The sequence below is a fragment of the Jannaschia seosinensis genome (assembly GCF_001408515.1).
Classification (GTDB): Bacteria; Pseudomonadota; Alphaproteobacteria; order Rhodobacterales; family Rhodobacteraceae; genus Jannaschia; species Jannaschia seosinensis.
Genome location: NZ_CYPR01000160.1, coordinates 1 through 55,537, shown reverse-complemented (window position 1 = coordinate 55,537; position 55,537 = coordinate 1). Strand labels below are relative to the sequence as shown.

The window sequence follows — 55,537 nt, the reverse complement described above, 5'->3', positions numbered from 1 at the left end:
CGCGCTTGAGGTCCATCGGGTTCATGCCGGCGGCAACCGACTTCATGCCTTCGCGAACGATGGCTTGGGCGAGAACGGTCGCGGTCGTGGTGCCGTCGCCGGCTTCGTCGTTGGTGCGCTGGGCAACTTCCTTGACCATCTGGGCGCCCATGTTCTCGAACTTGTCCTCAAGTTCGATTTCCTTGGCGACCGAAACACCGTCCTTGGTGATGCGGGGGGCACCGAACGACTTGTCGAGGACGACGTTACGACCCTTGGGGCCCAGCGTCACCTTGACGGCGTCGGCGAGAATGTTGACGCCCTTCAGCATGCGATTGCGTGCGTCGGTGTTGAATTTCACGTCCTTGGAGGCCATGATTTTCTCCTGTAAATAATGGGTTGCAGAGCGATCTTCAGGCGATCCGTCGCTTACGCGATGACGCCGAGGATGTCGCTCTCCTTCATGATCAGCAGCTCTTCACCGTCGATCTCGACCTCGGTGCCCGACCACTTGCCGAAGAGGACCCGGTCGCCCGCGGTTACGCTCGGTGCGATCAGTTCGCCCGAATCCTTGCGCGCACCTTCGCCGACCGAAACGATCTCGCCCTCTGCGGGCTTTTCCTTGGCGGTGTCGGGGATGATGAGACCGCCCTTGGTCTTCTCGTCGGATTCGACGCGGCGGACCAGCACGCGGTCGTGGAGCGGTTTGAAAGCCATTTGAGCCTCTTCCCTTGAATATGTTCCGTCGTTGTCACTCACAAACAGAGAGTGCCAACGACGGGCAGATAGGAGAGCCGCGGCGGCCTGTCAATACGTCCCCGTGAAGTGTCGACAAGGACGTTCCGGAGCCGCGTCCGGCAGAGCAAATCCGCCGCCATGTCCGAGGACGAGACCGACCAAGGCGGGCGCGGAATTTCGCCCGCTTTCGCCCGTGTCTCGACACACCCGGAGCCGCCCCCGCTTCGCCTGCCGTCTGCCTTGCCGCAGGCCGGATCGCAACCAAACGCCGTGGCCGGGGACCCCGCCCCTTTCGTGGATCGGCCGAAGCCCTCCATTGATGAAGGCGAGCGCCGTCCCTAGCTGACGCGGCATGCCTCTTCCCGATGAGATACGCGGCTGCCGGATCTGCGCCGACCGCTTTGCCGCCACCGCCACAAGCCACGCACCCGCCCCGGTCGTATGGTTCTCGCGAAACGCGCCGATCATGGTGGCGAGCCAGGCGCCCGGGATGCGCGCGCATCTGTCGGGCAGGCCGTTCGACGATCCGTCGGGCGCGCGCCTGCGGCAATGGATGGCTATCGACGACAATACGTTCTGGGACACGTCCCGCGTCGCCATCGTGCCCATGGGCTTCTGCTTTCCGGGTTACGATGCTGCGGGCGGCGACATTCCTCCGCCGAAAATCTGCGCAGCGACCTGGCGCGCTGCGGCGCTCGCGCATGTCGGGCGGCCGCGCGTCACCCTCCTCGTCGGCGCGTATGCGCAGCAATGGCACCTGGGCAAGGGCCGCGTCACGGATCGGGTGCGCGAATGGCGCGACCTCGCCCCGTCGGTCTTCTGCTTGCCTCACCCGTCCTGGCGCAATACCGCATGGCTCAAGAAACATCCGTGGTTCGAGGCAGAGACGCTGCCCGCCCTGCGGACCGCCATCCGGGAGGCTCTTGCCGCATGACCCAGACCCCGCTCGATCGTGCCCATATCGCCGCCGAGGATGCGGGCACCGACGCGGCGCGCCTCGCCTTCATGGGCGCCCTGGCGGAGGCGGAGCTTCACCTGCTGCTGAACGGAGAACCCGACGACGGCGAACGTATCGAGCCCCGTCTCGTGGAAGTGGACGAGGCGCGATACGCCCTCGCCTTTGACCTGCCCGAGCGGCTGACTGCCTTCGCCGGCGGCGCGGCCACGGCGACACTGTCGGGTCGTCGCCTCGCCGCGCTGCTCGCGGCCGAGTCCCTCGGCCTCGCTCTCAATCTCGACGAAGCGCCCTCGGCGCAGCTCCTGCCTCCAGAGGCGATCGAATGGCTGGCCCGGACGCTCGCCCATGCGCCCGCCGAGGAGGCCGCGCAGGTCGAGGAGATCGGCCCGCCGGGACACCTGCCCGAAAACCTTCTTGCCGCGCTCGATGCCAAGCTCTCGCTCACCGCCGGCCTCGCCCGGATGGCCTATCTTGCGCAGGCAACCTATTCCGGCGGAGCGCGTTCGCACATGCTGGCCTTTGTCGATGCCGTACCGGGGGCAGAGCCGGATCTTGCACGCGCCGTCTCCGAAGCTCTGGTCTTCTCGGGCCTAGATGCGGGCCAGATCGACGTGACGTTCTTGCGCGCAAGCCAGCCGCTCGCCGCAAGGCTGGCGCGTCACGGCCTGCGGATCGATCTGCCGGAACCGGAGCCGACCATGCTGATCCGCGACCCCGACGCACCGCCACGCTTGCGCTGACGCATTCCGGCCAGCGCCACGGCTCAGCCGCGCCGCCCCTCCATCGGAGCGAGCACGACATCTTCGGCCTCCAACGCAGCACGTACCGCGCGCGCGATCGCCAGTGCCTCCGGCCTGTCCCCGTGCAGGCAGATGGAGTCGCAGGCCGCCGGAATCATCTTGCCGCTGTTGGAGTGGATCGCACCGTCGCGCACGAACCGCACCATCCGGGCGGCCGCCTCTTCGGGATCGCGCACCATCGCGCCGGGCCGCCCTCGCAAGACGAGTGTCGCGTCGTCCTCGTAGCCCCGGTCGGCAAAGATCTCGCCCGCCCAGACGGCGCCGAGTTCGCGCGCCACCTTTTCCTGCGCCGTTCCCGCCAGCACCAGAAGGATCACATCGGGATCCACGCGCAGAGCAGCCGCATAGGCCGCGCGCGCGAGATCGGCATCCTCCGACGCCATGTTGGCCAGCGCACCGTGCAGCTTGAAATGCCGCACCCGCGTCCCCTGCGCCGCCGCCATTCCGCGCGCGGCGCCGAATTGCCAGATCACGAGGTTTGCCACGCTTTCGGGCGCCATCGTCATCCGCCGGCGGCCGAAGCCCTGCAAATCCGGGAATCCCGGATGCGCCCCGATCCCCACCTTATTCGCATGCGCCTCCGCCATGGTGCGCGCCATCACGTCCCAATCGCCCGCATGCGCGCCGCAGGCGATGTTCGCCGAAGTCACCACCTTCAGAAGCGCGGCATCGTCGCCCATCGGCCAGTCGCCGAAGCCCTCGCCCATATCCGCGTTCAAATCGACCTTCATTCCGTTTCCCCCTTAGCGGAGATCACTCCGCCGATCAGATTGGCCCTCAGCAATTCCGCCGTGCCCGCATGGCGCACCAGAGGCGCCACTTCCGGCAATCGCGGTCGTGCCGCCCGTGCCTCGTCCAGCGTGACGAAGCGAAACCGCAGCGCGGCGCCCGGCGGCGCCTGCATCGCACGCGGCAGGTCGGCTTCGATCACCGTGCCGATCCGCGGGTAGCCGCCTGTCGTCTGGCATTCCGGGCCGAGGATGTAGGGTACGCCGTCGCCCGTCATCTGCACGTCCCCGGGCAGGATGAAATCGGACAGCAGGTCGAGTTGCCCTTCGGTCGCGAACCCGTCCCCGTCGAGCGTCAGGCGAACGCCTTGGCGGTTGCCCCGGGTGTCGCGCCGGAAGGTCGTCGCCTCGAAGCGCGCAATCTCCGCCTCGGGAAAAAGCGCCGTCTGCGGTGTCGGTAACACGCGCAGAACGCCGCCATCGAACCGGTCCGCGACCGCGATCACGCGGGCATCACCATCCGACGGCGCATGCGCCAGCCGGTCGCCACTTGCCAATGGTTGGCCGATCCCGGCGATGAGATGCGCCGCCCGGCTGCCCATCACGACCTCCGTGTCGAACCCGCCGCGCATGTGGAGGTATGAGTAGACCCCCTGCCCGGTCGGGCGCAGTGTGACGTCGGCTTCCGCCGGGATCGGATGCGCCGCATGCCAGTCGAGCGCCCGCCCCCCGGCCTCGGCCCGCATCGGCGCCCCCGTCAGCGCGACCATCGCAGGCGCACTCAGCCGCAGCGTCAAGGGTGCACCGGGAATCTCGATCCCCGCGCCGCAATCGCCCAGAAGCGCCGCCGCCTCGTCAAGCGCCCGGCGATCCGCCGCTCCCCCGCGCGCGAGACCTCGCGCCAGATGACCCGGCCGTCCCGCATCCTGAATGGTGACAAGAGGCCCGCAGGCGACAACTGTCGTCATTCCAGCCGCTCCCATGTTGCGCCGCCATGGCCTTGATCATCCGCCTCCGCCCCCTCGCGCAAAGCCGCGGGAGATACGGCGGGAAACGTCACCTCGTCACCCGGCGAAAGCGCGATCGGCCGGTCACGACCCGGGCGGAAGCAGCCGAACGCCGTGAGCCCCACCTGCCGCCACCCCGTCGGCGCCGAGGTTCCGAACAGCACAAGCTGACGAACGGCGACGACCAGCGCACCTTCCGGCACCTTCGGCGTCAGCCCCGTTTGACGCGGAAGGTTCCAGACGTCGGGAAGGATCCCCAGATACGGCATCCCCGGCGCGAAGCCGAGCGCCAGAATCCGAACCCGCACCGACGAAAGCGCCGCAACCGCATCGGCCACGTCCATGCCCGCCATGCGCGCGGCCTCCTCAAGCTGCGGACCGTCCTCGCCGCCATAGCTGCACGGGATGCGCCACCACCTGCGGGGCGGCGGCGGCACGGCCGACCAGTCCCGCGCGCCGAGCCTGTCGCGGAGCGCCTCGCCCACCTCCGCCCCGGGCGCGAACCGCACGAGAACGGAACCCAGAGACGAAGCCGTCTCCTCGACCCCCGCAACAGGCTCCGCCTCCAGCGCCGCGCGAAAGGCGACGCAGGCGCGGTTGGCAGCGTCGTCCAAACGCGGTGCGAACCGCACCAGCAGCGCCGCCTCGCCCAGCGGCTCGATTTGGGGAAATGTATCGTCCATGGCGCCAGAGGTCGCCCGCGCAGCCCCGCCCGTCAAGCAGGGCGCTTGCGTCGGCGCGCGGCGCGTGGAACCTGCGCCCATGCGCCTCGCCTGCACGATGACCGAAGGACGCGGAGAACTCGATCCGCTGCTGCATGCCGTCGCACGCGCCGCGATGGCCGACGGCCTGCGTCTTGCCGGCATCGTGCAGATCAACTCCGAGCGTCCCGGCGACACCCGCTGCGACATGGATGCGCTCGTGCTGCCGGACGGGCCGGTCATTCGCATCAGCCAATCGCTCGGCCCCGGCGCACGCGGCTGTCAACTCGATGCGGCCGGCCTCGAAACCGCCGTGGCCGCGGCCGAGACGGCGCTTGCCGGCGGGGCCGACCTTCTGATCGTGAACAAGTTCGGCAAGCAGGAGGCCGCCGGGCGCGGCTTTCGCAATGTCATTGCGCGGGCGCTTGAACTGGATGCGGATGTTCTGGTGGGTGTGAACCGGACGAATCTGCCCGCGCTGGAGGCCTATGCCGGGACTGACGTGACGCGCCTGCCGCCCGCAGTCGCGCCGCTTCTTGCCTGGGTGCGGGAACGCCCCTGATGCGGGAATGCATCGGCCCAGCACCAGCAGCAGACACGCCCCCGCGGCTCATAATCGTGGCCCTGCCTCTTGCACAGTGGCACACCGCAACCCTAGGTGGCGTCGATGCAGGTGCCACGCAACCACTTCGAGCCGGAGAGCTCCTCGGATGAGGCCATCGTGGCGCATGCGGCCACAGTCAAATCCATTCCGGCATGGCAGATCTGGATTTGGCCCGCCCTGCTGATCGTTCTGGCCTTCGGGATGTGGCTGCTGCCGTGGAACGATTGGGTGCCGATCCTGCGCGACTTCGTGGCTGATAGCGGGATCTGGGGCGTATCGCTCTACCTCGTGATCTACGTGTTCGTGGTGATTCTGCCCCTGCCTGCCGCCGCCATGTCGGTCGTGGGCGGCCTCGCCTATGGCTGGTGGGGCTTTCCCTTGGCCATGGCAGGCAGTCTTCTCGGTGCGGTGCCGCCGTACCTGATCGGGCGAACCTGGCTGCGCAACTGGATGCTGCGCCGAATTGCCGGCCCGCGGATCCATGCGGCCGATCGCGCGATCGCGGGCAATGGCTTCGTCTTCGTCTCTCTCCTGCGTCTGACGCCGATCCTGCCATTCACGGCGCAGAACTGGCTTCTGGGCCTGACGGATGTGGGGTTTCGTACCTACTGCGCCGCCACCCTGATCGGCCTCGCGCCCGGCACGCTTGCGATGGTCTGGGTCGGTGCGCTTGGCGGTCTGGCCACTTTGGGCGCGTCGAACGTGCAGGTGGCGCTGGCTGTCGGCGGGCTCTTGTTGTTCGGTGGCTTCGTCTTCTGGCTCAGCCGGGTCGCCGCGGCCGAGTTGCGCCGCGAAGGGTTCCACGGGCCGGCCGGCTGACCTGCGGCAGCAGAAAAGCGCGGATCCTCTGCATTGTCGGGCGCCGGAAAGCAGCACCCGGTATCAGCGTGGGACGATCACCCCACGCGCCCTTCGACTGCGACGTTTTGACCGCACCGACAGTTGTGAGACTTGCCGCGACGGCCGTCCGTTCTCCTATCCTCAGGGCAAATTCTCGCGACTGAAGTCAAAGGACGAACACATGGACCTCAAGATCAAGGGCCGCACCGCGGTCATCTCCGGCGCGGCCGGTGACATGGCGCTGGAGACGGCGAAGATACTCGAAGGCGAGGGATGCAATCTGGTCCTGACCGACATCGACGAGGACGAACTGCGCGACGTGGCGGAGAAGCTGCCAGACGGCGTCGTCACGGTCGTCGCCGATCTCACCGCGCAGGACGGGGCCGAGAAGGTCGCGCAGGCCGTGAGCGACAATGGCTGGCAGGCCGATATCCTCGTCCACGCCGCCGGTGTGACCGGGGCCAAGGGCGACCCTCTGGCGGACATCTCGGAGGACGATTGGCACCACGCGTGGAACACGGATTTCATGACGGCCGTGCGCATGTCGAAAGCGTTCATCCCCGGCATGAACGAACGGGGATGGGGCCGCGTGGTCTTCGTCACGTCTGAGAACGTGGCGCAGCCTTATCCCGACGAGGTCGTCTACAACGCCTCGAAGGCCGCGGTCCTGAGCTTCGCGAAGGGGATGAGCCAAGTCTACGCGCAGAAGGGAACGCTCATCAATTGCGTGGCCCCTGCCTTCATCGAGACCGACATGACCGATGGCATGATGGAGAAGCGCGCAGAACAGCGTGGCACATCCATCGAGGAAGCGGTCGAGAGCTTTCTGGACGAGGAACGCCCGCACCTCGCGCTCAAGCGGCGCGGACAGCCGGAGGAGGCCGCCTTCGTCATCGCCTGCCTGTGTTCCGACAGGGCAAGCTTTGTGAACGGTGCGAATTGGCGCGTGGATGGCGGGGCGGTGCAGGCGATCAACATCTGATGCCGTTTTCCGGTGAGATCGAACGGGCAACCATCGTCGACCGCATCGCTGCGCATCCCCTCGGCAAGACGCCGGACGAGATGCGCGGCGGGTTTCGGCGGCTTGTGAACGCCGATGCCGCGCCCGAGCCGCCGGACGGGATCAAGGTCGAGACGGATGCGCGGGGCCTGACCGTGCGGCCCCGCCGGCCGGGCCCGACGCTCATATGGTTTCACGGCGGCGGCTATGTCTTCGGTGCGCCGGAGACGCATCTGCGCCCGGCCTTTCATCTTGCCGCGCATCATGGGCTGACCGTGCACCTGCCACGCTACCGGCTTGCGCCCGAACATCCGTGGCCCGCGCAGCTTGAGGATGCGCGGACCGCAACGGCCACCATCGATCGCCCGATCTTCGCGGGCGACAGCGCGGGCGGGCATCTGGCGCTGGTTGCGACGCTCGACCACGTGCGGAATGGCGGCGAGGTCGCGGGACTCATGCTGTTTTCGCCCAATACAGATCGCAGTGGGCTGAACCTGGCGCGGGCGCGGATGAGCGAAACCGATCCGGTGGTCGACGACGAAGGCGACCAAGCGCTGGCGCGGATGTGTTTTGGCGACATGACCCGCGACGATCCGCAGGTCTCGCCCGCCCTCGACGACCTCTCCGGCTTGCCCCGCACCCATATCGAAGCGGGCGAGCCGGAAGTCCTTCTCGGCGACGCGCTCGCGCTGCGCGACAAGGGCGCGGCGGTGGATGCGCCGATTACGCTTCGGGTCACGCCGGGCATGCTGCACATGGGGCAGCTCTGGTCGCCTTGGTGGGCGGAGGCGCGTGCCTCTCTGGACCGGGCAGTGACGGCGACCCTCGGCTAGGAGGACATCCACCGCGCCCGCGCGATGGAATTGGCCCGACCGTTCGGCTACTCCTCCTCCGGAGGGGACGGGACGAACAATTCGTTCTGCGCCCCGCTCTCGCGCGGCGCGGTTGCCTCCGGAGGTGGCGTGCTGTCCAGAAGCCCCGCGGCGCGCAATTCTCTCAGGCCCGGCAGATCCCGCGGCGAAGACAGGCCGAAATGATCCAGAAACCCCCGCGTGACCACGAACGTGACGGGGCGGCCCGGCGTGTCGCGGCGACGGCCTAGCTTGATCCAGTCCAGCTCCATGAGCTGTTCCACCGTTCCCTTCGACACGGACACGCCGCGGATCTCCTCGATCTCGGCCCGCGTCACCGGCTGGTGGTAGGCGACGATGGCCAGGGTTTCGGTCGCGGCGCGCGAAAGCTTGCGCGTCTCCACCGTTTCGCGCGTCATCAGGAACGACAGGTCCGGCGCCGTGCGGATCGCCCAGGCATCTCCCACCCGCACCACCCGCACGCCGCGCCCCTCGTAGCGCTTCGCCAGCAATTCCAGGGCCGCCGGCGCATCGCAGCCATGCGGAAGGCGGGCATGAAGATCGGCCACCGTGAGAGGCTTGGCCGATGCGAAAAGAACGGCCTCGACCATCCGCTCCTGCTCCGAAAGCGGCGGGGCCTCGAAGAGGCTGTCGCGCGCATCGTCCATCACGCGGATCCTGCCGACCGACCGCGGATGCGAATGGGCCCGAAGGTCTTGTCCTGCTGCAGGTCGAGACGCCCGTTCTTCGCAAGTTCCAACGTGGCGGCGAAGGTAGACGCCGTGGCGGACCGGCGGCGCGCCGGATCAACATCCCAGCCCTCCGGCAGGAAGGCCATCAAATCCGTCCAATCGCCCACATGACCCATCAGCGGACGCAGACGCTCCAGCGCTTCCTCCATCGTCCAGACCCCTTCACGGTCCATCACGAAGGGGCGGAAATCGTCGCGCGTGCGCAGCCGCGAATAGCTCTTCATAAGATCCAGGATCGTCGCCTTCCACTCGACCTTGCGCGCCCGCGACACGTTCTGCGGCTCTCCGCGCGCGAACACGTCGCGGCCAAGATGGTCGAGGGCCATCAGCTGTGCGGCGGCGTTACGCATCGCCTCCAGCCGCTCAAGCTGGAACGCCAGATGCACGGCCAGATCCTCGGCCGACGGCCCTTCCTCCTCCGGATCGGGCGGCAACAGGAGGCGCGATTTCAGAAATGCGAGCCACGCGGCCATGACGAGGTAATCCGCCGCCAGTTCCAGCCGCAATTCCCGCGCCCGCTCAACGAAGGCGAGGTATTGCCGCGCCAGTTTCAGCACCGAGATCGCCCGCAGGTCGACCTTCTGCGTCCGCGACAGCGTCAGCAGCACATCGAGCGGCCCCTCGAACCCTTCGACGTCGACGATGAGCGCCTCGGCGGCCAGCCGCTCCGCGACCGCCTGCGGGTCGGAATCGCGTGCCGGCCCCTCCATGAAATCCTCGGCCATCTGGCCCCCTCACGCGGTGAGGGCGGCAAGTTCCGCGTGGGCGGCTTCGATGTCAAGTTCGACCGGATCGGTCCGCGCGGCCAAGGCACGCGCGGCCCGCGCCGCAGCCACACCGTTCAACGCCGGACAAGTCGCGGCCACGACCTCCATATCCTCGCGCTCTCCGTTGCAATGCAAAACCACGTCGCAGCCCGCCGCGAGCGAACCGGCGCACCGCGTGGCCAGATCGCCCGGCAGCGCACCCATTGAGATATCGTCGGTCATCAAGAGTCCGTCGAACCCGATCCTGCCCCGGATCTCTTCAATGACAGTGGACGAGATCGTTCCCGGCGCATCGTCCAAAGCGGAATAGACGACGTGAGCGCTCATCCCCAAAGGCAAATCGTTCAGGCGGCGGAACACCTCGAAATCGGTGGCACGCAGATCGTCGCGGTCGGCATCGACAACCGGCAGGCCCAGATGGCTGTCCACCGTGCCGCGCCCGTGGCCGGGGATGTGCTTGAGAACCGGGAGAACGCCACCCGCGGCACCCCCTTCGGCATTGGCCCGCGCCCGCGCGACAACCGTCTCCACGTCACCCCCGTAGAGGCGGTTGAGCAGGAACGGATGTGTCTTTTCGCCCGCGATATCTGCCGTCGGTGTACAATTGACGTCGATGCCGACATCCCGAAGCTCCCGCCCGATCAGGGCCGCACGCAGGAACATCGCGCGCTCGGGATCGCTGGCCCGGCTCATCTGCGTGAGGGGGGCGGGCCAGCCGGTCCAGTGCGGCGGGCCGAGCCGCTGCACGCGTCCGCCCTCCTGGTCGATCAGGATCGGCGCATCGCGCCCGACGCTCTCGCGCAAGGCGGAGGTCAGCGCGCGAAGCCGGTCGGGCGTTTCGACGTTACGCGCGAAGAGGATAAATCCCCAAGGGTCGGCGTCGCGGAAGAACGCCGCCTCCTGCGGCGTCAGATCGGGGCCTTCGCACCCGAGGATGAAGGCCCCGGCCATCGCGCCCGGTCAGCGGATGGTGACGGGGATGCAGGCGGCGTTACGCGCCAGCAGGGCCGAGCAGAAGCGCCGGGCGTCAGAGCCGTCGCCGAAGCCCACGACGCGCAGCCGCCAGAAATCGCGGCCACCGGACCGGGCCTTCTCGATCATCAGGCTCTTGCCCGCCATGTACTCGCGGAACTTGGCCTCCAGCCGGGTCCACTCGCCACGCGCGATCGCCTCGCTGTCGAAGGCGCCAAGCTGGACCACACGGGTCCCGGGCGCGACGGAGGCGGGATCGACTTCCCGACGGGGCGCGGCAATGGCGGACGGGTCGGCGGAGGCGACCTGAATGCCGGCCACTTCCGGCTGCGCCTCGGTCGGCAGGCGCGCAGGGGCGGCATTCGCAATCGTGCGGCGCAGGTCGGCGGGCCGCTGCCGCGGACGGCTGGAACGAGCGAGGCCGGGCAGGCTCTCGGACACGGCCTGCGTGATGGCCGCGGCAACCAGATCCTGCTCCTCCGCCTCCTCGACCGGCGCCGTGGCGATGACCGGGGCAGCGTCGGGCGCGGCCTGTTGCGGCGCGGCGATCTCGATGGCCGGGACCTCGTCCATCTGCGCGAGAGGCGACGCGTCTGGCAGAGGAGCCGCAATCGCATCCGGTTCGGCCGATGCCATGACCGGCGTGGCGGGCGCGGCGACGTCATCCTGTTCGGCTGCCTTCGCCGCCTCCGCGAGCTTGGCCACAGCCGCCGTGCGCGCCGCTTGGGCGGGTGCGTCGAGCGTCAGTGGCGGCGGGGCCAGAACGATCTGGTCGGGTGCGGGCGCGGCGGCGCCGCCCGAGGTGATGTCGGAGAGGGCCATTCCCTGAAACCTTGCGACGGTGCCGCCCGGATTTTCCGGCGCCACACGCATCGGCCCCGCCAGCGCCTGAATCACCGGCACCGATGAGACGTCGCGAAACGTCAGGTCAACTGCCCAGAATGCCAAGCCCGCCGTCAGGCCCAACGATGTCAGCGCGCCGGCCCAGTTCACCACCCCGAAATTGCGCACGGCTTCGGCCAGCCGCGAGGGTTCCTCGATGCCGTAATTGGTGCCGTAATAATCGAGATCCGCCATATGCCTGCCCTCCGCCCCCGAGACGGCGAAGCCCCGGAGGTTGTCGTGTCACTGCCAATGGATGCGGAGTTGATCCCCGCGATCCGCCTCTGCTCGAACCGTGCGGCACCGCGCCCGTTGAGGGTCTTCAGCGCATCTCGTTCGCAGGTTCGACGCCGAGTATGCCCAAACCCGCCGCGATTACAATGGAGACCGCCCGCGCCAGCGCGATCTTGGCGCGGCTCGTGTCGGGGTCGTCTTGCAGGAATCGCAGGGTCGTATCCTCATGACCCCGGTTCCACAGCGCATGAAGGCCCGAGGCGAGTTCATAGAGGTAGAAAGCGACGCGATGCGGCTCGTGGGTGCGGGCGGCGATCTCGACCAACCGTGGCCATTCGGCAACCTTTGCGGCCAGTGCCTGCTCCGCCTCGTGGTCGAGCTTGCCAAGATCGGCGGTCCGCAGCGATTCGTCCGAGGCGTCGATTCCCGCCTCGGCTGCCTTGCGCAGCACCGACATGACACGCGCATGTGCGTACTGGACGTAAAAGACCGGGTTGTCCTTCGACTGCTCCAGCACCTTGGACACGTCGAAATCCAGCGGCGCGTCGTTCTTGCGCGTCAGCATGACGAACCGGGTCACGTCCGGACCGACCATGTCGATCACGTCCGACAGCGTGACGAAGGTTCCCGCGCGCTTCGACATCTTCAGTTCCTGCCCGTCGCGCAGCAGCCGGACGATCTGGATGAGCTTGATGTCGAGCGGCACCGTCCCGTCGGTCAGCGCCGCGACCGCCGCCTTCATCCGCTTGACGTAGCCGCCGTGATCGGCCCCGAACACATTGATGAGGGCGTCGAAGCCGCGCCCGACCTTGTCGTGGTGATAGGCGATGTCGGGGGCAAAATACGTCCACGACCCGTCGGATTTCTGGATCGGCCGGTCAACATCGTCACCATAGGCGGTGGAGCGGAACAGCGTCTGCTCCCGCGCCTCCCAATCCTCCGGAAGCTTGCCCTTCGGAGGCTCCAGCGTGCCGCGATAGATGAGGTCTTTGCCGCGCAATTCCTCAATCGCCGCTTCGATCCGGCCCGTGCCGTAAAGCGCCTTCTCGCTGCTGAACACGTCCATCTTCACACCCAGCCGGGCGAGGTCCGTGCGAACGAGATCCATCATCGCCTCGGTGGCGAAGGCGCGGATCGCGGGCAGCCATTCTTCTTCCGGCCGATCAACCCAGGCATCGCCGTATTCGGCCTTCAGAGCCTCGCCCACCGGGACGAGGTAGTCGCCCGGATAGACACCTTCGGGAAAGGCCACCTCCTGCCCGTGCGCCTCGAGGTAGCGCAGGTAGACCGACCGCGCGAGCGTATCAATCTGTCCGCCGCCGTCGTTGATGTAGTATTCGCGCGTCACGTCGTGGCCGCTATATTCCAGAAGCGCGGCCAGCGCGTCGCCGAACACCGCGCCCCGCGTGTGACCCACATGGAGCGGACCCGTCGGATTGGCGGAGACGTATTCGACGTTGACCCGCTGCCCCTGCCCCATCCCGGAGCGGCCGAAACCAGTCCCCGCCACCAGAACCTTGCCGACGACGTCCTGCCAGACCCGCGGCGCAAGGCGGATATTGATGAAACCCGGCCCCGCGACTTCGGCCTCCGCAATGCGCGGATCGGCGGAGAGGTGTGCGGCCAGCGCCTCGGCAATGTCGCGGGGCTTGAGGCCCGCGGGCTTTGCCAGCACCATCGCCGCGTTGGTCGCCATGTCCCCATGCGCCGGGTCGCGCGGCGGCTCGACGGTGACATTACCGGTCTCCAGCCCCTCCGGGATCGTGCCATCGCGGGCGAGGTCGGCAAGTGCGTCGAGGGTGAGCGCGCGGATATCGGCAAAGAGGTTCATGGGTCGCGTCCGTCGGAAAGGTCCCATCCCTCTAGCGCCCGCGGATGCCTTGTTCAACGGACCCCCGGCGCAACGACACACAAGCCTGACACGCCCGGTCCGACAATCAGCGGATCAGCCGGTCGTGGCATTGCAGCGCGAACCGGTCGGTCATCCCCGCGATGTAGTCCGACACAATGCGCGCCAGCGCGGTCTCGCCCTCGGCCTCCTCCACGTCCAGACGCCATTGCTTGGGCAATTCCTCAGGGTGGGCCATGAAAAACGGGAAGAGGTCCTCGATCACCTGCGTGACCTGCCGCCGCATTTCGACCACCGAAGGCGCGCGGTACATCCGCTCGAAGAGGAACGTGCGGATCACCTTGAGGTCGGACCACAGGCCGGGCGAAAAGCGGACCATCATGCGCCCCGCCTCGCGCACATCCTCCGGGCGGGAGGGGGCGAGGTCGCGCAGATTGACTTCGGTCACCGCAATCACGTCCTCCACCAAAACGCCGAAAAAGCGGCGCAGCGCCTCGTGGCGACGCCGGTAGTAGTTCAGGCCGGGATATCTCGCGTCCACCTCGGCAAAGCAGTCGCGCAGAACCGGAAGCTCGGCCAACTCGTCGGTCGAGAACAGTTCCGCCCGCAGGCCGTCATGCAGGTCGTGGTTGTTGTAGGCGATGTCGTCGGACAACGCCGCCACCTGCGCCTCGGCGCTGGCATGCGTGTGGAGTTCGAGATCGTGCACCGCGTCATAGACCGACAGCGCCCAAGGGATCGGAGGCGTGACCGGACCGTTATGTTTCGCCAGCCCCTCAAGCGTTTCCCACGTGAGGTTGAGGCCGTCCCATTCGGCATAGTGCCGCTCCAGCGACGTGACGATGCGCAGCGCCTGGGCGTTGTGGTCGAACCCGCCATGCGGCGCCATCAGGCGGTCCAGCGCCTCCTCCCCCGTGTGACCGAAGGGCGTGTGCCCGAGGTCATGCGCCAGCGCCACGGCCTCCGTCAGTTCCGGATTGAGGTCCAGATGCTTTGCGATGGTGCGCGCGACCTGCGCCACCTCGATGGAATGGGTAAGACGGGTGCGGAAATAGTCGCCTTCATGCTCGATGAAGACCTGCGTCTTGTGCTTGAGGCGGCGAAAGGCGGAGGCGTGGATGATCCGGTCGCGGTCGCGCTGAAACGGCGAGCGGAACGCGCTCTCCTCCTCGTCATGCAGCCGTCCGCGGCTCTCGGCGGGATCGCAGGCATATGGAACGGTCACGGGGCATCCCTTGGCAGGCGCGTCGGGCCTCCATATATCGATGGTGTTACAAATGCACAGCCCCGAGGCGAGCCATGGAACTGTCCCTGCCCCCCAAGGTCACACCCCGCGCCTTCGAGCGTCTGGGCGAGATCGGCGCCGCCGCACAGGGCAAGGCGCTGCGTATCGCCGTCGAAGGAGGCGGATGCTCCGGCTTCCAGTACCAGATCGATCTGGACGCACCGGCCGATGGCGACCTGATCCTGGAAGGCTCCGGCGAGAAGGTCGTGGTGGACGAAACGTCCCTGCCCTTCCTCGGCGGCGCGACGATCGACTACACCGAGGAGCTGGTCGGTTCGCGCTTCACGATCGAAAATCCGAATGCGGCCTCGAGCTGCGGCTGCGGCGTCAGCTTCGCGATGTGAGCGGCGCGGCGGCGGACGTGATCCGCAGGAACCGCGTCGTCAGCGCCACCGTCGCCGCCATCAGGCCCACCACGAGGCCCAGCCACACGCCCTGCGGCCCCAGACCGAACGGGAACCCGAAGGCCCAGCTTGCCGGGATGCCCAGGCCCCAATACGCGATCAGCGCGTAGACCATCGGCCGCCGTGTATCCTGCACCCCGCGCAGAAGGCCCAGCGCCATGACCTGCCCCGCATCCACGAGCTGAAACAACGCCGCCACCATCAGAAGCGAGACGCCCAGCGACAGGATCGCCGGCGCCTGCGGGTCGGAATTGTCCAGAAACAGCCCGATGATGAACCGCCCCGCCCCGAAATAGAGCGCCATGGCCAGCACCACGGCCACCCCGGACAGGATCATCGCCGCCAGCGCCGCCCGACGCAGCGCGTCGCCGTCGCGTTGTCCCCAGGCACGGCCGACGCGCACGGTGGCGGCTTGGCTGAGGCCCATATGGACCATGAAGGTCAGGGCCGAGATGCCGATCGCAATCCCGTGGGCGGCAAGCGCGACGGTCCCGATCCATCCCATCATCAACGCCGAGGCCGCGAACAGCCCGGATTCTGACACATGCGTCAGACCCACCGGCCAGCCGAGCCGGAAGATATCGCGCAGGATCGGCCAATCGGGGCGGTGCAGGTTCTTCGCCAGCTCGAACCGCGCCATGCCGGGACCGCGTAGCGCGTAGGCCCCCAGCACCAGCACCGACAGCGTCTGCACGCCAACCGACGCGATGGCCGCCCCCCGCAGGCCAAGTTCCGGCGCGCCCAGATTGCCGAAGATCAGCAACCAGTTCACCCCGATGTTCAGCGCCACCGCCGCCAGCGTCGCCCACAGCACGATGCGCGTATGCTCAAGCGCCGAAAGATGGCTGCGCAACGTCGCCGTCAGCAGCGCCGGCACCATCCCCCACCCCGCGATCCGCAGATAGGTCTGGCTGTCGCCGGCGACCTGCGCGTTCTGGCCCAGCGCGGACAGGATCGGCCCGGATGCCAGGAACAGCGGCAGCAGGGCCATCGCCGTCGCCACGGACAACCAAGCCGACATGCGGGCCACGCGGCGAACCTGCGTCTCGTCCTCGCGGCCGAGCGCCTCGGCCGCCATGCCCATCGCCCCCACCGCGAATCCCGACCCCAGGACGAGGAGCGAGAAGAAGAACGTGTGCGATATCGTCGCCGCCGCCAGCGCCTCGACTGAGTAGCGCCCCAGCATCAGCGTGTCGGTGAGCCCGATCAGAACCTGCGCAACCTGACTGCCCACAAGGGGCAGACCGAGGACGAGCGTCCGGCTCAGATCGTTGGACAGCGTGGGCTTCATCGCGTTGCGGTACGCCCGCCGCCGGGCCGTGGCAATCCGCGTCAGACGTCGACCCGGTCTTGCACGGCGTTGAGGATGCGGGCGAGGATCCGGCGGTGCCGTTCCAGCGCCTCGCAGGCGGCCGGATCGGTCAACGCGGCGACGGTGTTGTCGATCGCCTCCAGCACAAGCGTCCCGTCCCGCAGGACCGCCGGCAGACCGCCGCGACAGAATTGCGCCCGCAGATCCTCGCGCCACGTGGTCGTCAGTGCGGTCGTGCGGCCGGTCCGGACCGCCCATTCATCCACATGCCGCCGAATGTCTGTGAGTCCATCGTGCCACTCCACGATGAGCGCCACACCCGCAGGGTCGAGATCCGCCGGATCGATCCGCTCCAGCGCGCCCCGGACCCGACCGATCAACTTCCCCAAGGCAGCATCCGCCGCATCGCGCCGGCCACGCTCCTGCGCACCGGCCGCTTCCGTTGCGGCAAGCAGGCTCGCGGCCATCTGTGGCGGCGAGGCGGGTTCATTGGAATCGGTCATCGAGTCTCCTTGGCTCCATCAACGGGCTCGCGGAAGACACGGTTCCGAAAACGAAAAAGGGCGCCCCCGAAGGAGCGCCCTCTAGATATCCAGACGTCGCCCGCGTTCAGCCGACGATTTCGAGCCCGGAGAAGAAGTAGGCGATCTCCTCCTTCGCGGTGTCCGGGCCGTCGGAGCCGTGAACCGAATTCTCGCCGATCGACAGCGCGTATTCCTTGCGAATCGTGCCCGCATCGGCGTCGGCGGGGTTGGTGGCGCCCATTACTTCGCGGTTTTTCGCGATCGCGTTCTCGCCTTCGAGCACCTGCACGACGATCGGCTCGGACGACATGAACTCGCACAGCTCGTCGTAGAACGGCCGCTCCTTGTGGACTTCGTAAAACTTGCCCGCCTGCGCCTTCGTCAGGTGAATGCGCTTCTGCGCGACGACGCGCAGGCCCGCCTGCTCCAGCTTGGCGACGATCGCGCCGGTGAGGTTGCGGCGGGTGGCGTCGGGCTTGACGATGGAAAAGGTGCGTTCGATGGCCATCTCGGTCTCCTGGCTTGTATTTGGCCGGCCTGTAGCAGCGGCGGGGGGCGAAGGGAACCGGGTGTTGACGCGCGCCCGCCAAGGTCGCAGAGGGCGGTCATGCTGCAAATCACAGACCTCAATTACTCCGTCGCCGGCCGCCCCCTGTTCGAAGGGGCGAGCGCCGTAATCCCGGACGGCCACAAGGTTGGCCTCGTCGGCCGCAACGGAACCGGCAAGACGACCCTGTTCAAGCTGATCCGGGGCGAGCAGGTCCTCGACGGCGGCGAGATCGCCCTGCCGTCGCGCGCGCGGATCGGCGGCGTCGCACAGGAAGTGCCGTCGTCGGAAGTCACCGTCCTCCAGACCGTGCTCGACGCCGATGCGGAACGGGCCGAGTTGATGGCCGAGGCCGATAGCGCCACCGACCCGCACCGGATCGCCGAGGTGCAGGCGCGCCTGCAGGACATCGACGCATGGTCCGGCGAGGCGCGGGCGGCGTCGATCCTGCGTGGTCTGGGCTTCGACCCCGAGGCGCAGCAGCGTCCCTGCTCGGCCTATTCCGGCGGCTGGCGGATGCGCGTGGCGCTGGCGGGGGTTCTCTTCGCGCAGCCGGACCTGCTGCTGCTCGACGAGCCGACGAACTATCTCGACCTCGAAGGTGCGCTGTGGCTCGAGAGTTATCTGGCGCGCTATCCTCACACGGTCATCATCATCAGCCACGATCGCGGCCTCCTGAACCGGGCCGTGGGCGGGATCCTGCACCTCGAGGACAAGGGGCTGACCTACTACACCGGTCCCTACGACACCTTCGTGAAGATGCGCGCCGAAAAGCGGGCGGGTCAGGCCGCCGCCGCCGCCAAGCAGGAAACGCAGCGCGCGCATCTGCAAAGCTTCATCGACCGTTTCAAGGCCAAGGCCTCCAAGGCGAAGCAGGCGCAGAGCCGGGTCAAGATGCTGGAGCGGATGGAGACGATCCGCGCGCCAGAGGACGCGGCGCGCACGGTCTTCACCTTCCCGCAGCCCGAGGACCTGTCCCCCCCGATCCTGCGCCTCGACGGTGCGGCGGTCGGCTATGGCGGCGACCCGGTCCTCTCGCGGCTGAACCTGCGGATCGACCAAGACGACCGGATCGCGCTTCTGGGCCGCAACGGCGAAGGGAAATCCACGCTTTCCAAGCTGTTGTCGGACAGGCTTCAGGTGATGGACGGCCAGCGGATCGCGTCGGGAAAGCTGCGGATAGGGTACTTCGCCCAACATCAGGTGGACGAATTGCACGTGGACGAGACGCCGCTCGACCATATCCGCCGCGAGCGACCGGACGACGCGCCAGCCAAGCTGCGTGCACGGCTGGCATCGTTCGGGCTGGGTGCGGATCAGGCGGGCACGCTGGTCGGATCGCTGTCGGGCGGACAGAAGGCGCGGCTTTCGCTGCTGCTGGCCACGCTCGACGCACCGCACATGCTGATCCTCGACGAGCCGACGAACCACCTCGACATCGAAAGCCGCGAGGCGCTGATCGAGGCGCTGACGGCCTATACCGGCGCGGTCGTGCTGGTCAGCCACGATATGCACCTGCTCGGGCTGGTGGCCGACCGGCTGTGGCTGGTGAAGGGCGGCGCCGTCGGGCCGTATGACGGCGATCTGGAAAGCTATCGCAAGCTGCTTCTGTCGGGTGAAGAACGGCCCGCAAAGACTTCGGCCTCAAAGGAAAATCAGAAACCGCAACCGGCGTCGCGCGACCGGATCCTCGAACTGCGCGCGGAGGTCCGCAAGGCCGAGGCGCGGGTCGCGAAGATCTCCGAAATGCGCGACAAGCTGGCGAAGAAGCTGGCCGACCCCGCCCTCTATACCGACGACCGGGTGGGCGAACTGGAAACCTGGAACAAGAAATACGCCGAGGTCATGGAAGGCGCGGACCGTGCCGAGGCCATCTGGCTCAAGGCGATGGAAAGCCTCGAAAAAGCCGAAGCCAGATGAGCCAAGTCGAACTGATCACGGCGTTCGCCGCGCTCTTTGTCATCATCGACCCGATCGGGCTGGCGCCGATTTTTCTGGCACTGACCACCGGCATGTCGCCGCGTCGGAGACGCATCATCGGGATCCGGGCCTGTGCCATCGCGGCAGCCCTCCTCGTCGTCTTCGCGCTGGCCGGTGAGGCGGTGTTGAACTTCGTCGGGATCTCGATGCCCGCCTTCCGTATCGCAGGCGGCTTGCTCCTGTTCCTGACCGCCCTTGAGATGCTGTTCGAGAAGCGGACGCAGCGGCGCGAGGGACAGGCCGAGGAGCCGACCGACGACCCGTCCGTCTTTCCGCTGGCCCTGCCGCTGATTGCCGGGCCGGGCGCGATCGCGACGATGATCCTTCTGACCGACGGCGCGGCGGTGCTTGGTACGGCGCAGGCGATCGGAGTCATGCTCTCGGTCATCGCGGTGGTCTTCGGGCTGTTCCTCCTCGCCACGCCGATGGAGCGGCTTTTGGGTGCGACGGGGATCAACGTGGTCACGCGGCTTCTGGGGATGCTGCTCGCCGCGCTTTCGGTGCAGTTCGTGCTGGACGGTCTGGCCGACCTGCCTTGGACCGGGGGCCTGTGACACCTACATCCGGTGCATGACAGCGGACAACACAGCTTCCCTCATCTACCTCTCGCTCTTCGGCATCGTGATCGCCGGGGGCTACCTCGTGGCCAACCGCCAGCGTTTGTCGCAGGTCGCGCAGCAGGCGGCGATCTGGTTCTTCATCTTCGTCGGCGGCGTGCTCGTCTTCGGCTACTGGGAAGACATCAAGCAAGCCGCCCTGCCCCAGCAAACTGTTCTGACCGAAGTCGACGGCACCGTCGTCGAGGTGCCGCGCGGGCGCGGCGGGCATTACTTCATGACGCTGGAGGTCAACGGCACGCCGATCCAGTTCGTGGTCGATACCGGTGCCTCGGAAATCGTGCTGAGCCAGGCGGACGCCGTGCGTGCAGGCCTCGATCTTCAGACCCTGCGCTACATGGGCGAGGCGGCGACCGCGAACGGCATCGTCCGGACCGCGCCGGTCTGGCTCGACGAGGTGTCCCTCGGCGGGCTGACGGACGAAGGCGTGCGTGCCATCGTCAATGAGGGCGCGCTGAACCAGAGCCTCCTCGGCATGTCCTACCTGAACACGTTCGGACGGATAGAGATCGAGGATGGGACGCTACGCCTGATCCGCTGACCTGTGGGCGCCACGCGAACGGCCGGACGGAGACCCCACCCAAAGGATTGAAGATTTGCCCGCAAGGCGTCCTGCGGAGGCCAGAGCCTCGCCTCCGCCCGCTCAGACGTTACGCGACGCCTTCTCCTCCCACTTGCCGGATTCCTCCGACCAGTAGCGCGCGGAGCATCCGGCGTCGGTCAGCGCCTTCCATTGCGTGCGCGCCCGCGACAGCGCGTCACCATCCAGTCCGTCGAACAGGATGCATGTCCGGGTCATCTTCGTCACTTCGTCAGCATCGATTTCCGCACCATCCACGCCCATCAGGCAGACCGGATCGTTCGTCGCCACCCCGGTCGTCAGCAGGACCGGCTGGCGCGAATCGTGGGGCCCGCCCGCCCGGCCATGCGGCAGGAAGGCATCGTTCGGCCCCTGCCACAGCGCGGCGTCAAGCCGGTCAAGCCGCCCGGCATCGCGCCCGCGCAGCGCCACGCGCCAGCCTTGGGCCAGCGCGCGGGTCAGGAGCGGAGTCAGCGCCTCCTCCACCGACCGATTGGTCAGGTGGTAGAAATAGACGTCACCCACCCGCCGTCTCGTAGCTGTCGCGCACCAACCGGTCGAGCGCGCGCACGCCCCAGCCCGTCGCCCCGGCCGGTGCCAGCGCGGTGCCCCCCGAGACCGACGCCACACCCGCGATGTCCAGATGGATCCACGGCATGTCGTCCTTCACGAAGCGCTGCAGGAACTGCGCCGCGGTGATGGAGCCCGCCGGCCGGCCGCCGACGTTCTTCATATCCGCCACGCGCGACTTCAGAAGCTTGTCGTAGGCCTTGCCCAGAGGCATCCGCCACGCGCCCTCGCTCTCGCCCGCGGCGGCCCGCAGGAACGCATCGGCCAGGGTGTCGTCGTTGGAGAACACGCCCGCATTCTCGTGGCCGAGGCCGATGACGATGGCGCCGGTCAGCGTGGCGAGGTCGATCATCGCGGCGGGGGCGAACTTGTCCTGCGCATACCACATCACGTCGCACAGGACGAGCCGGCCTTCGGCATCGGTGTTGATGACCTCGATCGTGTCGCCCTTCATCGAGACGACCACATCGCCCGGCCGTTGCGCGCGGCCGTCGGGCATGTTCTCGACCAGCCCCACGAGGCCGACGACGTTGGCGGGCGCCTTTCGCGCGGCGAGCGTGTGCATCACTCCCGCGACGGTGCCGGCACCGCCCATATCCATCGTCATGTCCTCCATCCCCGCAGAGGGCTTCAGCGAAATCCCGCCCGTGTCGAAGGTCACGCCCTTGCCGACCAGCGCGAGGGGGGCCGCGTCGCCGCCGCCCTTCCACTGCATCGTGACGACCTTGGAGGGCTTCTCCGAGCCACGCCCCACGGCGAGCAGCGCGCGCATCCCGAGCTTCTCCAGCTCGTCCTCCTCCAGCACCTCGACCTCCACGCCGAGATCCCGAAGCTGCGTCAGGCGCTCGGCAAAGCTGACGGGGTCGAGGATGTTGGCCGGCATGTTGACCAGATCGCGGGTCAGGAATACGCCCTCCGCCTGCGCGCGCAGATCGGCGAACGCGGTCTCGTCCTCCTCGGGCGCCTTGGTCATCACGGTGATCGGGGCGACCTCCTCCTTGTCGCCGGTCTTGTGGTCGTCGAAGTCATAGCCGCGCAGCACCGCGCCGAAAGCCAGATCGCGAGCGGCCTTGTGCGCCCCCGCCAGCAGGGTGAGCGGCCGGGCCTTGCGCAGGGCCGAGAGCTTGGCACCCGCCTCCGTCGCCGTCTTCGCGTCGGACTTGCGGTCCAGCTTGACGAGCGCGACCGTGGACGCCGCAAGACCCGCGGGATAGCCAAGTTCCAGCACGTCGCCTTCGGAAAGCTTCTCGAACGCGGGCGATTCCACGGCCCGCGCGACCGCTCCCTTGGTCAGCCGCGAAAGCCGCCGCGCCTCGGCGCCGATCTTGCCGTCCGGGCCGACGATGGCGGCGATAACGCCCTCCGTTTCGGGCAGCGCGTCGAGGTCGATTGCGGCGAATGTGACGGAAGCGGGCTGGGTCATGTCTGTCTCCGAGTCTGATTTCGCCGCGACCCTAGGGCGCGCGCGCGCCGGTTTCCAGCGGGCATGACGAAGGGGGGCTTTGACGCCCCCGCCGGGGCCGCTAGGAAGGGCCCGCGGGCTGGCCGAAGGGGGGATCGCATGACGCTGTTCGATCGCTACCTCGCCGGGTCGCTCATGGTCTATTTCGGGTTCTTCAGCCTGGTGCTGGTCGCCGTCTATTGGGTGAACCGCGCGATCGGCCTGTTCGACCGCCTGATCGCGGGCGGGTCGAACCTGTGGACCTTCTTGGAATTCACGGCGCTGGCGCTGCCCAACGTTATTCACGTTGTCCTGCCGGTTTCGGCTTTGGTGGCGACGCTCTACGGCCTGAACCGCCTGTCCTCCGACAGCGAGCTGACCGTCGCCCGCACGACGGGGATCGGGCCGTGGCGGTTGGCCCGGCCGGTCCTGATCTTCGGTCTGGCCGTGGCGCTGATGGTTTCGGTGCTGGGGCACCTCCTGGTGCCGCTGTCACGTACGGCCCTGGCCGAGCGGGGCGACGAATTGAGCCGCGACATCACCGCGCGGTTCCTGCAGGAGGGGGAATTCCTGCACCCCGGCACCGGCATGACCGTCTATGTCCGCGAAATCACCGAACGCGGCGAGCTTCTGGGCCTGTTCCTCGAGGATCGGCGCAGCGAGGCGACGCGCACCGCCTACACCGCCGAAAGCGCCTATCTCGTTCGCGCAGGCAACGGAGGCGAGACGCGGCTGGTGATGCTGAACGGGATGGCGCAGACGCTGGATGTGGCGTCGCGGAACCTGGTGGTGACGCGGTTCGAGGATTTCGCCTACGACCTCGCCAGCCTGTCGCAAGGACGCAGCGGCGAGCGGCGGCGCGACCCGAGAGAGCTCTTCACACCCGCCCTTCTCGCCGCCGGCCCGGATGTGCAGGCGATGACAGGCGACGATGTGGCGGAACTTCGCTACGAGGGGCATGTCCGCTTCTCCGAGGCGATCTTCGCCCTCGCCCTGCCGCTCATGGCACTTGGTTTCCTGATGCTCGGCACCTATTCGCGGCTTGGCCTCTGGCGGCAGATCGTGGGCGCCGTGGTCGCGGCGGTCCTGCTGACCCTTCTGTCGAACATCGCCGAGAATGCGGCCCTGCAGGACGCGTCGTTGTGGTGGGCCATCTATCTGCCGGCTTTGCTGACGCTTGCACTCGGGGTCGGGCTCGTGTGGCGCGATACGCGGGGCAAGCGGCCTTGGCGCGGGGTCGCGGCATGATCCTGTCCCGCTATCTCGCGCGGCGGTTTGCGTGGCTCGTCTTCATCGTGTCGCTGGTCTTCACGGGTCTTCTCGTCCCGATCGACCTGATGGAGCAGTTGCGCCGCCTCGGCGACGACGGGGCGGGCGTGGGCGACGGGCTGCGGCTGGCTCTGCTGAACCTGCCCGCCGCGCTCTACCAGATCCTGCCGCTGATCGTGATCCTGTCGACGCTCGCGCTGTTCCTGTCGCTGGCGCGGTCGTCCGAGCTGGTGGTGATCCGGGCCGCGGGGCGTTCGGGTTTCCGCGCGGTCTGGGCGCCGGTCGCGGCGGCGCTGATGCTTGGGGTGGCGGCGCTGGCGGTGGTCAATCCGATCGTCGCGGCGACGCAGGGCATCTACGAGCGCGAGGTCGCGCAATGGCGGACCGGCGGCGGCACCTCCTCGATCCTATCGGTCAGCGAGGAGGGCGTGTGGCTGCGCCAGGGCGACGGGTCGGGACAGACGGTGATCCGGGCGGCCCGGTCGTCTCTGGACGGCACGATCCTGTTCGACGCCACGTTCATCGTCTTCGATGCGGACGGCACCCCGATCGAGCGGATCGACGTCGCGCGGGCTGAGCTGACGGAACGCGGCTGGCTTCTGGAGGACGCCAAGCGCTGGCCGCTCGGTGTCTCCGCCAACCCGGAGCGGGGCTCGCTGAACGTGCGGCAGATGACGCTGGCATCGACCCTCACACGCGCCCAGATCCGCGACAGCTTCGGCGTCCCCTCCTCCATCCCGATCTTCCAGCTGCCCGGCTTTATCGCGCAGCTCGACGCGGCGGGCTTTTCGGGACGCACGCACCGCGTCTGGCTGCAGATGGAGCTGGCGAACCCAATCATGCTGGCCGCGATGGTGATGATTGGCGCGGCCTTTTCAATGCGCCATGCGCGGGCGGGACGGTCGGGCGTGATGGTTCTGACCGCGCTGCTTCTGGGGTTCGGCGTCTTCTTCTTGCGCAATTTCGCGCAGGTTCTGGGCGAAAACGGACAGATCCCCGTCGTGTTGGCCGCCTGGGCGCCGCCGGTCGCGGCAATCCTGCTGGCCTCGGGGATCATCCTGCAACTGGAGGACGGCTGATGCGGGCCCTTCGCCTGATCTTCGCCTGGCTCGTCCTTTCCCTGCCCGCCCTGGCGCAGGAGGGGCCCGCCACGCTGGTCGCCGACCGGATCGATTTCGACCAAGACCGGCTCGTTGCGTCGGGCAAGGTCGAGATATTCGCCGACGGGCGCATCCTGCGGGCCGACCGGATCACCTACCTGCGCGACGAGGACCGCGTCATCGTCGACGGCGATGTGACGCTGATCGACGGGCCGGATACGGTGCTGGTCGCCGACTACGCGTCGCTCTCCGCGGATCTGCGCAACAGCGTGGTGCAAGGTGCGCGGCTGGTCCTCGACCGGCGGCTTCAGATTTCGGCGACCGAGGCCGCGACGGGCGCCGAAGGGCGGTACACAGAGCTTTACCAGACCGTCGCGTCATCCTGCACGGTCTGCGCCGAGAACCCCGTGCCGCTGTGGCAGATCCGCGCCCGCCGCATCGTCCACGACAAGGAGGAGGGGCAGCTCTACTTCGAGGGCGCACGGTTCGAGGTGGCGGGCGTGCCGGTGGCGTGGCTTCCGACGCTGCGCCTGCCCGATCCGACGGTCATGCGCTCGCGCGGTCTTCTCGCGCCGCGTTTCACGACCGACGACCAGCTCGGGACCGGTGTCACGCTGCCGTATTTCATCCCCCTCGGCCCGTCGCGCGACATCACGCTGTCGCCCTTCGTGACCAACCGCGAAGCCCGCGCCCTCGGCTTCCGCTACCGGCAGGCTTTCGACAACGGCGCGGTCGAGGCGATCGGCGCGCTCGCCACCGATCAGGTCCGGCCCGACGAGACGCGCGGCTACCTGTTCGCCGACGGCACCTTCGCATTGCCGCGGGATTACCGGCTCGATTTCGACCTGCAACTGGTCACCGACGATACCTACCTGCTGGATTACGGGATCGACGAACGTGACCGACTCGAGAGCAGTCTTTCCATCGGCCGCATCGACCGTGATGATCTGTTCGTCGCGGAGATCGTCGCCTTCAACACCCTGCGCGCGGACGAGCAAAATCGTTATCTCCCCACGCCGGTCCTGACGGTAGAGAGGACGCGCCGCGTTCCGCGTGAGGTCTATGGCGGCCAACTCATCTGGACGCTTCAGGCCCATGCGCGCCGGCGTGCGGCCAGCGAGATTCCGGCGGACGGGCCGGACAATGCCGCGCGCGACGTGCGACGGCTTTCGGCGGGGCTCGACTGGCGGCGCAGCGAAATCACGGCGGACGGCTTCGTCCTGACGGGGCTCGCGGGCTTCCACCTCGACACCTACCACGTCACCGACGACCCGACCTTCGAGGACCGTCTCTTCGCCCGCGCCGTGCCCTATGCGGGGTTGGAGGTGCGCCTGCCGCTGGCCCGGCGCGATCCCGGCGGCGTGCGCCACGTGATCGAGCCGGTGGCGCAGGTGATCCTGGCGCCCACCAACGTCTCGCGCACGCCGAACGAGGACAGCCTCACCCCCGAATTCGACGAGGGTAACCTGTTCTCGCCCAACCGCTTTCCCGGGCGCGACACGCGCGAACTGGGCAACCGCCTGAACGCGGGCGTCAGCTATACGCGCTACGACCCGACCGGCTGGAACCTTGGGGGGACGGTCGGCCGCGTCTGGCGTGCCGAGGATCTCGAGCAGTTCCGCGACGGCACCGGTCTTGGCGGCACCGCCTCCGATTGGCTTGTGTCGGTCGAGGCGGAGTGGCGCGACGCCTTTCTGGTCATGAACCGGTCGCTGTTCTCCGACGCGTTTTCCTTCTCTTCCTCCGAGACGATCCTGAGATGGAGCGGCCCGCGCCACGCCCTCTCGACGCGTTACACGTGGCTCGACGAGGATGTCGGCGCCGAACGGTTCAGCAATACCGGCGAATGGGAGGTCGACGCGGCCTACGACCTGGCTCGCGACTGGACGGGCCGCGTCAACTGGCGTTATGACTTCGTCGATGATGAGGCCAGCCGCGCCGGTCTGGGCCTGACCTACCGGTCGGATTGCGTCACGGTGGATTTCGACGTGGAGCGGCGCTTTACCTCCTCCGATGACCTTGAACCCACAACACGGTTCGGGCTGGGGGTGGAGTTGGCAGGGTTCGGCGCGGATGATCGCCCGGTGAAACGGCGGCGCTGCGGATTGTGAGGGGCGGGCGATGACGAGACTTCTGGTGGCGGCCCTTGCGGCCTTTCTGGCTTTTGGCGCCCCCGCCATGGCGCAGAACCCGTTTTCGGCGGCGGCCAAGGTGAACGGCAACGCGATCACCAATTACGAGGTGCAGCAGCGCGCGCTTTTCCTGTCGCTTCTGCGCGCGCCCGGGGCCGATGTCGAAAGCGTGACCCGGACGCTGGTGGATGAGCGGCTGCAGGCGCAGGCAGCCCGCGCCGCCGGGATTGAGGTCGCCGATGACGCGCTCCAGGCCGGGCTGTCGGAATTTGCGGGCCGCGCGAACCTGCCCGTCGAGGAATTTGTCGCCGCGCTCGGACGCGCCGGCGTGGCGCAGGAGACGTTCCGCGACTTCGTGCGCAACGGCCTGCTCTGGCGGCAACTCGTGCAGCGACGTTTCGGTCCGGATGCCCGTCCTTCGGAGGCGGAGGTGACGCGCACCCTGTCCTATGGCGAGCGCGGTGATGTGCGGCTGCTCCTCTCCGAGATCGCCTTGCCCCTGACGCCCGAGACACAGGAACAGGTTGCCGCCCTGGCGGACCGCCTTTCCAACGAAATCCGTAGCGAGGCCGCGTTCGCGCAGGCCGCGCGCACGTATTCGCGCTCCACCACGGCGCAAGCGGGCGGGCGCCTCGACTGGGTGAGTCTGTCGGAAATCTCCCCCGCCATTGCCGGTCAGGTCCTGACACTGGAACCGGGCGAGGTGTCGGACCCGGTCAATCTCGGCGGCTTCATCGCGCTGTTCCAATTGCGCGGCCTCGACGAGACGGGCGGCGCCCCGCGCGAGGGACCGACCGTGGATTACGCCGAATACCTCATCCCCGGCGGCCGCAGCCCCGAAGCGCTGAGCACCGCGGGGCAGCTGCGGGCGCGGGTCGACACCTGCGACGATCTCTACGGCATTGCGCAGGGCGAGCCGGCGGAACGGCTGATCCGCGAGACGCGCGATGTTTCAGCCCTGCCCGCCGATCTGCGGCAGGAACTCGGCCGCCTCGATCCGGGCGAGGTGTCGACCCGGCTGACGGCGGGAGGCAACCTGCGCTTCGTGATGCTCTGCGAACGCCCGGTCGCGCCGTCGGAGGACATGTTCCAGGCCGTCGGTCAGCAGATCCTCAACCAGCGCCTGACCAGCTACGCGCAGAGCTATCTCGACGAACTGCGCGCCGATGCCGTCATCTCCTATGAATGAGCGCCCCCCGCTCGCCGTGACCTGCGGCGAACCCGCGGGCGTCGGGCCGGAGATCGTCGCCAAGGCGCGCGCGCTCACCGCGGGCGTGCCGTTCTTCGTGCTGGGAAACCCGGACCATTTCGCGGGTTTCGGCGTCGAAACGCGCGTGATCGCGGCGCCGGAGGAAGCCACGCCCGACGCGCTCTGCATCCTGCCGCACGATGTGCCCGGTCCGGCACGACCCGGTCGCCCCGATCCTGCGCAGGCGCCGGGGATCGTCTCCTCCATCGCACGGGCCGTCGAACTGGCGAGTTCGGGCGCGGCTTCGGGGGTGGTGACCGCGCCGATCCATAAGAAGGCGCTCAAGGACGGCGCGGCCTTTCCGCATCCCGGCCACACCGAATATCTGGCCGCCTTGGCGGGCGGGGCAAATGTCGTGATGATGCTGGCTTGCGATGCGCTCCGCGTGGTGCCCGCGACCATTCACATCGCGTTGTCGGATGTGCCCGCCGCGCTGACGCCCGATGCGCTCGAGACCGCCCTGCGCGTGACGCATGCGGGACTGGTGCGCGATTTCGGCCTCGCGCGGCCACGGATCGCGGTTGCGGGTCTCAACCCGCATGCCGGCGAGGGCGGCACGATGGGCCAGCAGGAGGTGGACTGGATCACCGGCCTCGTCGCCCGGCTTGCGCCGGAACTGGGCTGTTTCGGCCCGCTTCCCGCCGACACGATGTTTCACGAAGCTGCGCGCGCACGATACGATGCGGCCGTCTGCATGTACCACGATCAGGCGCTGATCCCGATCAAGACGATCGACTTTGCGGGCGGCGTGAATGTCACGCTCGGCCTGCCGTTCATTCGGACCTCCCCCGATCACGGCACCGCCTTCGACATCGCGGGCACCGGCCGCGCCGACCCGACATCGATGCAGGCGGCAATCCGCATGGCATGGGACATGGCCGGGCGGAGAGGTCGCGAGGTTTGAGCCGGATCGACGACCTGCCGCCGTTGCGCGACGTCATCGCGGCGCATGATCTGCGCGCGAAGAAGTCGATGGGTCAGAACTTCCTGCTCGACCTGAACCTGACGGCGCGCATTGCACGCGTCGGCGGGCCGCTCGACGGCGTCGACGTGCTGGAGGTCGGACCGGGCCCCGGCGGGCTCACGCGCGGATTGCTGGCTGAGGGCGCGCGGCGGGTTCTGGCCATCGAGAAGGACGCCCGTTGCCTGCCCGCGCTGGCCGAGATTGCCGCGCATTATCCGGGGCGATTGGAGGTCGTGAACGGCGACGCGCTGGAGGTCGATGCCGCCGCGCGGCTGGCCGCTCCGTGGCGAGTCGTCGCGAACCTGCCCTACAATGTGGGAACGGAGCTTCTGGTGCGCTGGCTAACGCCGCCGGAATGGCCGCCCGCGTGGCAGAGCCTGACGCTGATGTTTCAGCGCGAGGTCGCGGAGCGGATCGTGGCCACGCCGGGATCGAAGGCCTACGGCCGGCTCGCTGTGCTTGCGCAATGGCGTTGCGATACGCGGATCGCGATGACGCTGCCGCCCGAGGCATTCACCCCGCCGCCCAAGGTCTCGTCGGCGGTCGTGCATCTGACCGCCCTGCCCGCGCCCCGCTTCGCCGCCGATCCTGCCGTTTTGGAACGAGTGGTGGCCAAGGGGTTCAATCAGCGGCGCAAAATGCTGCGTGCCGCCCTCAAGGGGCTGGTGCCGGATGTGGAGGATCGGCTGCGCGCGGCCGGACTCAATCCGACCGACCGGGCCGAGCAGGTGCCGCTCGAAGGATGGTGCGCGCTGGCCCGCGAAGTAAAACGCGCCTGAAACCCGGCCTCGCCGGGCTTCGGACGCATCGGTTCAGTCGCTGCTTTCCGCTTCGGCGGGCGTGTCGCCCTTGGTCACGGTCTCGTCCTTGGCGGGGGCTTCACCCTTTACCGCGGCTTCGCCTTCGACGGCGGCCGGCGCCTTGCGGCGCGTACGGGTGCGCTTGGGCTTCTCGGGCTTCGGCTGCGGCTCGGTGACGTCGCTCTCCGGCGTCTCGACCGGGCCGGAGGCGGCCGCTGCCGGCGGCTCCGAGGGCTGCTCTGAGGACTGATCGACGGGCTTGGCCTCGCGCGGCGCGCGATCCTTGCGACGATTTCCACCCTGCTTGCCACCACCCTGCGGAGCCGCATTTTGCGAATCGTCCTGCTGGTTGCCTTCGCCGCGGGTCTGCTGGTTCTCGCCACGCCCCTGCTGACCGTCACCTCGGCCTTGCTGACCGTCACTGCGGCCCTGCTGGTTGTCTTGGCCACCCTGCTGGTTAGCCTGCCCGCCCTGCTGGTTGCCTTGGCCACTTTGCTGGTTCTGCTGCTGCCGCGCATCTATCTCTTTTTGAGCCGCGGCCAGCATACGGGTGTAATGCTCGGAATGCTGCTGGAAATTCTCGACGGCGACGCGGTCGCCCGAAAGTTGCGCATCGCGGGCCAGCTGGTTGTACTTCTCGATGACCTGCGCAGGCGTGCCGCGCACCTTGCCTTCGGGGCCGGAGCTGTCGAACACGCGGTTGACAATATTCCCGCCGCTGTTCGGGTTGCGGTTACGGTTCTTGTTCCGCGAACGGGACTTACTGCTTCTCATGCGAATAATTATCCGATGGTTATTGCCGGGGACCGTGCCCGTCATACGGGTCGACTGGGTCCGGGGTGATCGGGCGGTGCAACCGGGACGCGCGCTGCGTCGTTCGCTGGATGCCCTGTCGTTATGGGTTCCGCTCCCGGGGTTTACAAGCGGATTCGCCCCGGTCGGCGGGTTTTTTCCGCCGAAACGACGCGGTCGTGGCCATTCAGGTCCCGCGAACGGGTGATTTCGACCAATCCGGCTTCGCCGAACAACGTTTCCACCGCCGCGCCCTGCCCTGTCCCGATCTCGACGATCAGCCGACCGCCGGGGACGAGGTGCTCAGGTGCGTCGCGCGCAATGATGCGGTAGGCATCCAACCCGTCACCGCCGGGCGTGAGAGCGATTTGGGGCTCCCACTCCCGGACTTCGGGCTGCAAATCCGCCATCTCGTCCTCGGCAATGTAGGGAGGATTGGAGACGATGAGGTCAAACCGCCCCTGAACCTCGGCAAGCCAGTCCGAGCGGATCAGCTCCGCACGTTCGGCCAAGTCCAGCCGCGCCGCATTGCGGGCAGCGACGGCCAGCGCGGCGCCGGAGATGTCCGTGCCGACTCCGACCGCACGCTCCCGCTCGGCCAAGAGCGACAGCAGGATACAGCCCGACCCCGTCCCGAGATCGAGCACACGGTCGAATGACACCGTAAGCGCCGCCTCGATCAGCGTCTCGGTATCCGGGCGGGGGTCGAGCACATCGGGCCCGACCTCGAATTCGTGGTTCCAGAAGGCCCGCCGCCCGAGGATATGCGACACCGGTTCACGCGCCACGCGCCGCGCGATTGCCGCATCCAGGGCCGGGCCGTTGAAATGCCGGGCAAGCCGCGCCGCATCGCCCGCCGGGTTCGGCACCCCTGCCGCGCGCAGGCGCGCAACGGCGTCGCTCATCCCGCCATCTCGGCCAGCTGCTGCGCCTGCAGGTCGGCGGTCAGGGCGTCGATCACCTCGTCGAGGTCCCCCTGCATCACCGCCTCCAGCCGGTAGAGCGTGAGATTGATCCGGTGATCCGTCATGCGCCCCTGCGGGAAGTTATACGTCCGGATCCGTTCGCTGCGGTCGCCCGTCCCGACCTGCGCGCGCCGGTCGGCCGAGCGCTCGGCATCTGCGGCCGCGCGCTGCGCCTCGTAGAGCTTGGCACGCAGGACATTCATCGCGATCTCGCGGTTGCGGTGCTGCGATTTCTCGCTGCTCGTCACCACAAGCCCCGTGGGCAGGTGCGTGATGCGTACCGCCGAATCGGTCGTATTGACGTGCTGCCCGCCGGCGCCCGACGCGCGCATCGTGTCGATGCGGATGTCGGATTGCGGGATGTCGATCTCGACCGCCTCGGCCTCCGGCAGCACGGCAACGGTGGCGGCCGAGGTGTGGATGCGGCCGCCGCTCTCGGTCGCGGGAACGCGCTGTACACGGTGGACGCCGCTTTCGAATTTGAGGCGCGCGAAGACGTTCTCCCCCTCGATCCGCGCGACGAGATCCCGCACGCCGCCGAGATCCGATTCCTGCCGCTCGACGATCTCCACCCGCCAGCCGCGACCTTCGGCATAGCGGCGATACATCGCCTCGAGGTCGCCGGCGAACAGCGCCGCCTCCTCGCCCCCGGTGCCGGGCCGGATCTCCAGGATCGCAGGCCGCGAATCGGCCGCATCCTTCGGCAACAGCGCGATCTGCAGCGACCGCGCGGCCGCTTCGTGCGCCTCGCGCAGATCGGGCAACTCCGCCTCAGCCAATTCGCGCATTTCAGGATCGGACAGCATCGCCTCCGCCTCGTCGATCTGAAGCGCCAGCGCGCGCAGGCGGCGGATCTCCTCGACCACGGGCCGCAGCTCGGAATATTCGCGCGACAGGGGGCCGATTTCCTCGGCCGCGGGACCGGCATTCATCCGCGCCTCGACGAATTCGAAACGGGCCACGATCTGGTCGAGGCGGTCTTGGGGAAGGGTCGGCGCATCCATGCCCGGCGTGATGCGGCGCGGACCCGGCGCGGTCAAGCCTCGCGGCAGTAGCGGGTGAGCGCGCGGTAGTTCTTGCGCGGCCCGACCACACGCCAACGCACGGACCAATGCGGCCAAGCGGCGAAGTCGTATCGCAACTCGTACAGGTCGGGCGCGCAATCGTGGCGGCTCGTTCCCCCGTCGATCACGTGGAAGGGCCGGCCATCGGCGAAGCGGACGTCGATCGCCCCGGCAGTCGCGCGCCACAGCGTCTCACGCCGTGCGGCGAAGGGCCGGCCATCCTGCTCCAGCATCCCCTCCTCCACGCAGCGGAGGCCAACGCCCTCGGCCAGCCATTCCGCGGTACCGCGCATCCGGGCGGTGCCGCCATCGGCATGCCGGATCACGCGGGCAATCCGCCAGCGCCCGGCCAGCGCGGCAAGACGTTCGTTCGGCTTCATTGCGTCAGCAAAACGGCGGCCAGCACCCAAAGCGCGTGGCCGCCGAAGATCACGAGCGCGCAGAAGACGGCGAAACTGCCCAGATCCTTCGCGTCACGACCGTATTCGCTGATCTCCGGAGAGAGCCGGTCGACCGTCAGCTCTATCGCGCTGTTGAGCGCCTCGACCGCCAGCGAAGCCACGAAGAGCGCCAGCATCACCGCCCACTGATCCAGCCCCACCCCGGCGAGCGCGAACGCGATCGACGTCACCACGCCCAGCCAGACCTGCAATTGCGCCGCCCGCTGCCGCAAAAGGAATCGTCCGCCGGCGATCGAATAGCCGAGTGTCGCGAACAGATGCAGGTGGACGGGCTTTGTGCTTTTTGCCGGCGGCGTCGGCGGGGTCATCGGCGGTTCCTTGCAGGGCGAATGTGCGCACCCTATGACGCACGCGACCTTACCGCCAGACGCGCCCCCACCGAAAGGCTCTGCCGATGATCCCCCGCTATTCCCGCCCCGAAATGGTCGCCGTCTGGTCGGCCGAGACCAAATTCCGCATCTGGTTCGAAATCGAGGCCCATGCCTGCGACGCGATGGCCGATCTGGGCGTGATCCCGCGGGCGAACGCCGAGGCCGTGTGGCGCGCGAAGGATGCGGAGTTCGACGTGGCCCGGATCGACGAGATCGAGGCAGTGACGAAGCACGACGTCATCGCCTTCCTTACCCACCTGGCCGAAATCGTGGGCGCGGACGAGGCGCGGTTTGTCCATCAGGGCATGACCTCGTCGGACGTGCTCGACACGACGTTCAACATCCAGCTGACCCGCGCCGCCGACATCCTGATCGCCGACATGGAGGCGCTGCTCGCCGCGCTGAAGCGCCGCGCGCATGAGCACAAGGACACCGTTCGCATCGGCCGCAGCCACGGCATCCATGCCGAGCCCACGACGATGGGCCTGACCTTCGCACGCTTCTACGCCGAAATGGACCGCAACCTCCGCCGCCTGCGCACCGCGCGCGACGAGGTGGCGACCGGCGCGATCTCGGGCGCGGTCGGAACGTTCGCCAATGTCGATCCGCGCGTGGAGGAGCATGTCTGCGAACAGCTGGGCCTGCAGCCGGAACCGATCTCGACCCAGGTAATCCCCCGCGATCGCCATGCCGCCTTCTTCGCCACGCTCGGCGTGGTCGCCAGCAGCATCGAGAACGTGGCGACCGAAATCCGCCACATGCAGCGCACCGAGGTTCTGGAAGCGGAAGAGTTCTTCTCCGCCGGTCAGAAAGGGTCGAGCGCGATGCCGCACAAGCGCAATCCGGTCCTGACCGAGAACCTGACGGGCCTCGCACGCATGGTCCGCTCTGCGGTGACGCCGGCGCTGGAAAACGTGGCGCTCTGGCACGAGCGCGACATCTCCCATTCCTCGGTCGAGCGGATGATCGGGCCGGACGCGACGATCACGCTCGACTTCGCGCTGGCCCGTCTGACCGGCGTGATCGACAAGCTGGTCGTCTATCCCGAGAGCATGCTGGCCAACATGAACAAGTTCCGCGGCCTCGTCATGTCGCAGCGTGTCCTTCTGGCGCTGACGCAGGCGGGCGTGTCGCGCGAGGATGCCTATTCCCTCGTCCAGCGCAACGCGATGAAGGTCTGGGAGGCGGGCGCGGATTTCGAGACGGAGCTTCTGGCGGATCAGGATGTCCGCAACGCGCTTTCGGAGGAGGAGATCCGCGAGAAATTCGACCTCGGCTATCACACCAAGCACGTGGACACGATCTTCGCCCGCGTCTTCGGGAACTGAGGGCGCGCGGCTCCGCCTGCGACACTTCGCGATTTGCGTCCTGCGGGAGAGACGCTACCCTTACGTCACCTCAAGTAGCCAGGAGACAGTCATGAAGTTCCTCCTCATCGCCGCCGCGCTCGTCGCGGCCCCCGGTCTCGCCACGGCCCAATGCAACTGGAGCAAGGGCGAGCGAGTGACGACGTCCTGCGCGCCCGGCACCTCCTACGACGCCGCCACGCAAAGCTGCGTCGCCGACACGACGAGTTGAGCCGTCGGGCGGAAACTTAATCGACCGCCTGCCCCGCCACATAAACGCGTGCGACGGCGCGGTCGTCGCCCATCATGATCGTTGGGAACACCGTCTGCCAGATATCGTCCGCCCGCGCGGATCGTTGCGCGATGGCCGGAGTGGACGCGAGATCCAGGACCACGAGGTCCGCCATCGCGCCCGGCGCCAGACGCCCGATCTCGCCCGAGCCGAGCGCGTTCGCCGAGCCCTCCGTCGCCAGCCACAAAAGCTGCGCCGGGTGCAGGGCGTTGCGACGCAACTGCGCAATTTCGTAAGCGGCGGCCATTGTGCGCAGCATGGAAAAACTGGACCCCCCGCCGGTATCGGTGGCCAAACCCACCCGCATCCGCGACGCAAGCTCCATGTCGAACAGCCCGGAGCCGATGAACGTGTTCGACGTCGGACAATGCGTCACCGCCGCGCCAACCTCGGCCAGCCGGTCCCGTTCCCGCGCGCTCAAGTGAATCGCGTGGCCGTATAGGCCATTCGTCCCCAAAAGCCCGTGCGCCTCATAGACATCGAGATAATCGCGCGCCTCGGGGAACAGCTCCGCAACCCAGGCGATCTCGTCGGTCTGCTCGCTCAGATGCGTCTGCATCAGACAGTCCGGATGCGCCGCCCAGAGCGCACCCAGCGCCTCAAGCTGTTCGCGCGAGGAGGTCGGCGCGAAACGCGGCGTGATCACATACGACGCGCGCCCCACCCCGTGCCACTTCGCCAGAAGCGCGGCGCTGTCGTCGTAGGCCGACCGCACCGTGTCGTGAAGGTTGGCAGTCGCATTGCGGTCCATACAGGTCTTGCCAGCCCAGACACCCATGTTCCGCCGCCCCGCCGCCTCGAAGATCGCATCGACGCTGCCGGGATGGATCGTGCAAAAGGTACAGAACGACGTCGTCCCGTTCGCCAGCGCGAGGTCGAGGTAACGATCCGCAATCTCGGCGGAATAGGCCGGATCGAAGAACTGCGCCTCTTCGGGAAAGGTATAGCTGTTGAGCCAGTCGATCAGCCGCTTGCCCCAAGAGGCAATCATCGCGGTCTGCGGATAATGCACATGCGCATCCACGAAGCCCGGCAGGATCAGCGCATCGCCATGATCGATCCGCGCGGCCTCCGGATGGGCGGCACATATGTCGTCCGCCGGCCCCACGCCGAGGATGCGACCGTCAGCGCCGATCGCCACCGCCCCATGCGTCTCATGGCGCGCGGCATCGGCGGGTTCGGTTGTGAATGGATCGGAGGTGAAGGCGAGCGTCTGCCCGAGAAGGATCGTTGTCATGGCGCACTCCCTACGCCGGGGGCAAAATGCCCGCTACCCCTTCCGGACCACGACCTATATCCCGGCCCCGACCACCGGGGGAACGCGCCATGAGCCATACGGATCCGCAAGTGACAGAGGCCGACCGCGACGACGAGATCGAGGATGAGATCGAGCTCGACGAACCGCGCCTTCGTGCCATCCGCGAGGCGCTTGAGGCGCGCGACCCAACCGCGCTGGACGACCTGATCGAGCCGCTGCACGGTGCCGACATCGCCGACATGCTGGAGCAGATCGGCGAGGGCGAGCGGGCGACCCTGATTGAATTGTGGTCCGGCCATATCGACGGTGAAATCCTGTCGGAACTCGACGAGGGCCTGCGCGAGGAGATCCTCAACGCCCTGCCCGCCGAGGACGTGGCCGAGGCGGTGCGCGAACTCGACACGGACGACGTCGTCGACCTGATCGAGAACCTCGACGACTCGGATCAGGCCGACGCCATTCTCGGCGCGCTCGACGATGTGGATCGGGTCGCGGTCGAACGGGCGCTGGCCTTCCCCGAATATTCCGCCGGCCGCCTGATGCAGCGCGAGGTGGTGGTCGCGCCGTCCTTCTGGACCGTGGGGCAGACCGTCGACCATCTTCGCCAGGCGGACGAGCTTCCGCAGCAATTCTACCACGTCATCCTCGTCGACCCGCGAATGCGGCCGGTGGGGCACGTGACGCTGGGCAAGATCCTCGCCGCACCGCGCGACACGCCGCTGGCCGAGATCGAGGAAGAAAGCTTTCGCACATTTGAGGCGACCGAGCCCGAGCGCGAGGTCGCCTACGCATTCAATCAGTATCACCTGATCTCGGCCGCCGTGGTCGATGCCGACGACCGGCTTCTCGGCGTGATCACCATCGACGACGCGATCCGCATCCTTGACGAGGAAGCCGAGGAAGACATCCTGCGCCTCGCCGGCGTCGATGCGGAGGAAAGCCTGTCGGACCGGACGCTGGACGTGGTGCGGCGGCGGTTTCCCTGGCTTGCCGTCAACCTCCTCACGGCGATCATCGCATCGTTGGTCATCGCGCAATTCGACCAGGTCATCGCGGAGATCGTGGCGCTGGCCGTCCTCATGCCCATCGTGGCCTCGATGGGGGGCAATGCGGGCACGCAATCGCTGACCGTTGCGGTGCGGGCGCTGGCGACGCGCGACCTGACCGGCGCGAACGTCTGGCGCGTCATCCGGCGCGAGGTCGTGGCGGGCGCCATCAACGGCGGAGCCTTCGCCGCCATCATGGGCATCGTCGGCCTCGTCTGGTTTGGGACGCCGATGCTGGGCGTGGTGATCGCGGTCGCGATGGTCATCAACCTCATCGTGGCGGCTCTGGCCGGTGTCGGCGTTCCGATCGTGCTGGACAAGATCAACGTCGATCCGGCGCTCGCTTCCGGCACGTTCGTCACGACGGTCACCGACGTCGTGGGTTTCTTCGCATTCCTCGGCCTCGCGGCGATCTGGCTGATCTGACGGATCAGTAAGGGCCAACCGGCTCCGTCGTCAGCTTCAGCCACAAACCCTCCGCGCGCAGTTCCCGCTGCACCCGCCCGCGCAGCGCACCGAGGCAGTGCCGCATGAGGATCGAGCCGAATCCCTCCTCGGCGAGGTCGTTGCGACCGGGAACCGGCACGGCGCGGCACTCGTTCCACTCCATCTCCAGATGCCCGTCGGGTCCGGCCGTCAAGGCAACGGAAAGTACGCCGCCGACCTCGCCCAAGGGGCCATATTTCACCGCATTTGTGGCCAGTTCGTGGACCAGCATGGCAAAGGCCGGCGCGCGACAGCGGCCGAGCATCAACGTCTCGTCCACCCGGAGCGTCAACGCCGCCGTCCCGCGCCACGGCGCCAGAACGTCCTCGAGGATCCGGGCCGCCGGAAGTTCGACCTCCCGGCCCACGTCACGACCGGACAGACGAACGGAGACATCGTGCGCCTCCGACAGCATGCCGATCTGACGCCGAAGGTCCGCAGCGAAAGTTATGGGATTGTCCGCCTCGCGCGCGCCAATCGTCACCAGAGAGCCCAGAACGGCAAAGGCGTTCTTCACCCGGTGGTTCATCTCATCGGCCATGAGGGCCCGCGTCTGCCGCTGCCGCACGGCCTCGGTCGCGTCCCAGGTCACGCCCACCATGCTGCGCGGCGCGCCGCTCGGCTCCCACTCCACGACCCGTCCCCGCGCCGCGAGCCAGCGCGCGCCTTCCTCCCCGGTCAGGGGGTCGATACTGCGGTCCCGAAATTCCACCTCGCAAAGCGTCCGGTGCTTGATGGCGAACCGGGTCGCCGCATCGACGCGGCCCCGATCCTCGGGATGGATCCGGTTGCGGACCTCCGACATCGACCAGCAGGGGCGCGAAGCGTCGAGCCCGTAAAGCTCTGCCACGAAGGTGTCGGCCTTGCCGGTATCGGAGCGGAAATCCGATTCCCAGCTTCCGAACCCGCCGGCTTCGAGAGCCAGCACGGCGCGGCGTGCCGCATCATTGCATCGATTGAGTCCAGCGGCGGTGGCTTCGGTTGCGTGCGCAACAGGCGAAGGGCGCGGCCAGTCGGCCTCGTGTCTCATAGTGCTGAGCATGTCGAACCTCATGCAGCGGTCGGAGTCCCCCCGGACACGACATGAGCGTACGGCAATATTTCAAAAACGCAACAGAAGTTAAGACTTCTACACAATCAAGCGGCGGCTTCGAGCAGGGCACGCGCCGCCCCCCGCGCCGCGTCGGTGATCGTATCGCCGGCAAGCATGCGTGCAATCTCGTCCACCCGATCCGTTTCGGCCACCGGAACGACGGTCGAAAGCGTCGTGTCCGCCGCGCCACGCGCCTCGACCCGCTTTTCCACCCGCCAGTGATGCGCTCCGAGTGCGGCGACCTGCGGCGAGTGGGTCACCACGAGGACCTGCCCCCCCTCGGCCAGCGCCTTGAGCCGACGGCCGACGGCATCGGCGGTCGCCCCGCCCACGCCCCGGTCGATCTCGTCGAAGATCAGGGTCATCGTTCGGTCGCCCCCCGTCAGGCAGACCTTTAACGCCAGGAGAAAGCGGCTCAACTCCCCGCCCGAAGCGATCTTGTCGAGCGGCCCTGACGGCGCGCCCGGATTGGTGGCGACCTCGAAGGCCACATCGTCCTTGCCCCCCGGGCCCGGCGTGCCGGGCGTGACGCGGGTGGCGAAGACGGCGCGCTCCATCTTGAGCGGCGCAAGCTCGGCGGCCATTGCCGCGTCGAGCCGGGCGGCCGCCTCCGTCCGAATTGCGGTCAGCGCATCGGCGGCCACGGCATAATCCGCCTCGGCACGGGCCACGGCCTCGCGCAATTCAGCCATACCGCCCTCGGACGCGTCGAGCATGTCCAGCCGGCCGCGGAGATCGTCCGCAAAGGCGGCCAATTCATCGGCCAGAACGCCATGCTTGCGCGCCATGGCCCGAATCGCGAAAAGCCGCTCCTCCGCCTCCTCCAGCTCCGACGGATCGAAGGTCAGCGCGTCGAGACACGATTCGACTCCGGCCTGTGCATCGCCAAGCTCGATCATCGCACGGCCAAGCGCGTCGATCGCACCGGCCAGCGCCTCGCCCGCCTGATCCGAGGCCCCTTCGAGCCAGCGGACTCCGTCCATCATCTGCCCCTCGGCCCCGCGCGGTCCGATCGCCTCCAGCGCCTTGGCCACGTCGTCGCGGATCCGGGCGGCGCCCTGCATCAGGCGACGGCGCGCGTCGAGATCCGCCTCCTCCCCCGGCTCGGGGCGCAGCGTGTCGAACTCGGCGACGGCATGGCGCAGGAAATCCTCCTCAGCGCGCGCGGATTCCGCCACGGCCTCGGCCTCGGCCTCGGCCTTGCGCGCGGTGGCGACGCGGCTCCAGGCGGTCCGCGTGGCCGACCCGTCCGCCCCCGCAAACGCGTCGAGCAGCGTGCGGTGACCCCGGACGTCCAGAAGGCCGCGATCGTCATGCTGGCCGTGCAATTCCAGCAGGCGATCGGACAGGGCCCGCAGCACCTCACCGGTGACACGGGTTCCGTTGACCCACGCCGTCTTGCGCCCCTCCTTCGTGTTGACGCGGCGCAGCAGCAACTCGCCCTCCTCCGCCGCGATCTCGTGCGCGTCCAGAACATCGCGCGCGGGATGGTCGGGCGGCAGATCGAAACTCGCGGTGACTTCGCCCTGCGCGGCCCCTTGCCGCACCAGCTCCGCCCGCCCCCGCCAGCCCAGAACGAAGCCCAGCGAGTCGAGCAGGATCGACTTGCCCGCCCCCGTCTCACCGGTCAGCACGTTCAATCCCGCCCGGAATTCCAGCGCGAGGTGATCGATGATCAGCATGTCCCTGATTTCGAGCGTCCGAAGCATGGTTACCCGATCACCTTCCTTGCCGTTCCGACACGTGCTCCGCGCCGGAACCCGGTGATGCGCATAACCCTGGTCTCATCCGTGCGGAGCATGACGCCTAGTTAGTGCGTCCGTGCCGCCGTTGCGAGCGATCTCATCCGACTAGAGCCAGCGGCCGGCGATGGTGCGATCATAGACCGAGCGCAGCCAATTCGTCCCTTGCGCTTCGAGAGCCAACCCCTGCCCCGTAAGCTGCCGATAGGCGTCGTCGTAGAAGGGCGAAGACTGGAAGTTGTAGCCGAGAATCGCACCAGCGGTCTGGGCCTCGTCGGTCAGGCCGAGAGCGAGATATGCCTCCACCAGCCGCAGCAGCGCCTCCGGCGTCTGCGTCGTGGTCTGGAACTCCTCGACCACGGCGCGGAAGCGGTTGATCGCAGCGGGATAATGCTCCCGCTTCAGGTAATAGCGACCCACCTCCATCTCCTTGGCGGCAAGGTGATCGAAGGCAAGATCGAACTTCAGAACAGAGGAGCGGGCATATTCGCTGTCGGGATATCGCTCGATCACGGCACGCAAGGCCTGCAGCGCCTGAAACGTCACACCCTGATCGCGGCCCACCTGGTCGATCTGATCGTAGTAGCTCAGCGCGAGGAGATATTGCGCATAGGCGGCATCCTCGTCGGCCGGAAAGAAATCGATGTAGCGCTGCGCCGCGCCGCGCGCGTTCTCGTAGTCGCGGTCCTTATGGTAGGCAAAGGCCTGCATGATGAGCCCACGTTTCGCCCATTCGGAATAGGGATAGAGCCGCTCGACCTCGCCGAACAGACGCGCCGCATCCTCTGCATCGCCGCGGGCAAGCTCCCGCTCCGCCTGCTGAAAGATCGCCTCCGGGGCCGTATCCTCCAATGCGGGGGTTTCGTCGTCACCGCCGCATGCCGAAAGGATCAGGCTCAGCGCGACGATCGCCGCCGATTTTCCAAGCCGTGCCGTCATCAAGTCCGCTTTCCTGCCCCGACCCATCAAAGGTCCCGCGGCACCTTAGAACGGCCGCCGCGGGGTGTGAAGGACCGGGTCCAGAAATCCGGCCCCTGCGCGATCACAGATGGGCGAAGACATCATGCTCCAGACCCGCGCCCGGCAGCAGACGGCAATCCGCCTCGCTCAGCGTCCGGATGCGATAGGCCAACGGGTCGTTCAGCAGCGCGCGCAGAACCCGGTTCGTCATCGCGTGACCGGCGCGGATACCGGTATAGCGGCCCAGGATCGGCGCTCCGGCGAGCGCGAGATCGCCCAGAGCGTCGAGCATCTTGTGCCGCACGGCCTCATCGGCATGGCGCAGACCCTCGGGGTTCTCAATAAGCGCGCCGTCCACGACGACCGCATTGGCCAGCGAACCGCCAAGCGCGCGCCCCGCCCGCTGCATCGCATCCACATCGGCACGACGGCAGAAGGTGCGGCTGTCGCAGAGTTCGCGCACGAAGGTCCCGTTCGACAGGCGCAGCACCTTGTGCTGATGCCCGATGGCCGCATCCGCAAAATCGATGGAGAAGTCGATCTCCAGTTCGGCGGCAGGCATCAGCGTCGCCGACGCATCGCCATCTTGCACATGAACGCGACGCAGGACCTCGATCGCGTGAACCGGCGCATCGAGCGGACGCAGACCGGTGGCGAGGATGCCGCGAACGAATTCCGCCGCCGATCCGTCGAGGATCGGAACCTCGGGGCCGTCGATCTCGAGGATGGCGTTGTGCACACCGCACCCGGACAGCGCGGCCATCACGTGCTCCACGGTCGAGACGGAAATGCCCGCCTCGTTGACGAGGAGCGTGCAGAGCGGCGACGTCTCGACCGCATCGTGCCGCGCGGCGATCATGTTGTTGCCTTCAATGTCGGAACGACGAAACCAGATGCCGTGATGCGCCGGCGCGGGATGAATGGTCAGCCGTGCAGGGCGGCCGAGGTGAAGGCCGGTGCCGCGAAAACGGATGATGTTCCTGACTGTCGTCTGCATGATCTGCTCCGATCGTTCCCTACGCCACTGACGGGCGCTTTTCACGAGTCTGGAGCTAGGCGCGGCCCCGCCGCCACGCAATTCAACGGTCGTTACGGTGTGAAACAGGAGCCCCGCAGGATGCGCGGAATTTCGCCGGTTCCCGAAGGAGCCGTGAAATCCACCGCGGAATCAGGCGCCTAGTATCCTGTCCTGCGCGCCACCCTTCGCCGAATGCCACGTGCAAACGTGATGCGGCAAGGGCGGCGAAAACGCGAATGGCGGCCCGAAGACCGCCATTCTCATTCGATGTCACGCCGCAGAATTGTGGCGCGCGGGAGCCGATTCGCCTCAGTTCGCCTGACGGCGCAGGAACGCGGGGATCTCGATACGCTCGTCCTCCGCCTGATCGCGCTCCTCCTTCGGGGCGGGGGCGGGGCGGTGAACGGGCGTGTCCGCGCCTGTTCCCGTCATCCGGTTGATGAGCGAGCCGATCCCGAACCGCGTTCCATGCTCGGGCGCGGCCGCGGGGCGGGCCGGCTCGGCGCGGCGTTCGCCGTTGAGAACGGCGGCGCGCAGACGCTCCATCGCTTCGGGCGTCGGCGTGCCGGCGGCGCGGGGCGCGGCAAAGGCGGCCTGCGGCGGCTCGGCGGCGTGCTGGGCCGGTGCAGCCTGTACGGGCGTGTAGGCCGGCGGCGGCAGGTCGTCGGAGCGGCCGTCACCGAAGAAGCTCTCGGTAGCATCCTGCTCATCGGCCTCCTGCTGATCGACCCCGTCGAAGAAGGTCTGACCGCCAACCCGGCGCATGGCGGGCGCCTCCGCCTTCGGCTCCTCGCGCGCCGCGGCGACAGCGGCAGGCGCCGAGGCGGCCACTTCCTGCGGCGCGGCGGCGGGCTCGGCCATCCGGCGACGCGGCAGCGGATCGGCCGCGGTGTTGGCGACCGCATCGATCCCGGTTGCCACGACGGAAACGCGCATCACGCCCTCCATCGACGGATCCAGCGTCGAGCCGACGATGATGTTGGCATCCTCGTCCACCTGGCTGCGGATCGCGTTCGCCGCCTCGTCCATCTCGAACAGGGTCAGATCGTGTCCGCCGGTGATGTTGATCAGGACGCCCTTCGCACCCTTCAGCGACAGCTCGTCGAGCAGCGGGTTCGCTATGGCCTTCTCGGCCGCCTCGACGGCGCGATCCTCGCCGGTGGCCTCACCGGTCCCCATCATCGCCTTGCCCATTTCGTCCATCACGGAGCGGACGTCGGCGAAGTCGAGGTTGATCATGCCCGGACGCACCATCAAGTCGGTCACGCCCTTCACGCCTTGGTAAAGGACATCGTCGGCAAGGCTGAACGCCTCGGTGAAGGTGGTCTTCTCGTTGGCAAGCCGGAACAGGTTCTGGTTCGGAATGATGATGAGTGTGTCCACGACCTTCTGGAGCGCCTCAACGCCCTCCTCGGCCTGACGCATCCGCTTGTTGCCCTCGAACTGGAACGGCTTTGTGACGACGCCGACGGTCAGAATGCCCAACTCGCGGGCGGCCTGCGCGATGATCGGCGCAGCCCCGGTTCCGGTGCCGCCACCCATGCCGGCGGTGATGAAGCACATATGCGCGCCGGCGAGGTGATCGACGATCTCCTCGATCGTCTCCTCGGCGGCCGAAGCGCCGATCTGGGGCCGCGCACCCGCGCCGAGGCCCTCGGTCACGCGCGCGCCGAGTTGAATACGCGCCTGCGACTGGTTCTGGGCCAGCGCTTGGGCGTCGGTGTTGGCGACGACGAATTCGACGCCCTCCAGGTCCTTCTGGATCATGTTGTTGACGGCATTGCCCCCGGCACCGCCGACACCGAACACGGTGATGCGCGGCCGCAGATCAACTTCGGCGCTCGCGCCGGGCATGGTGAGGTTCAATGTCATTTTGCTCTTGTCCACCTGGTTTTGGCCCTGCCTCGAGCCGTTCGTTTCCCGCCGCCTTGGGCGGCTGCCTTATTTTTGCCCCAAGTTAGCGAATCATTCACCCATCGTCACCCTAAAAACACGCCGGGTGGCGGGAAACCGCGTTATTTCTACCAGTTGTCTCGAAACCACCGGACCGCCCGGCGCAGGGACCGCCCCGAGGCCCGCGGCGAGACCGCGTCGAAGTCCCAGAATTCGTCCTGCGGCTCGGCGCCCTGCATGCACAGACCGACGCATGCGGCAAAGGCCGGCCCCTTGGCCGCTTCGGGCAGCCCCTGCACGCGCAGTGGCCGACCCAGCCTTACCTGACTGCCCAGGATCCGCCCCGCCATGAGATCGAGACCGGGGATCTGCGACGCCCCGCCGGTCAGCACGATCCGCTGGCTCGGCAAATCGCCGAAGCCCGCCGCATCCAGCCGCGCGCGCACCTCCTCGAGGATCTCCTCCACCCGCGGCCGGATGATCCCGATCAGCTCCGTCCGGGTGACCGAGCGACGGTCGTGGTGCCAATCCCCGGTATCGGCCTCGAGCGCGATCCGCTCGCGGTCGTCCATCCCGGTGGCATGCACACCGCCGTACCGCGTCTTGATCGTCTCGGCAGCCACGGCCGGAATCCGCAGCCCTTGGCTGATGTCGGAGGTCACATGCGCGCCGCCGAACGGAACGGTGTCGGCATAGACCATGTGCTTGCGCATGAAGATCGAGATGCCGGTCGTGCCCGCACCCATGTCGATGCAGGCCGCGCCCAACTCCTTCTCGTCCTCCACCAGCGCCGAGGTCGCCGCGGCATAGGGCGCCGAGGCAAGGCCCGCCACCTCCAGATCGCAGCGATGGATGCAGGTCAGCAGGTTCTCGATCGAATGCGCATCGACCGACAGCAGGTGCATGTCCGCACGCAGCATCTCTCCGGTCTGTCCGCGCGGATCGCGCAGGGTGGTGCGGTGATCGATACCGAAATTCACAGGCTGCGCATGCAGCACCTCGCGCCCGGGCCCGATATCGGGCGTGTCGATCGACGACAGGACCCGGCCGATATCGTGCACGCTGCACGGTCCGGAATCGAGCACCACCTCCCCTGACAGGGGCCAGGACGTCGGACGCCCGCCGGAGAAGCAGGCGATGACGTGATCGACCCGCACGCCCGCCATCTTCTGCGCGCCCTGCACGGCGGTGCGGATCGCGCGCTCCGTTTCGGGCATGGCGTCGACCTCGCCGTGACGCACCCCGCGCGAACGGGTGATCGTCGCGCCCACCACGCGAAAGTTCGACTGCCCCGCCATGTGGCCCACGCCCTCGCCCTCGGGCGTGTTCTCCTCGAAACGCAGCACGAGGCAGGCCGTCTTGAAGGTGCCCACGTCCAGGATCGCGACGACCCCGCGCTGCAGCGCGGCTTGGCGTTTGCGGCGCATGGCCTTCTGGGCATGGAACAAACGGCTCACTCTATTCTCTCCTGATAGGCGACGCGCTCGGCGTCCTGCTTGCGGCTCAACGCGTCGCGCGCCATTGGCGACAGACGCAGGATGGGGCGGGCGGGGATGCGCAGGTCGACGACCGCCACATCCCGCGCCAGAACGTCGTTCGCAGCATGCATCGCCAGAACGCGGTCGAGCGCAGCCGCCGGCGCCGCCTCCGGCAGCATGATCCGCTGTTCGCGGCTCAGCACGACGTCCCAGCGGCGGTTGCCGACCCGGGTCAGACCAATCATGCGGTCCGCGATCGGCTGCGCGACCTGGATCAACGCCAGCGCCTCAGGCACAGCCTTCGCCGCCCCCTCGCCCGCGATCAGCGGCAGCGCACCCGCGGCCTCCAGCGACTGAAGCGTCGCGACCCGGTGGCCCGTCGCGTCCAGCACCTCGATCGCGCCGGCCTGCTGCCAGACCACCGCCGGCGCACGCTCCGTCACCCGCAGCAGGAGCGTGCCGCCGGCGATGACGCGCACCTCGGCCGACAGGACCGGGTCCAGCTCCTCGATCCGGTGGCGCAACTCTCCCATGTCCAGCTGGAACTGGCTGATCGGCAGGTCCACCGGCAGCGTCTCCTCGATGTCGGACTGGAGCTGCGCGCTCGCCCCCTCGATCCGCATCATGCCGACCATGAACTCCGGCCGGTCCTGGACCGCCGTCACCCACCCTTCCCAAGTATCCACGATCGCCTCGAGCCGTTGGGCGTCGTGGATGTACCAGGTGAACAGGGCGACGAACGAAAAGCTCGGGATTCCCGTCCGGATCAGCGCCTTGAACAGCGGCGTGAGCCACAGCCGCTCCAGCCGGTAACGCCATTTCGACGGAGCGGGATCGGCCGGTCCGCGCCTTACCGGTCGCACGACGCATCCTCCACGAGCTGACGGCACAGCGCGCCGAAGGACAGCCCCGCATGTGCCGCCTGCTCGGGGGTCAGCGACGTCGGCGTCATGCCCGGCTGCGTGTTCGTCTCAAGCAGGATCAGACCGGAAGGCCCCCGCTTCTCGTCCCAGCGGAAATCCGTGCGGCTCAGCGACCGGCAGCCCAGCGCCCAATGCGCCCGCAGCGCATAATCCTGACACGCCTTCAGAATCGCCTCCGGCACCCGCGCCGGCAGGGTATGACGCGACCCCCCCGTCTCGTATTTGGCGGCGTAGTCGTACCAGCCCTCGGTCTCGATCTCCGTCACGGTCAGGGCCTGCTCGCGCCCCGCCGAACCCAGAACGGTGCAGGTCAGTTCGCGCCCCGGCGCATAGGCCTCGACCATCACCTCGTCAGGCATCGTGTCGGGCAGCTCGGGCGGCATCTTCGCGCCCGCCTTCACGATATAGATGCCAACGGAGGAGCCTTCGTTGTTCGGCTTGATGACGTAGGGCGGATCGAGGACATGATCCTCCATCGCCTCCTCGCGCGAGACGATCTCGCTCTCCACCACCGGCAGACCCGCGGCACGAAACAGCGCCTTGCTGCGGCTCTTGTCCATCGCCGTCGCCGAAGCCAGCACGCCGGAATGCGTGTAAGGCAGCCGCAACCATTCGAGGAGCCCCTGGACGCAGCCATCCTCGCCCCACCGACCGTGCAACGCGTTGAACACCACATCGGGCGCGACCTGTTGCAGGCGCGCAACAAGTTCGGCGCCCGAACCGGCCCCGCCCGTGCCCGCATCGACCTCGGTCACGCGGAACCCCTCGCCGCGCAACGCTTCGACGCAGCCCCGCCCCGTGGACAGGCTGACCTCTCGCTCACTCGACGGGCCGCCCATCAGGACGGCGACATGTTGGTTGGTCCTGCCCGACACACCCAATATCCTGCACCTCGTGCCGGGATCGTGGCGTCCCGGCCTCTTGTTTACCCGGGCCTCTGATGGGCCTTATCGGGGCGCGGGTTCTCCGACCCGCATGATTTCCCACTCTAGCGTCAATCCGCTGGTCTCGAAAACCTTTTTCCGAACTTCCTCGCCCAGACCTTCCAGATCGGCCGCGCTCGCCCCGCCCGCATTGACGAGGAAATTGGAGTGTTTGGGCGACATGACCGCCCCGCCCCGCGTGGCGCCCCGCATGCCCGCCGCGTCGATCACCTTCCAGGCCTTGAGGTCGTGCGTGTCGTCCGCCCGCCCGGTTGAGGAATATCCGGCAGGGTTGCGAAACGTGCTGCCGGCGCTGCGGTCCTTGGTGGGCTGCGTCGCGTCCCTGCGCGCAAGCTGATCCGCCATCCGCGCCTCGAGCGCCGCCGGCTCGCCCGGCTCCGCGCAGAAGGTCGCGCGCGTGACGATCCAGCCTTCGGGAATATCGGAGGACCGATAGCCCAGCCGCAGATCGGCCGCCGGGATCGTCACGACCGCACCGTCCCGCGTCACCGCCTCCACCTCGACCAGATGATCGGCCACGTAGGTGCCGTAGCAGCCCGCGTTCATCTTTACCGCCCCGCCGACGCTGCCGGGGATGGTGCGCAGGAAGGTCAAGTCCCGCCCCGCCTGCGCCGCCCGGCGCGCCACATGTGCATCGAGCGCCGCGGCTCCCGCATGCACCCGGTCCCCTTCGATCTCGATCCCGTTGAACCCGCGCCCCAGCCGGATCACGACCGCCCGGATCCCGCCATCCCGCACGATGAGATTGGACCCGACGCCCATCGGAAACACCGCGACGGCAGGGTCGAGAGCCGCAAGAAAAGCCGCCAAATCGTCCCGGTCGGCCGGCTGAAACAATGCATCCGCCGGCCCGCCCACGCGCAGCCAGGTCAAGTCTCCAAGCGGCCGGTCGCGGGTAAGAGCGCCACGGGGAGCGGGGTAATCAACCATGGACGAACCGAGTCATGTCAGTGTCAGAAACAATCATAACGATCAAAATCCGGGACCTTCTTACAAAGAGCTATCCCGCCCCTCACCCGCCGGCGTGATCACCTTGCAAGCAACCAGCAACTGCTGGAGGCCACGAGCGGGAAAGCGGAGCGTCACAAACGCTGTCGCCCGTGCTCCACCTCGCCCCCCGAATACCTCAAGAAACGCGAGGCGCCGGCCCCGCCCTAACCGTTCAGCCGCGCCGGCAATGCGTTGGCCCAAGTCGAAATCGTACCGGCCCCGAGACAGACGACGATATCGCCCTGCCGCGCCTGTTCGCGCACCAGACGCTCCAGATCGTCCTCGTCCGTCACCGCGCGCGCATGCCGATGACCCGTACGGATCAGCCCCGCCACCAGATCGTCGCGCCCGGCACCCGGAATTGGATCCTCGCCCGCCGCATAGACATCGGCGATCCCCGCCACATCGGCATCGTTGAAGCAGCCGCAGAAATCGTCGAACAGGCTCGCCAAGCGCGAATAGCGGTGCGGCTGGTGGATCGCGATGACGCGGCCGGTATCGCCGATGCTCTGACGCGCGGCCTTGAGCACGGCGGCAATCTCGACGGGGTGGTGGCCGTAATCGTCGATGATCGGAACGCCGTTCCACTCGCCCACACGGGTGAAGCGGCGGTTGACGCCGCCGAACTCGGCCAGCGCGTCCCGGATCACGTCCTTCGGCACGCCCAGCTCCCGCGCGACGGCCACCGCCGACAGGGCGTTCGAGACGTTGTGATCGCCGGGCATCGGCAGACGGCAGCCGTCGATGATCGCATCCTCGGCCTGAAGCGCGATGTCGAAGCACGCCACACCCGCCTCGTAGCGCAGGTTCACCGCCCGCACGTCCGCCTGCGCGTTGAAGCCGAAGGTGACGACCCGACGGTCCGTGACCCGGCCGACCAGCGCGCGCACCTCGGCATGATCGGTGCAGCAGACCGCCAGACCGTAGAACGGAATGTTCGACACGAAATCGGCGAAGCCCTGGCGCAGGTTCTCGATCGAGCCCCAATGCTCCATGTGCTCGGGGTCGATATTGGTGACGATGGCGATCGTGGCGGGCAGGCGGTTGAACGTGCCGTCGCTCTCGTCGGCCTCGACGACCATCCACTCGCCCTGCCCCATCCGGGCGTTCGAGCCGTAGGCATGGATGATGCCGCCGTTGATGACCGTCGGATCCTCGTTGCCCGCATCCAGAAGGGCCGCGACCATGGTGGTGGTGGTGGTCTTGCCGTGCGTTCCGGCGACGGCGATGTTCGACTTCATCCGCATCAACTCGGCCAGCATCTCCGCGCGGCGCACGACCGGCAGGCCCCGCGCGCGCGCGGCGTCGAGCTCCAGATTGCCGGGCTTGATGGCGGAGGAAATCACGATGACCTCCGCACCCTCCAGATTGTCCGCCGACTGCCCCTCGAAGATGCGCGCCCCAAGCTTCGCCAGCCGGTCCGTGATCTTCGAGCGTTTCAGGTCGGAGCCCTGAACGTTGTAGCCGTGACTGATCAGCACTTCGGCAATGCCGGACATGCCGATGCCGCCGATGCCGACGAAGTGGATGGGGCCCATCTGCTGGGGCAGCTTTGTGGCGTTCATGTCTGGCTCACTTCGATTGCGAGGTCGGCGAGGCGGGCGGCCGCGTCCGGCCGGGCGACCGACAGCGCGGCACGCGCCATCTGCGACGCGCCCTCCGGATGGGAAAGGATGAGTTCGGCCTGCTCGGCGAGGCTCCCGACCGTCAGCTTGGACTCGGGGATCGAAATCGCCGCGCCCGCACTCGTCAGCCCGCGCGCGTTCGCGCTCTGATGGTCGCCCGCCGCGGCGGCATAGGGGATCAGGATGGCGGGTCGCCCGATCACCGACAGGTCGGCGACCGTCGACGCGCCCGAGCGACAGATCACGAGCTGCGCGTCGGCGATCCGCGCGGGAACGTCGTCGAAGAAGGGCTGCACCTCGGCGGCGATACCCGCATCGTCATAGAAGGCGCGAACCCGCGCCGCGTCCTCCGGCCGGGCCTGATGCGCCACGCGCAGGTGCCGGCGGATATCGTCGGGCAGCGCGGCCAACGCCTCGGGCACCGTCGCCGACAGGATGCGCGCGCCCTGACTGCCGCCGATCACCAGAACCGACATCGGGTGGTCGCCCGGCGGGATGTAGGGACTGCCCGCCCGCCGCAGGATCGCGGCCCGCACCGGATTGCCGACATGCACGCCAGTCACCCCGTCCGGCAGGCGCGTGGGCCAGGTGCCGCAGGCAAACGCATCGACGCGCTTGGCGAAGACCGTGTTGACCTGACCCAACACGCCGTTCTGCTCGTGGATCAGGCGCGGCAGCTTCATCAGGACCGCCGCCGCCATGGCCGGGATGGCGGGATATCCGCCGAACCCCGCCACCACCGCCGGACGGTCACGCCGGAACGCGGCCAGCGCGCGCATCGCCCCGCCCGTCAGCTTGAACGGCACGCCCGCCTTCGCCACCATCCCGCCGCGCGCGGGCGTGGCCGAGGGCACAACCTCAATCTCCACCTCGTCGGGAAAGCCATCGGCATAACGCGCCCCGCGCGCATCGGTCGAGAGCTTGGCCCGCCAGCCGCGCGCCAGCATCTCCTCGGCGAGCGACTGGGCCGGGAACATGTGCCCCCCGGTGCCGCCTGCGGCGATGACGATGAGCGGGGCGGACATGGATGAAAATCCCTCAGCGATAGACGTTCGACAGCAGGTGATCGGCGATCTCGGCCTGTGGCCGCGTGCGGGTGAAGCAAAGCAGCATCCCCGTCAACAGCCCCATCGCGATGAGCGAAGAGCCGCCGTAGCTGACGAAGGGCAGCGTCATGCCCTTGGCCGGCAAAAGCCGCACCGCGACCCCGAGGTTGATGAAAGCCTGGCTCGCCAGCAGGACGGTCATACCGGTGCCCGCCAGCCGGATGAACGGATCACGCTCCACGCAAAGCCGCATGAGACAGCGCGCGGCGATGAACCCAAACAGCGCCACGATGAAGAGCACCATCAGAAGGCCGTATTCCTCGGCCGCGACGGCGATGATGAAGTCGGTATGCGCGTCGGGCAGGATCCATTTCACCCGCCCTTCGTTGACGCCGGTGCCGAGGAACCCGCCCTCGCGGATCGCATCGATCGCATAGCCCATCTGCGTGCGCGGATCGACCTCGGGCGACAGGAACCCGTCGATACGCCGGGCGAAATGCTCCGAGTTGTTGTAGGCGACCACCCCCACCGCACCGACGCAGGCCACCACCCCGGTCAGAAGCAGGATCGGCGCGCCGGCGACGAAATAGACCGCCGACCAAGCCACCACGACCAGCATCGCCTGCCCGAAATCCGGCTGCAGCGCGAGGAAGGCGATCACGACGACGAGGATCGCGAAGCTGATGATCTTGCCCGGCGGGCCGTTGGGCTCCGCGGCGGAGGCCATCAGCCACGCGGTCATGACGATGAAGACCGGCTTGAGGAATTCCGACGGCTGGAAGGATGCGAACCCCAGCGAATACCACCGCGTCGCGCCCTTGCCGAAATCCGTGCCCAGAACCGGCAGGAGCATCAGCGCCGATGCGGCGACGAAGAAACCGATCACACCCAACCGGCGCACCATCTGCGGCGACATCATGGAGGTGACGATCATCACGACAAAGGCCATCGCCCCGAAGATCGCCTGCCGCTGCACATAATGGAACGGAGCCAGCCCGTTGCGCTCCGCCAGCGGCACCGAGGCCGCAAAGCCGAGGAGAAGCCCGACGGCGAACAAAAGGACCAGCGCGCCCAACACGCCCTTGTCCAGCGTTCGCCACCAACGGGACACGATGGCCTCGCCCGGTAGGACGACGACCGCGCCATGCGCGATTTCAGTCATTGATCCGCCTGCAAACTGCTCTGCCACGCCCGGTTTTCCGGGTCTGTAACGAAAGCTTAGCGAATCGGGGTGTGTCAGACCAGCGAAAATCCGCGAATGGACGCAGATGAACACACTACACGACTCCGCAGGGCTTTCGTGCTTCTGGGTTGATCCTCTGCCACGACGCGATGGCGTCGAGGGGATCGGATCTGAGGCGGCTTCGGATGTGGTCGAAGCCGGTTCGAAACCAGGATCTGGCGTAGTGGCCGTAGCTTTTGCGCGGCGGCGCGCGCTTGCCGAGAAGGTCTGCGGCGGCGCGACCGGCCCAGGCAAGGGCAAGCGCGACAAGGGACATGAGCAGAGCGAGTTTGCGTGGATCGGTGAGACGTGTGTCCTCGAGGTTGAGGCCACGAGTCTTGGCATCGCCGAACAGACATTCGATCGCCCAACGTTTGCGGTAGGTTTCGAGCGCGGTGCGCGGCGCGACGTTGGTAACCACGATCAACCACTCTCCCTTGAGCGGCTTGGCCGCGACGTTCAGGAGCGGCGTATTGCTGGCGGCTGCGTCCTCGCGTGTGCCGAGGCGGGCGCGAAAAGCCCGGCCACGGCGGGCCAGGCGCAGCCTTGCGCGCAAGGTAAGGTCGTGACCGTCCTCGGTCGTAATGCGAAGATTTTCCCTTACGCGGATAGCAAAGGGGATATTGTTTTTACTAAGAAATTCCATCCAGCCTGCGCCGACAAACTCACGATCGGCAAGCAGCAGACGGATGGTCGTCGCGGGAAAATTCGCGAGATATCGCTCCATCAGGGCGATGCGCATGTCGGTGTCGGAACACCCGCGGCCTTCGATCAGGCTCCAGACCAGGGGGACGCGGAAACGACGGGTGACGACTGCGAGCACGAGAAAGTTCACCTCGGTCTTGCCGATCTGCCAGTTGGTGCGGTCGAGCGCGAGCAGCCACGATTTGTTCAGGCCCAACAGCCGGACCAGAAGCGGGAGCGACCAGTCCTCGTCGAGATGGACGTGCTGGAAGAAGCGTTGCAACCGACGGTATGTTGACGAGGTCAGGGCCGATCCCGGTCGTTCGCAGGCAAGATGGCCGAGGTTCACGCTGCGCGCGCTGACCATGCCGATGACGATCATGCAAAGCGTCTCCAGACGGCTCTTGCTCAAGTCGAGATCTGGACGCAGAATATTCGTGAGGGCGGAGATGGCGTGGTGAAGCATCGGATGTTTCCTTGGTCGGAGTCATCCAGTTGAATCCATCCAGCCGCCCTCAGCCAGCACTCTGTCGTTTAGTGTGGGGCGTCTACTTCAAACCGCGCATGGCCGAGGAAAAACAATGCGTTCTGGTGGTCGTGGGTGCGGATGAATACGGCCGCAAGGAGCTTCTGGCCATGACCGACGGCTTCCGCGAAAGCACCGAGAGTTGGCGCGAGGTGCTCCTTGATCTCAAGCGCCGCGGCCTGAAACAGGACCCCAAGCTGGCCATCGGCGACGGTGCCTTGGGGTTCTGGACCGCCCTGCGCGAGGTCTTCGCCACGACACGAGAGCAGCGGTGCTGGGTCCACAAGACCATGAACGTGCTCAACGCGCTGCCGAAATCAGTGCAGTCGAAGGCAAAGGCACACCTGCACGACATCTGGCAGGCCGAAACCCGTGCCGCGGCGTCGGCGGCCTTCGACTTCTTCGTCGATGCTTGCGGCGTGAAATGGGACAAGGCGGCCGCCAAGCTCGTCAAGGACCGGGATGCGCTACAGACTTGTCTCACGACTTTCCCGCCGAGCACTGGAAACACATCCGGACCTCAAACCCGATCGAAAGCACCTTCGCCACCGTTCGGCACCGCACGAAACGTACCAAGGGATGCCTGAGCCGCAAAACGGGTCTGGCCACGGCCTTCAAGCTGATGATGTCGGCGCAGTGCAAATGGCGAAGGCTCGATGGCCAGAACCGACTACCCGAGATCATCTAGGGGATTGAGTTCCACGACGGCCTCCGCCACCTTCAAACTGCCGCCTGATCACGCGTCACCAATTTCGCGCATACCTCTTCGCCGCCCGATCAGCGGTCAATAGGCCGATGTCCTCGTAGTAGCGGATCGTCTTGGGCGGCAGCCCCGATTTCTGCGCGGCGGTTCCGATGTTCATGGCAGCGTCTCCG

55 protein-coding genes and 1 pseudogene (1 of these 56 cut by a window edge) are annotated in these 55,537 nt (G+C 67.6%); 20 read left to right on the top strand and 36 right to left on the bottom strand.

The genetic code is table 11. The annotated features are described in order from the left end of the window. On the bottom strand, positions 1-355 hold the 5' portion of the coding sequence (groL, locus tag JSE7799_RS11995; RefSeq protein ID WP_055663819.1) for a chaperonin GroEL. Its footprint begins 1,289 nt before the window's first position; the window shows 355 of its 1,644 coding nt (coding positions 1-355); its start codon is at positions 353-355; its stop codon lies off the left edge, out of view. A 53-nt stretch (positions 356-408) separates the two neighbouring features. Next, a complete protein-coding gene (locus JSE7799_RS11990) occupies positions 409-696 on the bottom strand; it encodes a co-chaperone GroES (protein ID WP_055663818.1) in 288 nt (95 codons plus the stop codon). 373 nt (positions 697-1,069) lie between these two features. Between JSE7799_RS11990 and JSE7799_RS11985 the strand changes: the two genes are divergently transcribed. Together JSE7799_RS11985 and JSE7799_RS11980 are read left to right on the top strand one after the other, a co-directional pair. Next, on the top strand, positions 1,070-1,651 hold the full coding sequence (locus JSE7799_RS11985; RefSeq protein WP_055663817.1) for a uracil-DNA glycosylase family protein: 582 nt from the start codon (positions 1,070-1,072) through the stop codon (positions 1,649-1,651). Beyond that, positions 1,648-2,415 (top strand): SseB family protein, encoded by a 768-nt coding sequence (locus tag JSE7799_RS11980; RefSeq protein ID WP_055663816.1) that lies wholly within the window; start codon positions 1,648-1,650, stop codon positions 2,413-2,415. The genes JSE7799_RS11985 and JSE7799_RS11980 overlap by 4 nt, the downstream gene beginning before the upstream one ends. A 23-nt stretch (positions 2,416-2,438) precedes the next feature. Here JSE7799_RS11980 and JSE7799_RS11975 read toward each other — a convergent pair whose 3' ends face one another. The 3 genes from JSE7799_RS11975 to JSE7799_RS11965 are packed head-to-tail and all read right to left on the bottom strand — an operon-like array spanning position 2,439 to position 4,893. After that, entirely contained in the window at positions 2,439-3,206 is a 768-nt protein-coding gene (locus JSE7799_RS11975; protein WP_055663815.1) for a LamB/YcsF family protein, read from the bottom strand. Then, positions 3,203-4,171, bottom strand: a complete 969-nt coding sequence (locus JSE7799_RS11970) for a 5-oxoprolinase subunit C family protein (protein WP_083480523.1) — start codon at positions 4,169-4,171, stop codon at positions 3,203-3,205. Before JSE7799_RS11970 ends, JSE7799_RS11975 begins: the two co-directional genes overlap by 4 nt. Continuing rightward, a complete protein-coding gene (locus JSE7799_RS11965; RefSeq protein ID WP_055663813.1) occupies positions 4,168-4,893 on the bottom strand; it encodes a 5-oxoprolinase subunit B family protein in 726 nt (241 codons plus the stop codon). The genes JSE7799_RS11970 and JSE7799_RS11965 overlap by 4 nt, the downstream gene beginning before the upstream one ends. On the opposite strand from JSE7799_RS11965, the gene JSE7799_RS11960 reads away from it, so the two are divergent. The 4 genes from JSE7799_RS11960 to JSE7799_RS11945 all read left to right on the top strand — a co-directional run bounded on the left by JSE7799_RS11960 (position 4,892) and on the right by JSE7799_RS11945 (position 8,188). Continuing rightward, positions 4,892-5,473, top strand: coding sequence for a DUF2478 domain-containing protein (locus JSE7799_RS11960; RefSeq protein WP_245624872.1), 582 nt, complete (start codon positions 4,892-4,894; stop codon positions 5,471-5,473). The two genes, JSE7799_RS11965 and JSE7799_RS11960, sit on opposite strands and share 2 nt — an antisense overlap. A 105-nt stretch (positions 5,474-5,578) precedes the next feature. Beyond that, on the top strand, positions 5,579-6,334 hold the full coding sequence (locus tag JSE7799_RS11955) for a TVP38/TMEM64 family protein (protein ID WP_055663812.1): 756 nt from the start codon (positions 5,579-5,581) through the stop codon (positions 6,332-6,334). Between the two features lie 202 nt (positions 6,335-6,536). Continuing rightward, on the top strand, positions 6,537-7,337 hold the full coding sequence (locus tag JSE7799_RS11950) for an SDR family NAD(P)-dependent oxidoreductase (RefSeq protein ID WP_055663811.1): 801 nt from the start codon (positions 6,537-6,539) through the stop codon (positions 7,335-7,337). Beyond that, on the top strand, positions 7,337-8,188 hold the full coding sequence (locus JSE7799_RS11945) for an alpha/beta hydrolase (protein WP_055663810.1): 852 nt from the start codon (positions 7,337-7,339) through the stop codon (positions 8,186-8,188). The genes JSE7799_RS11950 and JSE7799_RS11945 overlap by 1 nt, the downstream gene beginning before the upstream one ends. Before the next feature lie 47 nt (positions 8,189-8,235). Here JSE7799_RS11945 and scpB read toward each other — a convergent pair whose 3' ends face one another. The 6 genes from scpB to JSE7799_RS11915 form a co-directional block, all read right to left on the bottom strand. Next, positions 8,236-8,874, bottom strand: coding sequence for an SMC-Scp complex subunit ScpB (scpB, locus tag JSE7799_RS11940; protein ID WP_055663809.1), 639 nt, complete (start codon positions 8,872-8,874; stop codon positions 8,236-8,238). Further along, entirely contained in the window at positions 8,874-9,683 is an 810-nt protein-coding gene (locus JSE7799_RS11935) for a segregation and condensation protein A (RefSeq protein WP_144431679.1), read from the bottom strand. The genes scpB and JSE7799_RS11935 overlap by 1 nt, the downstream gene beginning before the upstream one ends. A 9-nt stretch (positions 9,684-9,692) precedes the next feature. Further along, positions 9,693-10,676 (bottom strand): glycoside hydrolase family 3 N-terminal domain-containing protein, encoded by a 984-nt coding sequence (locus tag JSE7799_RS11930; protein WP_055663808.1) that lies wholly within the window; start codon positions 10,674-10,676, stop codon positions 9,693-9,695. Between the two features lie 9 nt (positions 10,677-10,685). Next, the gene (locus JSE7799_RS11925; RefSeq protein ID WP_055663807.1) at positions 10,686-11,774 is read right to left on the bottom strand and encodes an SPOR domain-containing protein; all 1,089 of its coding nucleotides are present in this window, start codon (positions 11,772-11,774) and stop codon (positions 10,686-10,688) included. Positions 11,775-11,901: 127 nt separating this feature from the next. Further along, positions 11,902-13,644, bottom strand: a complete 1,743-nt coding sequence (gene argS, locus JSE7799_RS11920; protein ID WP_055663806.1) for an arginine--tRNA ligase — start codon at positions 13,642-13,644, stop codon at positions 11,902-11,904. A 106-nt stretch (positions 13,645-13,750) separates the two neighbouring features. Continuing rightward, complete coding sequence (locus JSE7799_RS11915) at positions 13,751-14,887, bottom strand: deoxyguanosinetriphosphate triphosphohydrolase (protein WP_055663805.1); 1,137 nt, start codon at positions 14,885-14,887, stop codon at positions 13,751-13,753. A gap of 80 nt (positions 14,888-14,967) precedes the next feature. Here JSE7799_RS11915 and JSE7799_RS11910 point away from each other — a divergent pair, with 80 nt between their 5' ends. Beyond that, complete coding sequence (locus tag JSE7799_RS11910; protein ID WP_055663844.1) at positions 14,968-15,291, top strand: HesB/IscA family protein; 324 nt, start codon at positions 14,968-14,970, stop codon at positions 15,289-15,291. On the opposite strand, the gene JSE7799_RS11905 is transcribed toward JSE7799_RS11910, so the two are convergent. The 3 genes from JSE7799_RS11905 to ndk all read right to left on the bottom strand — a co-directional run bounded on the left by JSE7799_RS11905 (position 15,275) and on the right by ndk (position 17,695). Beyond that, positions 15,275-16,642 carry an MATE family efflux transporter gene (locus JSE7799_RS11905; RefSeq protein WP_055663804.1) on the bottom strand — a complete coding sequence of 456 codons (1,368 nt, stop codon included), beginning with the start codon at positions 16,640-16,642 and terminating at the stop codon, positions 15,275-15,277. The genes JSE7799_RS11910 and JSE7799_RS11905 overlap by 17 nt on opposite strands. 41 nt (positions 16,643-16,683) lie before the next feature. Then, a complete protein-coding gene (locus JSE7799_RS11900; protein ID WP_055663803.1) occupies positions 16,684-17,166 on the bottom strand; it encodes a hypothetical protein in 483 nt (160 codons plus the stop codon). Positions 17,167-17,272: 106 nt separating this feature from the next. Next, positions 17,273-17,695 (bottom strand): nucleoside-diphosphate kinase, encoded by a 423-nt coding sequence (gene ndk, locus JSE7799_RS11895; RefSeq protein WP_055663802.1) that lies wholly within the window; start codon positions 17,693-17,695, stop codon positions 17,273-17,275. A gap of 99 nt (positions 17,696-17,794) precedes the next feature. Between ndk and JSE7799_RS11890 the strand changes: the two genes are divergently transcribed. The 3 genes from JSE7799_RS11890 to JSE7799_RS11880 are packed head-to-tail and all read left to right on the top strand — an operon-like array spanning position 17,795 to position 20,872. Continuing rightward, positions 17,795-19,654 (top strand): ABC-F family ATP-binding cassette domain-containing protein, encoded by a 1,860-nt coding sequence (locus JSE7799_RS11890; protein ID WP_055663801.1) that lies wholly within the window; start codon positions 17,795-17,797, stop codon positions 19,652-19,654. Further along, complete coding sequence (locus tag JSE7799_RS11885) at positions 19,651-20,268, top strand: MarC family protein (protein WP_055663800.1); 618 nt, start codon at positions 19,651-19,653, stop codon at positions 20,266-20,268. The genes JSE7799_RS11890 and JSE7799_RS11885 overlap by 4 nt, the downstream gene beginning before the upstream one ends. Positions 20,269-20,284: 16 nt before the next feature. Then, on the top strand, positions 20,285-20,872 hold the full coding sequence (locus tag JSE7799_RS11880; protein WP_055663799.1) for a retropepsin-like aspartic protease family protein: 588 nt from the start codon (positions 20,285-20,287) through the stop codon (positions 20,870-20,872). A 102-nt stretch (positions 20,873-20,974) separates the two neighbouring features. Here JSE7799_RS11880 and JSE7799_RS11875 read toward each other — a convergent pair whose 3' ends face one another. Together JSE7799_RS11875 and JSE7799_RS11870 are read right to left on the bottom strand one after the other, a co-directional pair. Beyond that, positions 20,975-21,436 carry a DNA polymerase III subunit chi gene (locus JSE7799_RS11875; protein ID WP_055663798.1) on the bottom strand — a complete coding sequence of 154 codons (462 nt, stop codon included), beginning with the start codon at positions 21,434-21,436 and terminating at the stop codon, positions 20,975-20,977. Continuing rightward, a complete protein-coding gene (locus JSE7799_RS11870; RefSeq protein ID WP_055663797.1) occupies positions 21,429-22,904 on the bottom strand; it encodes a leucyl aminopeptidase in 1,476 nt (491 codons plus the stop codon). Before JSE7799_RS11870 ends, JSE7799_RS11875 begins: the two co-directional genes overlap by 8 nt. Before the next feature lie 138 nt (positions 22,905-23,042). On the opposite strand from JSE7799_RS11870, the gene lptF reads away from it, so the two are divergent. From lptF to rsmA, 6 genes are read left to right on the top strand one after another with little or no spacing between them, the layout of a single operon-like run. Beyond that, complete coding sequence (gene lptF / locus JSE7799_RS11865; RefSeq protein WP_055663796.1) at positions 23,043-24,170, top strand: LPS export ABC transporter permease LptF; 1,128 nt, start codon at positions 23,043-23,045, stop codon at positions 24,168-24,170. Continuing rightward, a complete protein-coding gene (gene lptG, locus JSE7799_RS11860) occupies positions 24,167-25,270 on the top strand; it encodes an LPS export ABC transporter permease LptG (RefSeq protein ID WP_055663843.1) in 1,104 nt (367 codons plus the stop codon). Before lptF ends, lptG begins: the two co-directional genes overlap by 4 nt. Then, a complete protein-coding gene (locus JSE7799_RS11855) occupies positions 25,270-27,402 on the top strand; it encodes an LPS-assembly protein LptD (protein ID WP_055663795.1) in 2,133 nt (710 codons plus the stop codon). The genes lptG and JSE7799_RS11855 overlap by 1 nt, the downstream gene beginning before the upstream one ends. A 10-nt stretch (positions 27,403-27,412) precedes the next feature. Then, a complete protein-coding gene (locus tag JSE7799_RS11850) occupies positions 27,413-28,612 on the top strand; it encodes a peptidylprolyl isomerase (protein ID WP_055663794.1) in 1,200 nt (399 codons plus the stop codon). Continuing rightward, on the top strand, positions 28,605-29,576 hold the full coding sequence (gene pdxA / locus JSE7799_RS11845; RefSeq protein WP_055663793.1) for a 4-hydroxythreonine-4-phosphate dehydrogenase PdxA: 972 nt from the start codon (positions 28,605-28,607) through the stop codon (positions 29,574-29,576). The genes JSE7799_RS11850 and pdxA overlap by 8 nt, the downstream gene beginning before the upstream one ends. After that, positions 29,573-30,415: a 16S rRNA (adenine(1518)-N(6)/adenine(1519)-N(6))-dimethyltransferase RsmA gene (gene rsmA, locus JSE7799_RS11840; RefSeq protein WP_055663792.1), complete on the top strand. Its 843-nt coding sequence runs from the start codon at positions 29,573-29,575 to the stop codon at positions 30,413-30,415. The genes pdxA and rsmA overlap by 4 nt, the downstream gene beginning before the upstream one ends. A gap of 33 nt (positions 30,416-30,448) precedes the next feature. On the opposite strand, the gene JSE7799_RS11835 is transcribed toward rsmA, so the two are convergent. The 5 genes from JSE7799_RS11835 to JSE7799_RS11815 all read right to left on the bottom strand — a co-directional run bounded on the left by JSE7799_RS11835 (position 30,449) and on the right by JSE7799_RS11815 (position 34,026). Further along, complete coding sequence (locus JSE7799_RS11835) at positions 30,449-31,255, bottom strand: DUF4167 domain-containing protein (protein WP_245624871.1); 807 nt, start codon at positions 31,253-31,255, stop codon at positions 30,449-30,451. A gap of 98 nt (positions 31,256-31,353) precedes the next feature. Continuing rightward, entirely contained in the window at positions 31,354-32,133 is a 780-nt protein-coding gene (prmC, locus tag JSE7799_RS11830; protein ID WP_055663791.1) for a peptide chain release factor N(5)-glutamine methyltransferase, read from the bottom strand. After that, entirely contained in the window at positions 32,130-33,197 is a 1,068-nt protein-coding gene (prfA, locus tag JSE7799_RS11825) for a peptide chain release factor 1 (RefSeq protein ID WP_055663841.1), read from the bottom strand. The genes prmC and prfA overlap by 4 nt, the downstream gene beginning before the upstream one ends. 32 nt (positions 33,198-33,229) lie before the next feature. Next, entirely contained in the window at positions 33,230-33,637 is a 408-nt protein-coding gene (locus tag JSE7799_RS11820; RefSeq protein ID WP_055663790.1) for a DUF6314 family protein, read from the bottom strand. Then, a complete protein-coding gene (locus tag JSE7799_RS11815; protein ID WP_055663789.1) occupies positions 33,634-34,026 on the bottom strand; it encodes a diacylglycerol kinase in 393 nt (130 codons plus the stop codon). Before JSE7799_RS11815 ends, JSE7799_RS11820 begins: the two co-directional genes overlap by 4 nt. An 86-nt stretch (positions 34,027-34,112) precedes the next feature. Between JSE7799_RS11815 and purB the strand changes: the two genes are divergently transcribed. Both purB and JSE7799_RS20525 read left to right on the top strand, forming a co-directional pair. Continuing rightward, a complete protein-coding gene (purB, locus tag JSE7799_RS11810) occupies positions 34,113-35,417 on the top strand; it encodes an adenylosuccinate lyase (RefSeq protein ID WP_055663788.1) in 1,305 nt (434 codons plus the stop codon). A 91-nt stretch (positions 35,418-35,508) separates the two neighbouring features. Further along, positions 35,509-35,667: an adenylosuccinate lyase gene (locus JSE7799_RS20525; RefSeq protein ID WP_144431678.1), complete on the top strand. Its 159-nt coding sequence runs from the start codon at positions 35,509-35,511 to the stop codon at positions 35,665-35,667. A 16-nt stretch (positions 35,668-35,683) separates the two neighbouring features. Here JSE7799_RS20525 and guaD read toward each other — a convergent pair whose 3' ends face one another. Further along, complete coding sequence (gene guaD, locus JSE7799_RS11805) at positions 35,684-36,964, bottom strand: guanine deaminase (protein ID WP_055663787.1); 1,281 nt, start codon at positions 36,962-36,964, stop codon at positions 35,684-35,686. 89 nt (positions 36,965-37,053) lie between these two features. Here guaD and mgtE point away from each other — a divergent pair, with 89 nt between their 5' ends. After that, positions 37,054-38,457, top strand: a complete 1,404-nt coding sequence (gene mgtE / locus JSE7799_RS11800; protein WP_055663786.1) for a magnesium transporter — start codon at positions 37,054-37,056, stop codon at positions 38,455-38,457. Between the two features lie 4 nt (positions 38,458-38,461). On the opposite strand, the gene JSE7799_RS11795 is transcribed toward mgtE, so the two are convergent. From JSE7799_RS11795 to JSE7799_RS11735, 13 genes are all read right to left on the bottom strand, one after another. Then, entirely contained in the window at positions 38,462-39,445 is a 984-nt protein-coding gene (locus JSE7799_RS11795; protein WP_186201926.1) for an HWE histidine kinase domain-containing protein, read from the bottom strand. Positions 39,446-39,654: 209 nt separating this feature from the next. Further along, positions 39,655-41,319: a DNA repair protein RecN gene (gene recN, locus JSE7799_RS11790; RefSeq protein ID WP_055663784.1), complete on the bottom strand. Its 1,665-nt coding sequence runs from the start codon at positions 41,317-41,319 to the stop codon at positions 39,655-39,657. Between the two features lie 141 nt (positions 41,320-41,460). Beyond that, positions 41,461-42,291 (bottom strand): outer membrane protein assembly factor BamD, encoded by an 831-nt coding sequence (locus JSE7799_RS11785; RefSeq protein WP_055663783.1) that lies wholly within the window; start codon positions 42,289-42,291, stop codon positions 41,461-41,463. A 103-nt stretch (positions 42,292-42,394) separates the two neighbouring features. Beyond that, positions 42,395-43,309 (bottom strand): UDP-3-O-acyl-N-acetylglucosamine deacetylase, encoded by a 915-nt coding sequence (gene lpxC, locus JSE7799_RS11780; protein ID WP_055663782.1) that lies wholly within the window; start codon positions 43,307-43,309, stop codon positions 42,395-42,397. A 330-nt stretch (positions 43,310-43,639) separates the two neighbouring features. Beyond that, positions 43,640-45,202: a cell division protein FtsZ gene (gene ftsZ / locus JSE7799_RS11775; RefSeq protein WP_055663840.1), complete on the bottom strand. Its 1,563-nt coding sequence runs from the start codon at positions 45,200-45,202 to the stop codon at positions 43,640-43,642. 149 nt (positions 45,203-45,351) lie between these two features. Further along, on the bottom strand, positions 45,352-46,650 hold the full coding sequence (ftsA, locus tag JSE7799_RS11770) for a cell division protein FtsA (protein ID WP_083480534.1): 1,299 nt from the start codon (positions 46,648-46,650) through the stop codon (positions 45,352-45,354). Positions 46,651-46,676: 26 nt separating this feature from the next. After that, positions 46,677-47,564 carry a cell division protein FtsQ/DivIB gene (locus tag JSE7799_RS11765; protein WP_055663780.1) on the bottom strand — a complete coding sequence of 296 codons (888 nt, stop codon included), beginning with the start codon at positions 47,562-47,564 and terminating at the stop codon, positions 46,677-46,679. Then, positions 47,552-48,505 carry a D-alanine--D-alanine ligase gene (locus JSE7799_RS11760; RefSeq protein ID WP_083480517.1) on the bottom strand — a complete coding sequence of 318 codons (954 nt, stop codon included), beginning with the start codon at positions 48,503-48,505 and terminating at the stop codon, positions 47,552-47,554. Before JSE7799_RS11760 ends, JSE7799_RS11765 begins: the two co-directional genes overlap by 13 nt. Before the next feature lie 66 nt (positions 48,506-48,571). Next, complete coding sequence (murB, locus tag JSE7799_RS11755) at positions 48,572-49,498, bottom strand: UDP-N-acetylmuramate dehydrogenase (protein ID WP_055663779.1); 927 nt, start codon at positions 49,496-49,498, stop codon at positions 48,572-48,574. A gap of 224 nt (positions 49,499-49,722) precedes the next feature. Beyond that, positions 49,723-51,123, bottom strand: a complete 1,401-nt coding sequence (murC, locus tag JSE7799_RS11750) for a UDP-N-acetylmuramate--L-alanine ligase (RefSeq protein ID WP_055663778.1) — start codon at positions 51,121-51,123, stop codon at positions 49,723-49,725. Next, entirely contained in the window at positions 51,120-52,208 is a 1,089-nt protein-coding gene (locus tag JSE7799_RS11745; protein WP_055663777.1) for a UDP-N-acetylglucosamine--N-acetylmuramyl-(pentapeptide) pyrophosphoryl-undecaprenol N-acetylglucosamine transferase, read from the bottom strand. The genes murC and JSE7799_RS11745 overlap by 4 nt, the downstream gene beginning before the upstream one ends. Before the next feature lie 13 nt (positions 52,209-52,221). Next, complete coding sequence (locus JSE7799_RS11740; RefSeq protein WP_055663776.1) at positions 52,222-53,391, bottom strand: peptidoglycan glycosyltransferase FtsW; 1,170 nt, start codon at positions 53,389-53,391, stop codon at positions 52,222-52,224. Between the two features lie 115 nt (positions 53,392-53,506). Further along, positions 53,507-54,601, bottom strand: a complete 1,095-nt coding sequence (locus JSE7799_RS11735; protein WP_055662841.1) for an IS4 family transposase — start codon at positions 54,599-54,601, stop codon at positions 53,507-53,509. 71 nt (positions 54,602-54,672) lie between these two features. Here JSE7799_RS11735 and JSE7799_RS11730 point away from each other — a divergent pair. Next, positions 54,673-55,349: pseudogene (locus JSE7799_RS11730) on the top strand (IS256 family transposase); the annotation flags it as partial. A gap of 55 nt (positions 55,350-55,404) precedes the next feature. Here the strand turns inward: JSE7799_RS11730 and JSE7799_RS19890 are convergent. After that, the gene (locus JSE7799_RS19890; protein ID WP_442354842.1) at positions 55,405-55,524 is read right to left on the bottom strand and encodes a MerR family DNA-binding transcriptional regulator; all 120 of its coding nucleotides are present in this window, start codon (positions 55,522-55,524) and stop codon (positions 55,405-55,407) included. Positions 55,525-55,537 lie beyond the last annotated feature (13 nt).

Coding starts and splice junctions, on each gene's coding strand:
- JSE7799_RS11990 (WP_055663818.1), bottom strand. CDS start 696: ATGGCTTTCAAACCGCTCCACGACCGCGTGCTGGTCCGCCGCGTCGAA.
- JSE7799_RS11850 (WP_055663794.1), top strand. CDS start 27,413: ATGACGAGACTTCTGGTGGCGGCCCTTGCGGCCTTTCTGGCTTTTGGC.
- JSE7799_RS20525 (WP_144431678.1), top strand. CDS start 35,509: ATGAAGTTCCTCCTCATCGCCGCCGCGCTCGTCGCGGCCCCCGGTCTC.
- murB (WP_055663779.1), bottom strand. CDS start 49,498: ATGGTTGATTACCCCGCTCCCCGTGGCGCTCTTACCCGCGACCGGCCG.
- JSE7799_RS11925 (WP_055663807.1), bottom strand. CDS start 11,774: ATGGCGGATCTCGATTATTACGGCACCAATTACGGCATCGAGGAACCC.
- JSE7799_RS11735 (WP_055662841.1), bottom strand. CDS start 54,601: ATGCTTCACCACGCCATCTCCGCCCTCACGAATATTCTGCGTCCAGAT.
- argS (WP_055663806.1), bottom strand. CDS start 13,644: ATGAACCTCTTTGCCGATATCCGCGCGCTCACCCTCGACGCACTTGCC.
- purB (WP_055663788.1), top strand. CDS start 34,113: ATGATCCCCCGCTATTCCCGCCCCGAAATGGTCGCCGTCTGGTCGGCC.
- murC (WP_055663778.1), bottom strand. CDS start 51,123: ATGAACGCCACAAAGCTGCCCCAGCAGATGGGCCCCATCCACTTCGTC.
- JSE7799_RS11820 (WP_055663790.1), bottom strand. CDS start 33,637: ATGAAGCCGAACGAACGTCTTGCCGCGCTGGCCGGGCGCTGGCGGATT.
- JSE7799_RS11885 (WP_055663800.1), top strand. CDS start 19,651: ATGAGCCAAGTCGAACTGATCACGGCGTTCGCCGCGCTCTTTGTCATC.
- JSE7799_RS11965 (WP_055663813.1), bottom strand. CDS start 4,893: ATGGACGATACATTTCCCCAAATCGAGCCGCTGGGCGAGGCGGCGCTG.
- ftsZ (WP_055663840.1), bottom strand. CDS start 45,202: ATGACATTGAACCTCACCATGCCCGGCGCGAGCGCCGAAGTTGATCTG.
- ndk (WP_055663802.1), bottom strand. CDS start 17,695: ATGGCCATCGAACGCACCTTTTCCATCGTCAAGCCCGACGCCACCCGC.
- JSE7799_RS11945 (WP_055663810.1), top strand. CDS start 7,337: ATGCCGTTTTCCGGTGAGATCGAACGGGCAACCATCGTCGACCGCATC.
- lptG (WP_055663843.1), top strand. CDS start 24,167: ATGATCCTGTCCCGCTATCTCGCGCGGCGGTTTGCGTGGCTCGTCTTC.
- JSE7799_RS11935 (WP_144431679.1), bottom strand. CDS start 9,683: ATGGCCGAGGATTTCATGGAGGGGCCGGCACGCGATTCCGACCCGCAG.
- JSE7799_RS19890 (WP_442354842.1), bottom strand. CDS start 55,524: ATGAACATCGGAACCGCCGCGCAGAAATCGGGGCTGCCGCCCAAGACG.
- JSE7799_RS11905 (WP_055663804.1), bottom strand. CDS start 16,642: ATGAAGCCCACGCTGTCCAACGATCTGAGCCGGACGCTCGTCCTCGGT.
- JSE7799_RS11980 (WP_055663816.1), top strand. CDS start 1,648: ATGACCCAGACCCCGCTCGATCGTGCCCATATCGCCGCCGAGGATGCG.
- JSE7799_RS11900 (WP_055663803.1), bottom strand. CDS start 17,166: ATGACCGATTCCAATGAACCCGCCTCGCCGCCACAGATGGCCGCGAGC.
- JSE7799_RS11950 (WP_055663811.1), top strand. CDS start 6,537: ATGGACCTCAAGATCAAGGGCCGCACCGCGGTCATCTCCGGCGCGGCC.
- scpB (WP_055663809.1), bottom strand. CDS start 8,874: ATGGACGATGCGCGCGACAGCCTCTTCGAGGCCCCGCCGCTTTCGGAG.
- JSE7799_RS11970 (WP_083480523.1), bottom strand. CDS start 4,171: ATGACGACAGTTGTCGCCTGCGGGCCTCTTGTCACCATTCAGGATGCG.
- JSE7799_RS11975 (WP_055663815.1), bottom strand. CDS start 3,206: ATGAAGGTCGATTTGAACGCGGATATGGGCGAGGGCTTCGGCGACTGG.
- JSE7799_RS11955 (WP_055663812.1), top strand. CDS start 5,579: ATGCAGGTGCCACGCAACCACTTCGAGCCGGAGAGCTCCTCGGATGAG.
- lpxC (WP_055663782.1), bottom strand. CDS start 43,309: ATGCAGACGACAGTCAGGAACATCATCCGTTTTCGCGGCACCGGCCTT.
- guaD (WP_055663787.1), bottom strand. CDS start 36,964: ATGACAACGATCCTTCTCGGGCAGACGCTCGCCTTCACCTCCGATCCA.
- pdxA (WP_055663793.1), top strand. CDS start 28,605: ATGAATGAGCGCCCCCCGCTCGCCGTGACCTGCGGCGAACCCGCGGGC.
- ftsA (WP_083480534.1), bottom strand. CDS start 46,650: ATGCGCCGCAAACGCCAAGCCGCGCTGCAGCGCGGGGTCGTCGCGATC.
- JSE7799_RS11785 (WP_055663783.1), bottom strand. CDS start 42,291: ATGACGGCACGGCTTGGAAAATCGGCGGCGATCGTCGCGCTGAGCCTG.
- prfA (WP_055663841.1), bottom strand. CDS start 33,197: ATGGATGCGCCGACCCTTCCCCAAGACCGCCTCGACCAGATCGTGGCC.
- JSE7799_RS11890 (WP_055663801.1), top strand. CDS start 17,795: ATGCTGCAAATCACAGACCTCAATTACTCCGTCGCCGGCCGCCCCCTG.
- JSE7799_RS11815 (WP_055663789.1), bottom strand. CDS start 34,026: ATGACCCCGCCGACGCCGCCGGCAAAAAGCACAAAGCCCGTCCACCTG.
- JSE7799_RS11870 (WP_055663797.1), bottom strand. CDS start 22,904: ATGACCCAGCCCGCTTCCGTCACATTCGCCGCAATCGACCTCGACGCG.
- JSE7799_RS11835 (WP_245624871.1), bottom strand. CDS start 31,255: ATGACGGGCACGGTCCCCGGCAATAACCATCGGATAATTATTCGCATG.
- JSE7799_RS11855 (WP_055663795.1), top strand. CDS start 25,270: ATGCGGGCCCTTCGCCTGATCTTCGCCTGGCTCGTCCTTTCCCTGCCC.
- lptF (WP_055663796.1), top strand. CDS start 23,043: ATGACGCTGTTCGATCGCTACCTCGCCGGGTCGCTCATGGTCTATTTC.
- prmC (WP_055663791.1), bottom strand. CDS start 32,133: ATGAGCGACGCCGTTGCGCGCCTGCGCGCGGCAGGGGTGCCGAACCCG.
- JSE7799_RS11960 (WP_245624872.1), top strand. CDS start 4,892: ATGGCGCCAGAGGTCGCCCGCGCAGCCCCGCCCGTCAAGCAGGGCGCT.
- mgtE (WP_055663786.1), top strand. CDS start 37,054: ATGAGCCATACGGATCCGCAAGTGACAGAGGCCGACCGCGACGACGAG.
- JSE7799_RS11880 (WP_055663799.1), top strand. CDS start 20,285: ATGACAGCGGACAACACAGCTTCCCTCATCTACCTCTCGCTCTTCGGC.
- JSE7799_RS11985 (WP_055663817.1), top strand. CDS start 1,070: ATGCCTCTTCCCGATGAGATACGCGGCTGCCGGATCTGCGCCGACCGC.
- JSE7799_RS11930 (WP_055663808.1), bottom strand. CDS start 10,676: ATGGCCGGGGCCTTCATCCTCGGGTGCGAAGGCCCCGATCTGACGCCG.
- JSE7799_RS11745 (WP_055663777.1), bottom strand. CDS start 52,208: ATGTCCGCCCCGCTCATCGTCATCGCCGCAGGCGGCACCGGGGGGCAC.
- recN (WP_055663784.1), bottom strand. CDS start 41,319: ATGCTTCGGACGCTCGAAATCAGGGACATGCTGATCATCGATCACCTC.
- JSE7799_RS11740 (WP_055663776.1), bottom strand. CDS start 53,391: ATGACTGAAATCGCGCATGGCGCGGTCGTCGTCCTACCGGGCGAGGCC.